50 protein-coding genes, 2 tRNA genes and 1 pseudogene (2 of these 53 running past the window's edge) are annotated in these 56977 nt (G+C 68.1%); 33 read left to right on the top strand and 20 right to left on the bottom strand.

Annotated elements, in window-relative coordinates:
- Positions 1–712, bottom strand: the 5' end (the start) of a protein-coding gene (locus ACW173_RS06585; protein ID WP_492084055.1) for an NAD(P)-dependent oxidoreductase. It extends 737 nt beyond the left edge of the window; 712 of the gene's 1449 nt are visible here — the first part of the coding sequence; the start codon lies at positions 710–712; its stop codon lies off the left edge, out of view.
- 228 nt (positions 713–940) lie between these two features.
- On the opposite strand from ACW173_RS06585, the gene ACW173_RS06580 reads away from it, so the two are divergent.
- Positions 941–1744, top strand: a complete 804-nt coding sequence (locus ACW173_RS06580) for an undecaprenyl-diphosphate phosphatase (protein ID WP_492084054.1) — start codon at positions 941–943, stop codon at positions 1742–1744.
- Positions 1745–1821: 77 nt separating this feature from the next.
- On the opposite strand, the gene ACW173_RS06575 is transcribed toward ACW173_RS06580, so the two are convergent.
- A complete protein-coding gene (locus tag ACW173_RS06575; protein WP_492085934.1) occupies positions 1822–2787 on the bottom strand; it encodes a complex I NDUFA9 subunit family protein in 966 nt (321 codons plus the stop codon).
- A gap of 169 nt (positions 2788–2956) precedes the next feature.
- Between ACW173_RS06575 and ACW173_RS06570 the strand changes: the two genes are divergently transcribed.
- From ACW173_RS06570 to ptsN, 9 genes are all read left to right on the top strand, one after another.
- Positions 2957–3043, top strand: a tRNA-Leu gene (locus ACW173_RS06570).
- Positions 3044–3253: 210 nt separating this feature from the next.
- Complete coding sequence (locus ACW173_RS06565; RefSeq protein WP_492084053.1) at positions 3254–3871, top strand: ribonuclease D; 618 nt, start codon at positions 3254–3256, stop codon at positions 3869–3871.
- Positions 3872–3908: 37 nt separating this feature from the next.
- On the top strand, positions 3909–4496 hold the full coding sequence (lptC, locus tag ACW173_RS06560) for an LPS export ABC transporter periplasmic protein LptC (protein ID WP_492084052.1): 588 nt from the start codon (positions 3909–3911) through the stop codon (positions 4494–4496).
- A 62-nt stretch (positions 4497–4558) separates the two neighbouring features.
- Complete coding sequence (locus ACW173_RS06555) at positions 4559–5119, top strand: LptA/OstA family protein (RefSeq protein ID WP_492084051.1); 561 nt, start codon at positions 4559–4561, stop codon at positions 5117–5119.
- A gap of 12 nt (positions 5120–5131) precedes the next feature.
- Positions 5132–5890 (top strand): LPS export ABC transporter ATP-binding protein, encoded by a 759-nt coding sequence (gene lptB, locus ACW173_RS06550; protein WP_492084050.1) that lies wholly within the window; start codon positions 5132–5134, stop codon positions 5888–5890.
- Positions 5891–6109: 219 nt separating this feature from the next.
- Positions 6110–7615, top strand: coding sequence for an RNA polymerase factor sigma-54 (gene rpoN / locus ACW173_RS06545; RefSeq protein ID WP_492084049.1), 1506 nt, complete (start codon positions 6110–6112; stop codon positions 7613–7615).
- A gap of 34 nt (positions 7616–7649) precedes the next feature.
- On the top strand, positions 7650–8264 hold the full coding sequence (locus ACW173_RS06540) for an exopolysaccharide biosynthesis protein (protein WP_492085932.1): 615 nt from the start codon (positions 7650–7652) through the stop codon (positions 8262–8264).
- Positions 8265–8327: 63 nt separating this feature from the next.
- Positions 8328–8960 carry a ribosome hibernation-promoting factor, HPF/YfiA family gene (gene hpf, locus ACW173_RS06535; RefSeq protein ID WP_291876778.1) on the top strand — a complete coding sequence of 211 codons (633 nt, stop codon included), beginning with the start codon at positions 8328–8330 and terminating at the stop codon, positions 8958–8960.
- Positions 8961–9042: 82 nt separating this feature from the next.
- Positions 9043–9507 carry a PTS IIA-like nitrogen regulatory protein PtsN gene (gene ptsN / locus ACW173_RS06530; RefSeq protein ID WP_492084048.1) on the top strand — a complete coding sequence of 155 codons (465 nt, stop codon included), beginning with the start codon at positions 9043–9045 and terminating at the stop codon, positions 9505–9507.
- 40 nt (positions 9508–9547) lie between these two features.
- Here the strand turns inward: ptsN and ACW173_RS06525 are convergent, their stop codons facing one another.
- The 4 genes from ACW173_RS06525 to ACW173_RS06510 form a co-directional block, all read right to left on the bottom strand.
- Entirely contained in the window at positions 9548–9820 is a 273-nt protein-coding gene (locus ACW173_RS06525; RefSeq protein ID WP_492084047.1) for a DUF1150 family protein, read from the bottom strand.
- A gap of 149 nt (positions 9821–9969) precedes the next feature.
- Positions 9970–10398, bottom strand: a complete 429-nt coding sequence (locus tag ACW173_RS06520; RefSeq protein ID WP_492084046.1) for an Hsp20 family protein — start codon at positions 10396–10398, stop codon at positions 9970–9972.
- 169 nt (positions 10399–10567) lie between these two features.
- Positions 10568–10643: transfer RNA gene (locus tag ACW173_RS06515), tRNA-Ala, on the bottom strand.
- A 229-nt stretch (positions 10644–10872) separates the two neighbouring features.
- Positions 10873–11337 (bottom strand): TIGR02300 family protein, encoded by a 465-nt coding sequence (locus tag ACW173_RS06510; protein ID WP_492084045.1) that lies wholly within the window; start codon positions 11335–11337, stop codon positions 10873–10875.
- 117 nt (positions 11338–11454) lie between these two features.
- Here ACW173_RS06510 and aroA point away from each other — a divergent pair, with 117 nt between their 5' ends.
- The 6 genes from aroA (at position 11455) to mscL (ending at position 18432) form a co-directional block, all read left to right on the top strand.
- Complete coding sequence (aroA, locus tag ACW173_RS06505; RefSeq protein WP_492084044.1) at positions 11455–12786, top strand: 3-phosphoshikimate 1-carboxyvinyltransferase; 1332 nt, start codon at positions 11455–11457, stop codon at positions 12784–12786.
- Between the two features lie 2 nt (positions 12787–12788).
- Positions 12789–13421, top strand: coding sequence for a (d)CMP kinase (gene cmk, locus ACW173_RS06500; RefSeq protein ID WP_492084043.1), 633 nt, complete (start codon positions 12789–12791; stop codon positions 13419–13421).
- A gap of 159 nt (positions 13422–13580) precedes the next feature.
- Positions 13581–15290 (top strand): 30S ribosomal protein S1, encoded by a 1710-nt coding sequence (gene rpsA, locus ACW173_RS06495; protein WP_492084042.1) that lies wholly within the window; start codon positions 13581–13583, stop codon positions 15288–15290.
- Positions 15291–15451: 161 nt separating this feature from the next.
- Positions 15452–17413 carry a DUF3857 domain-containing protein gene (locus ACW173_RS06490; protein WP_492084041.1) on the top strand — a complete coding sequence of 654 codons (1962 nt, stop codon included), beginning with the start codon at positions 15452–15454 and terminating at the stop codon, positions 17411–17413.
- Positions 17414–17530: 117 nt separating this feature from the next.
- The gene (locus ACW173_RS06485) at positions 17531–17821 is read left to right on the top strand and encodes an integration host factor subunit beta (RefSeq protein WP_004617135.1); all 291 of its coding nucleotides are present in this window, start codon (positions 17531–17533) and stop codon (positions 17819–17821) included.
- A gap of 194 nt (positions 17822–18015) precedes the next feature.
- Positions 18016–18432, top strand: a complete 417-nt coding sequence (mscL, locus tag ACW173_RS06480) for a large-conductance mechanosensitive channel protein MscL (protein ID WP_492084040.1) — start codon at positions 18016–18018, stop codon at positions 18430–18432.
- A gap of 53 nt (positions 18433–18485) precedes the next feature.
- Here the strand turns inward: mscL and ACW173_RS06475 are convergent, their stop codons facing one another.
- Entirely contained in the window at positions 18486–19715 is a 1230-nt protein-coding gene (locus ACW173_RS06475; protein ID WP_492084039.1) for a flavin monoamine oxidase family protein, read from the bottom strand.
- A gap of 34 nt (positions 19716–19749) precedes the next feature.
- Entirely contained in the window at positions 19750–22608 is a 2859-nt protein-coding gene (locus ACW173_RS06470) for a M16 family metallopeptidase (RefSeq protein ID WP_492084038.1), read from the bottom strand.
- 160 nt (positions 22609–22768) lie between these two features.
- On the opposite strand from ACW173_RS06470, the gene ACW173_RS06465 reads away from it, so the two are divergent.
- Genes ACW173_RS06465 through ACW173_RS06455 form a run of 3 tightly spaced genes read left to right on the top strand, consistent with a single transcriptional unit; the run spans position 22769 to position 25876 of the window.
- On the top strand, positions 22769–23359 hold the full coding sequence (locus ACW173_RS06465) for a biliverdin-producing heme oxygenase (RefSeq protein WP_492084037.1): 591 nt from the start codon (positions 22769–22771) through the stop codon (positions 23357–23359).
- On the top strand, positions 23346–25421 hold the full coding sequence (locus ACW173_RS06460; RefSeq protein WP_492084036.1) for an HWE histidine kinase domain-containing protein: 2076 nt from the start codon (positions 23346–23348) through the stop codon (positions 25419–25421). Before ACW173_RS06465 ends, ACW173_RS06460 begins: the two co-directional genes overlap by 14 nt.
- The gene (locus ACW173_RS06455; protein ID WP_492084035.1) at positions 25418–25876 is read left to right on the top strand and encodes a response regulator; all 459 of its coding nucleotides are present in this window, start codon (positions 25418–25420) and stop codon (positions 25874–25876) included. Before ACW173_RS06460 ends, ACW173_RS06455 begins: the two co-directional genes overlap by 4 nt.
- Here ACW173_RS06455 and ACW173_RS06450 read toward each other — a convergent pair.
- From ACW173_RS06450 to acs, 5 genes are all read right to left on the bottom strand, one after another.
- A complete protein-coding gene (locus tag ACW173_RS06450) occupies positions 25873–26349 on the bottom strand; it encodes a DUF4166 domain-containing protein (protein WP_492084034.1) in 477 nt (158 codons plus the stop codon). The two genes, ACW173_RS06455 and ACW173_RS06450, sit on opposite strands and share 4 nt — an antisense overlap.
- Positions 26301–27503, bottom strand: coding sequence for a saccharopine dehydrogenase NADP-binding domain-containing protein (locus tag ACW173_RS06445; protein WP_492084033.1), 1203 nt, complete (start codon positions 27501–27503; stop codon positions 26301–26303). The genes ACW173_RS06450 and ACW173_RS06445 overlap by 49 nt, the downstream gene beginning before the upstream one ends.
- A complete protein-coding gene (locus tag ACW173_RS06440) occupies positions 27500–27913 on the bottom strand; it encodes a thiol-disulfide oxidoreductase DCC family protein (RefSeq protein WP_492084032.1) in 414 nt (137 codons plus the stop codon). Before ACW173_RS06440 ends, ACW173_RS06445 begins: the two co-directional genes overlap by 4 nt.
- Positions 27910–28467 carry an SRPBCC family protein gene (locus tag ACW173_RS06435; RefSeq protein ID WP_492084031.1) on the bottom strand — a complete coding sequence of 186 codons (558 nt, stop codon included), beginning with the start codon at positions 28465–28467 and terminating at the stop codon, positions 27910–27912. The genes ACW173_RS06440 and ACW173_RS06435 overlap by 4 nt, the downstream gene beginning before the upstream one ends.
- A gap of 97 nt (positions 28468–28564) precedes the next feature.
- Entirely contained in the window at positions 28565–30505 is a 1941-nt protein-coding gene (gene acs, locus ACW173_RS06430; protein ID WP_492084030.1) for an acetate--CoA ligase, read from the bottom strand.
- A 131-nt stretch (positions 30506–30636) separates the two neighbouring features.
- Here acs and ACW173_RS06425 point away from each other — a divergent pair, with 131 nt between their 5' ends.
- Complete coding sequence (locus tag ACW173_RS06425; RefSeq protein ID WP_492084029.1) at positions 30637–31392, top strand: creatininase family protein; 756 nt, start codon at positions 30637–30639, stop codon at positions 31390–31392.
- On the opposite strand, the pseudogene ACW173_RS06420 reads toward ACW173_RS06425, so the two are convergent.
- Positions 31389–32470, bottom strand: a pseudogene (locus ACW173_RS06420) (XdhC family protein). The gene ACW173_RS06425 and the pseudogene ACW173_RS06420 sit on opposite strands and share 4 nt — an antisense overlap.
- Between ACW173_RS06420 and ACW173_RS06415 the strand changes: the two are divergent.
- Both ACW173_RS06415 and ACW173_RS06410 read left to right on the top strand, forming a co-directional pair.
- The gene (locus ACW173_RS06415) at positions 32463–33341 is read left to right on the top strand and encodes a bifunctional regulator KidO (protein WP_492084028.1); all 879 of its coding nucleotides are present in this window, start codon (positions 32463–32465) and stop codon (positions 33339–33341) included. The pseudogene ACW173_RS06420 and the gene ACW173_RS06415 sit on opposite strands and share 8 nt — an antisense overlap.
- A gap of 157 nt (positions 33342–33498) precedes the next feature.
- Entirely contained in the window at positions 33499–34203 is a 705-nt protein-coding gene (locus tag ACW173_RS06410; protein WP_492084027.1) for a glycosyltransferase family protein, read from the top strand.
- Positions 34204–34266: 63 nt separating this feature from the next.
- Here ACW173_RS06410 and ald read toward each other — a convergent pair whose 3' ends face one another.
- Entirely contained in the window at positions 34267–35379 is a 1113-nt protein-coding gene (gene ald / locus ACW173_RS06405; protein ID WP_492084026.1) for an alanine dehydrogenase, read from the bottom strand.
- 119 nt (positions 35380–35498) lie between these two features.
- Between ald and ACW173_RS06400 the strand changes: the two genes are divergently transcribed.
- The 4 genes from ACW173_RS06400 (at position 35499) to pbpC (ending at position 44105) form a co-directional block, all read left to right on the top strand.
- Positions 35499–35972, top strand: coding sequence for an Lrp/AsnC family transcriptional regulator (locus ACW173_RS06400; RefSeq protein ID WP_492084025.1), 474 nt, complete (start codon positions 35499–35501; stop codon positions 35970–35972).
- A gap of 74 nt (positions 35973–36046) precedes the next feature.
- Positions 36047–36877, top strand: coding sequence for a carbonic anhydrase (locus ACW173_RS06395; protein WP_492084024.1), 831 nt, complete (start codon positions 36047–36049; stop codon positions 36875–36877).
- 101 nt (positions 36878–36978) lie between these two features.
- The gene (locus ACW173_RS06390; RefSeq protein ID WP_492085930.1) at positions 36979–42060 is read left to right on the top strand and encodes an alpha-2-macroglobulin family protein; all 5082 of its coding nucleotides are present in this window, start codon (positions 36979–36981) and stop codon (positions 42058–42060) included.
- The gene (gene pbpC / locus ACW173_RS06385; protein WP_492084023.1) at positions 42057–44105 is read left to right on the top strand and encodes a penicillin-binding protein 1C; all 2049 of its coding nucleotides are present in this window, start codon (positions 42057–42059) and stop codon (positions 44103–44105) included. Before ACW173_RS06390 ends, pbpC begins: the two co-directional genes overlap by 4 nt.
- Before the next feature lie 146 nt (positions 44106–44251).
- Here the strand turns inward: pbpC and ACW173_RS06380 are convergent, their stop codons facing one another.
- From ACW173_RS06380 to ACW173_RS06370, 3 genes are all read right to left on the bottom strand, one after another.
- Positions 44252–44911, bottom strand: a complete 660-nt coding sequence (locus tag ACW173_RS06380) for a carbonic anhydrase (RefSeq protein WP_492084022.1) — start codon at positions 44909–44911, stop codon at positions 44252–44254.
- Positions 44912–45544: a maleylacetoacetate isomerase gene (gene maiA, locus ACW173_RS06375; protein ID WP_492084021.1), complete on the bottom strand. Its 633-nt coding sequence runs from the start codon at positions 45542–45544 to the stop codon at positions 44912–44914.
- A 74-nt stretch (positions 45545–45618) separates the two neighbouring features.
- A complete protein-coding gene (locus ACW173_RS06370) occupies positions 45619–46311 on the bottom strand; it encodes a fumarylacetoacetate hydrolase family protein (protein WP_492084020.1) in 693 nt (230 codons plus the stop codon).
- Between the two features lie 191 nt (positions 46312–46502).
- On the opposite strand from ACW173_RS06370, the gene ACW173_RS06365 reads away from it, so the two are divergent.
- From ACW173_RS06365 to ACW173_RS06355, 3 genes are read left to right on the top strand one after another with little or no spacing between them, the layout of a single operon-like run.
- On the top strand, positions 46503–47381 hold the full coding sequence (locus ACW173_RS06365; RefSeq protein ID WP_492084019.1) for an ABC transporter ATP-binding protein: 879 nt from the start codon (positions 46503–46505) through the stop codon (positions 47379–47381).
- A 14-nt stretch (positions 47382–47395) separates the two neighbouring features.
- Positions 47396–50989, top strand: a complete 3594-nt coding sequence (locus ACW173_RS06360) for a M1 family aminopeptidase (protein ID WP_492084018.1) — start codon at positions 47396–47398, stop codon at positions 50987–50989.
- A gap of 20 nt (positions 50990–51009) precedes the next feature.
- On the top strand, positions 51010–51414 hold the full coding sequence (locus ACW173_RS06355) for a PaaI family thioesterase (RefSeq protein ID WP_492085928.1): 405 nt from the start codon (positions 51010–51012) through the stop codon (positions 51412–51414).
- A gap of 6 nt (positions 51415–51420) precedes the next feature.
- Here the strand turns inward: ACW173_RS06355 and ACW173_RS06350 are convergent, their stop codons facing one another.
- Positions 51421–52053: a DUF4142 domain-containing protein gene (locus ACW173_RS06350; protein WP_492084017.1), complete on the bottom strand. Its 633-nt coding sequence runs from the start codon at positions 52051–52053 to the stop codon at positions 51421–51423.
- Positions 52054–52177: 124 nt separating this feature from the next.
- Here ACW173_RS06350 and ACW173_RS06345 point away from each other — a divergent pair, with 124 nt between their 5' ends.
- A complete protein-coding gene (locus tag ACW173_RS06345; RefSeq protein WP_492084016.1) occupies positions 52178–53374 on the top strand; it encodes a CaiB/BaiF CoA transferase family protein in 1197 nt (398 codons plus the stop codon).
- Positions 53375–53501: 127 nt separating this feature from the next.
- Here ACW173_RS06345 and ACW173_RS06340 read toward each other — a convergent pair whose 3' ends face one another.
- Positions 53502–55328 carry an HWE histidine kinase domain-containing protein gene (locus tag ACW173_RS06340; RefSeq protein ID WP_492084015.1) on the bottom strand — a complete coding sequence of 609 codons (1827 nt, stop codon included), beginning with the start codon at positions 55326–55328 and terminating at the stop codon, positions 53502–53504.
- A 185-nt stretch (positions 55329–55513) separates the two neighbouring features.
- Here ACW173_RS06340 and ACW173_RS06335 point away from each other — a divergent pair, with 185 nt between their 5' ends.
- The 3 genes from ACW173_RS06335 to ACW173_RS06325 form a co-directional block, all read left to right on the top strand.
- A complete protein-coding gene (locus ACW173_RS06335; protein WP_492084014.1) occupies positions 55514–55864 on the top strand; it encodes a hypothetical protein in 351 nt (116 codons plus the stop codon).
- A complete protein-coding gene (locus ACW173_RS06330) occupies positions 55861–56259 on the top strand; it encodes a hypothetical protein (protein WP_492084013.1) in 399 nt (132 codons plus the stop codon). The genes ACW173_RS06335 and ACW173_RS06330 overlap by 4 nt, the downstream gene beginning before the upstream one ends.
- Before the next feature lie 240 nt (positions 56260–56499).
- A protein-coding gene (locus tag ACW173_RS06325) for a superoxide dismutase (protein ID WP_492084012.1) crosses the window boundary here: on the top strand, positions 56500–56977 show its 5' portion. It continues 143 nt past the right edge of the window; 478 of the gene's 621 nt are visible here — the first part of the coding sequence; the start codon lies at positions 56500–56502; its stop codon lies beyond the right edge, outside the window.

Genomic DNA, 56977 nt, shown 5'->3' with positions numbered 1-56977 from the left:
TCAGCACCGCGTCGTGCTTGGCGCGGAGGTCTTCCAGGGTCGCGTCCTTGCCGACTTCGAACCCGAGCTTGAACGCAACGCCGCCGTCGGCTAGGCGCTTGGTGCGACGCTCGACGACGTCCTTTTCCAGCTTGAAGCCAGGGATGCCGTAAATCAGCAGACCGCCGGCGCGGTCGTGGCGGTCATAGACGGTGACGTCGTAGCCGGCTTCGCGCAGCTTCTCGGCGGCGGCCAGGCCGGCGGGCCCGGCGCCGACCACGCCGACCGACTGGCCGAGGGCGGCGCCGGCGACCAGCGGCTTCACCCAGCCCATCTCCCAGGCCTTGTCAGTGAGGTAGCGTTCGACCGAACCGATCGTCACGGTGCCGTGACCCGACTGCTCTATGACGCAGTTGCCTTCGCACAGGCGATCCTGGGGGCAGATCCTGCCGCAGACCTCCGGCATGGAATTGGTCGCCTGCGACAGGGCGTAGGCTTCTTCCAGGCGGCCCTCGGCCGTCATTCGCAGCCAGTCGGGGATGTTGTTGTGCAGCGGGCAGTGGGTCTGGCAGAACGGCACGCCGCACTGCGAACAACGCGAGGCCTGCTCGGTGGCCTTGGCGTCGATGAAGTCGGCGTAGATCTCGTGGAAGTCGCCCGAACGCTCGGCGGCCGCACGCTTTTCAGGCGTCTTGCGTGCCACCGTCGTGAATTTCAGCATGCGTTCGGCCATGCGACTTCCCCCGTATCTCTGGAAGGAGAAAAATTGCTCAGGCGGGCCTATTACGGACTCTTTCGGGCAAGAAGAATGTGTTGGTCAAAATAGTAGACTTATATATCCCTGTTCCGGGCGTGGTCATTGAGATCGACTCGCAAGAGGGCGCCGATATAGTCTACTTTGTGGATTTACGACCTATTTACCGTGTCAGGCGCAGGCCAGGAGCGGGTTTGGAGCGGAAAAATGCCTGACTGGTTGAGCGCCATCATTCTGGGTCTGGTCGAGGGGCTGACGGAGTTCATTCCCGTCTCCTCCACCGGCCATCTGCTGCTAGCCAAGGAGGCCATGGGGCTGAAGGATCCCTCCTGGGACACCTTCATCGTGCTGATCCAGCTGGGGGCGATCCTGGCGGTGGTGGCCCTCTATTTCCAGAAGCTGTGGGGCGTGCTGATCGGCCTGCCGACCAAGCCCGAGGCGCGCCGCTTCGCGCTCAGCGTGATCGTCGCGGTGATCCCGGCCTTCGTCGCCGGCCTGTTCCTGCACGACGTGATCAAGACGTTCCTGTTCGAGAGCCCGCTGATCATCTGCTGGTCGCTGCTGATCGGCGGGGTGATCCTGTTGTTCATCGACAAGAAGGCCCCGCCGGCCGTCGATCACGACGCCATGAGCCTGCCGCTGCACAAGGTGCTGATCGTCGGCCTGTTCCAGTGCCTGTCGTTGATCCCGGGCGTCTCGCGCTCGGGCTCGACCATCGTCGGCTCCATGCTGTTCGGCATCGAGCGCCGGGCGGCGGCCGAGTTCAGCTTCTTCATGGCCATCCCGATCATGGTCGGGGCCTTCGTGCTGGACGTCTACAAGAACCGCGACGCCCTGGACGCCGGCCACATCGGCATCGTGGGCGTCGGTTTCGTGGTGTCGTTCCTGTCGGGCCTGGTGGTCGTGAAGTACATGCTCGACTTCATCGGCAAGCGCGGCTTCGCGCCGTTCGCCTGGTGGCGGATTGTGGTGGGGATTGGCGGCTTGGCGGTGCTGTACTCGCATCACTGAGCCGCGCGCTCGCGGACAAAAAAAGGGCGGGCGTCTCGCGGCGCCCGCCCTTTGTCGTTTCGGTTCGGCGTGAAGCCCTAGAACGCGCCCGCCGGGGTCTCGGCGTACTGGCCGCCCTTGCGGTAGCGGTAGAGGTAGGTCGGGACCACGGCCTCGACCGCCGTGCCGATCACGCCGGCCTCGGCCAGGCCCGGCAGGCCGTGTTCGGCGACATTGTCGGTCTTCAGCATCTCGACCTGGTCGGTGGTCAGTGGCGGAGCCCAGGGAATGAGCCCGGCCTGGAGGTCGCCCAGCGAACCGATCAGCGAGGCGAGCGGCCAGGGCAGCGGGGCCAGCGGGCGATTGCGGCCGGTCTCGGTCAGCACCAGCCGCAAGATCTCGCGCATCGTGTAGACGGTCGGGCCGCCCAGTTCGTAGGTCACGCCGACGGCGGCCGGGCTGGCGACGGCCTTGGCGATCACGGCGGCGACGTCGGTCACGAAGACCGGCTGGAAGCGAGTGTCGCCGCCGACCAGCGGCATGATCGGCGACAGGGCCGCGATCTGGGCGAACTTGTTGAAGAACTTGTCGTCGACGCCGAACACCAGCGACGGGCGGACGATGGTCGCGCCCGGGAAGGCGGCGCGGACCGCGGCCTCGCCTTCGCCCTTGGTGCGGAAGTATTTGGACTCGCTGTCGGCGTTGGCGCCCAGGGCGCTCATATGGACCAAATGCTTGACGCCGGCCTTGGCGGCGGCCTGGGCCACGCTCTGGGCGGCCATGACGTGCAGCGACTGGAACTTCTGGCGGCCGCTCTCCCAGAGCACGCCCACCAGGTTCACGCAGCCCTCGGCGCCGTCCAGCGCGCGCGCGATGGAGGCGGGGTTGCGGACGTTAGCCTGGACCACTTCGATCTGGCCGACGTCGCCCAGCATACGCATGCGGTAGGCGAGGTTCGGCTGACGCACGGCCACCCGTACGCGATGGCCCGCCTTGGCGAGCGCCCGCACGACTTGGCCGCCCACGAAACCGGAGCCGCCGAACACCGTGACCAGACCCTGCATCTTCATTCCTCGTCGCATGCGATGACTACACCGCGATAAACGGGGAATTAGACGACTGAGAGCGGCTTCGCAATGAAATCGCGCTTTATCGATTTTTGTCTGTTGACGGCGTCAGAAGCTTTCCCTAAACGTCCCGGCCTCGCGGCGACCTAACCGGTTGCGACAGCGGGCCCAGGTGGCGGAATTGGTAGACGCGCTGGCTTCAGGTGCCAGTGACCGAAAGGTCGTGGAGGTTCGAGTCCTCTCCTGGGCACCACCCCTTAACTGAGCTTCTTTCGAGAAGCGGGGGTGGCGCCAAATTTCCCAACGGCCAAATCGTCAGACCGTCAAATAGCCTGGCGGCCAAATTGCCCGACGGATAGATATCCCGTTCATCGTGAGTATAAGTGTCACGCGCTTTCATCGGGCGCGTGGTTCGTCGCGTTCGCGCGGACGCGCCCGACTCTTCGCCGGAGATTTCTGAAACTTGGCCAATTTTGTTCACGAGGGCGACCTGCCCGAGGGCGTGTTCGCCGGGGCGAGCATCATCGCCATCGATTCCGAGACCATGGGCCTGCGCCTGGGTCGTGACCCGCTGTGCGTGGTCCAGTTGTCGTCGGGCGACGGCGACGCCCACGTGGTGCGCCTGAATCGCGCGACCTACGACTGCCCGAACCTGAAGGCGCTGCTGACCGATCCGGCCGTTTTGAAGCTTTTTCACTTCGGCCGCTTTGATATCGCCATGTTCGAACTCCATCTGGGAGTCGTGACCGCGCCCGTCTACTGCACCAAGATCGCCTCGAAGCTGGCCCGGACCTATACGGACCGCCATGGCCTGAAGGACGTGACGCGCGAGCTTCTGGGCGTGGAGCTGTCCAAGGTCCAGCAGTCGTCGGACTGGGGCGCGCCTTCGCTGAGCGGCGACCAGGTCGCCTACGCCGCCTCGGACGTGCTGCACCTGCACGCCCTGCGCGACAAGCTGAACATCATGCTGGAACGTGAAGGCCGCATGGCCCACGCCCAGGCCGCCTTCGACTATCTTCCCCACCGCGCCTCGCTGGACCTGGCCGGCTGGGAGGAGATGGACATCTTCGCTCACGCATAAGCTCATGCACTCCGCCGCGGTCATTTCCGGACGAACGATGAGCGCCGACCTCGCGCGCTGGCGCCGTCGTTCGCGCCGCGTGCTGGCCGCGCGCATCATTCTGCCGATCGCGATCGCGGGATTGATCCTGATCGTGGCTTCGCAGGTCGGCTGGCGCACCTACATGGCCGCCACCCATCCGCCGACCGAGGCCAAGACCGAAATCCGCCTGATCACGCCACGGTTCTACGGCCAGTCGACCGAGGGCCGCAGCTTCATGATCACGGCGCGCTCGGCGATCCGCGACGACAACGACCCGCGCCGCATCATCCTGGATGACCCGGCCCTGACCCTGGATCTCGGCTCGCCGACCCCGACGCGGATGACCGCCAAGCACGGCGTCTACCGCCAAGACGACTTCAGTCTGGCCCTGAAGGACGATGTCCGGATGGACGATGGCGCCGGTTATCGCTTCGCGTCGGAAGGCGCTTTCGTGAATACCCAGACGGGCGACGTGACGGGCGAAACCACGATGAACGGCGAAGGTCCCAGCGGACAGGTGCAATCCAGCGCCTACTCCGTATATGACAAGGGCGATCGCATCGTTTTCCGGGGCGGGGTTCGCGCGCGGTTCGAACGGCAGTAAACAAGATCAATGGCGCAGGTTCGCTCGTGACGCGAACCGCGACGGATGAGGACATGGTTCTGATGAAGCGATGGACGGCCGCGGCGGCGACCGCGTTGATCCTGGCCAGCGGCGCGGCCAGTGCGGCCTACGCCCAGCAAGGCGACTCGAGCGCGCCGATCGACGTGTCCGCTGATCAGCAGGAAACGATCAACAGCAAGTGCATCACGATCTTCCGTGGCAACGTGGAGATCCTGCAGAATCGCTCGCGCCTGCGGGCCCGGCAGGTGACGGTGTACAGCGCCCGCAAGGTCACGGCCGACAACGCCAATGGCTGCGGCAACGCCCAGCGCATGGAAGCCGAAGGCAGCGTCTATCTGGTCAGCGACCAGCAGCAGGCGCGCGGCGACCGCGCCGTCTACACCTTCGACAACAACATCGCCGTGGTCACGGGCGACGTGGTGCTGGTCAAGGGCAAGGACGTGGCGCGCGGCGACAAGCTGACGGTCAACACCAAGACCAACGACGCCAAGCTGGAATCCAACAGCACGGGTCGCGCCGCGCCCAAGCGGGTGCGGGCGGTCTTCTATCAGGACGAGAACAAGAACGCGCCGGCCGCGTCCGATCAGCCCGCCCCGCGCTAGGACCCGTCTTTCATGACCCTGACCTCCAACGACATGGACGGCCTGTTCGTCGATTCCGTGGGCAAGTCGTTTGGCGACCGTCCGGTCGTCAAGAACGTCTCCCTGCGCCTGAAGCGCGGCGAAGTGGCGGGCCTGCTGGGTCCGAACGGCGCCGGCAAGACGACCTGCTTCTACATGGTCACCGGCCTGATCGCCGCCGACTACGGCGCGATCTATCTGGACGGCGAGAACATCACCGCTCAGCCGATGTTCCAGCGGGCGCGCCTGGGGGTGGGCTACCTGCCGCAGGAAGCCTCGATCTTTCGGGGCATGACGGTCGAGCAGAACGTCATGGCCGTGGTCGAGATGCGCCAGAAGGACCCGCGCAAGGCCCGTGAGCAGGTCACCAGCATCCTGGAAGAGCTGCGCATCACCCACATCCGCAAGTCGCCGGCCGTCGCCCTGTCGGGCGGTGAGCGTCGCCGCGTGGAAATCGCCCGCGCCCTGGCGTCCGAACCGTCCTTCATGCTGCTGGACGAACCCTTCGCCGGTATCGACCCGCTGGCCATCGCCGACATCCGCGACGTGATCGGCTACCTCAAGAGCCGCGGCATCGGCATCCTGATCACCGACCACAACGTGCGCGAGACGCTGGACATCATCGACCGCGCCTCGATCATCCACGCTGGCGAGGTGCTGTTCGAAGGCTCGCCGCGCGAGATCGTCGACAACCCGGAAGTTAAGCGTGTCTATCTGGGCGACAGCTTCAGCGAGCCCCGTCTTGGTGATTAAGGGCCTCGGTGATTAATTGGCGCGGGGGTGGGCAAAAACAGCCTGCGTCACCCCTCCGCATGCTGATCAAGTCCTTGTCTTGCCAGGATTAACGCGCCTGGCACGATATTTTCCGGGACGGAACGTCGCACCGGCCCGATATTTGCAAGTCTTCGCGACCCGTTAACCAAACCGGCCTTTCAATGACGCTCGAAGTTCATTCGTCGTCAGGAGGGCGCATTGGCGCTCAGCCACCGCCTCGAGATCCGTCAGGGTCAAGGCCTCGTCATCACCCCGCAGCTGCAGCAGGCGATCAAGCTTCTGCAACTGTCGAACATCGAGCTCGACGCTTTCGTCGAGCAGGAGCTGGAGCGCAATCCGCTTCTGCAGCGCGATGAGGGCGAGTCCGAACCGGCCAAGGAGGTCGAGAGCGAACGCGACGCGAGCCTGACCCAGCTTGACGCCGTTGCCGACGCGACGGCCGGCCGCGAGATGGACACCCCGCACGAAGACGTCTCGCCCGGCGAACGCGCCACGGGCGACGGCGGAGATCCCGACAATGGGGCCGAGCACGCTGGCGGCCAGATCGACTGGTCGCGCGCCGGCGGCGGAGGCTCGTTCGAAGGCGACGAGGGCTATGAGAGCGCCCTGACCGATGTTCCGACCCTGTCGGCCCACCTGCGCGGCCAACTGGTCCAGGCGGCGCTGTCGCCGGCCCGCAACGCCATCGCCGAGATCCTGATCGACGCCGTCGACGAAGGCGGCTACCTGCGCCTGGACGTCATCGAGCTGGCCGCCCGCCTGGGCTGCAAGCTGGAGATGGTCGAGGACGTCCTGACCACGCTGCAGGGCTTCGAGCCCGTCGGCGTCTTCGCCCGCGACGTCCGCGAGTGTCTGGCGCTGCAGCTGAAGGACGTGAACCGCTACGACCCCTGCATGGCCGCGATGCTCGACAATCTCGAGCTGCTGGCCAAGCGCGACCTGGTCGGCTTGCGCCGCATTTGTGGCGTGGACGACGAGGACCTGCGCGAGATGATCGCCGAGATCCGCGCGCTGAACCCGCGTCCGGGCGCCGGCTATCACAGCGAGCCGGCCGAGACCCTGGTGCCCGACGTCATGGTCCGCGAGGGCCTGGGCGGCATGTGGCACGTCGAGTTGAACACCGACACCCTGCCGCGCGTGCTGGTCGACCAGCGCTACCACGCCCGCATTTCCAAGGGCGCGCGCACCGATCAGGAAAAGACTTTCGTCTCGGACTGCATGGCCACGGCCAACTGGCTGGTGAAGAGCCTGGACCAGCGCGCCAAGACCATCCTGAAGGTCTCCAGCGAGATCGTGCGCCAGCAGGACGGCTTCCTGGCCTTCGGCGTCGAGCATCTGCGTCCGCTGAACCTGAAGACCGTCGCCGACGCCATCGGCATGCACGAGAGCACGGTCAGCCGCGTCACCTCGAACAAGTACATCGCCACCCCCCGGGGCGTGTTCGAGCTGAAGTTCTTCTTCACCTCGGCCATCCAGTCGTCGGAAGGCGGCGAGGCCCACTCGGCCGCCAGCGTCCGTCACAAGATCAAGGGCCTGGTCGACGCCGAGAAGACGGAACGCGACGTCCATTCCGATGACGCCATCGTTGAAATTCTCAAGGCCGCCGGGGTCGACATCGCCCGCCGGACCGTGGCCAAGTACCGTGAAGCCATGCGGATCCCGTCGTCGGTCGAGCGCCGTCGTCAGATGAAGGAAGCGGTCTAACGCTCCCGCGCGTTTGATGGCGGTGGGAACGGTTGTGATGCACGAGAAGAGTCTGGCGGACGTGATCGAGAGCTTCGGCGAGGACTCTCGTCCCACGCTCACGGTCGGTCAGATGCTGGAGGCGTTCGAAAGTCGCGCCTTCGGGGCCATGCTGCTGGTCTTTGGTCTGTTGAACACCCTGCCGTTGCCGCCGGGCTCCTCGACGATCCTGTCCCTGCCGATTCTGTTCCTGGCGCCGCAGATCGCCATGGGGGCCGACACGCCCTGGCTGCCGCGCGGCCTGGTCGAGAAACCGCTGAAGCGCGCCGACCTGCGCGGCCTGTTCAAGCGCCTGGGTCCAATCGTCCGCAGCATGGAGCTGGTGACCCGTCCGCGCCTGCGACCGATGTTCGCACCCTTGGGGGAGCGGGCGATCGGCGTGGTCTGTACCTTGCTGGCCCTGGTGCTGGTCCTGCCCATCCCGCTAGGCAATCTGGCGCCCGGCGCGACAGTCGCTGTCCTGGCTCTGGCCTTGCTGCAGCGCGACGGCGTTCTGGCGCTGCTCGGCTACCTGATGGCCCTGGGCAGCGGGGCGCTTCTGTTCGTCAGCGCGCACGTTGTCGTGATGGCCGTGCGCAAGCTCCTGGGCGTCTTTTCCGGCCTCGTCTGACGTCGTCCACAGGCCTCTAAGGCGCCGCTTGACACCCGCCTGCGACAGGCGCGTTGTAGTCATATGCAAGTCCAAGTCTCCGGCAAGCATGTCGACGTTGGTGAGGCTCTGCGAGTGCGAGTCTCCGACGAAATCGCCCTGAGCATTGGGAAATACTTCGATCGAGGTGGTAACGCCGAGGTCGTTGTCAGCAAGGATGGCTACGCCTTCCGTGTCGATTGCTCGGTAAAGCTGGCTTCGGGTCAGCAGCTCATCAGCCATGGTTCTGGAGGCGACGCGCACGCGGCGTTCGACTCGGCCCTGGCCAAGATCGACACGCGCATCAGGCGCTACAAGAGGCGGCTGAAGAGTCACTCGGCGGCGGCCACGGCCAAGCAGGTCGAGAACGCCGCGATGTTCGTGCTCAAGGCGCCGGAAGTCGACGAGGGCGAAGAACATGACTGGGATGTGGAGGCTGACCACCCGACGGGCGCGCCCGCGGCGATGGTCATCGCGGAAACCCAGGCCGCGGTGAAGACGATGACTGTTTCCATGGCTGTCATGGAACTGGACTTGACCGCATACCCGGCAATCGTGTTTAGGAACGCCGCCCACGGCGGGTTGTCCGTGGTCTATCGGCGTCCAGACGGGAATATCGGCTGGATCGACCCCGAACGCACGAAGTCGCTGAACGGGCACGGGTCTACCGCGAGCTAACCAGGTCCTGTCAGGGTCTGGCGCCGTCGCGGCGGATCCGCGGCGACGGCGCCAAGGCAGTCGGCAGCGAGCGAGCGTTGGCATGACAATCGGCGATCTACTGGACCCCGGAGCGGTGGCGCTACGCGCTGGCGCGCCCGGCAAGCGCCAAGCTCTTTCCATGGTCGCCGACGTGGCGGGCCGGGTGCTCGACGTCGGCGCCGACGCGGTCCTCGACGGCCTGATCGAGCGTGAGGCCGCCGGCTCGACGGGTGTGGGCGAGGGCGTGGCTATCCCGCACGCACGTCTGGACGGTCTGGACCGCGTCCGCGCGGTCGTGGTGCGCCTGGACACCCCGGTGGCCTTCGACGCCCTCGACGACAAGCCCGTGGACCTTCTGGTGGCTTTGTTCGCCCCCCGCGAGGCCAACGCCCAGCATCTGCGCGCCCTGGCCCGTGTCGCCCGTATGATGCGTCAGCCCGAAATGCGGTCGGCCCTGCGCCAGGCCCGCTCGGCCGACGCCATCCACGTGCTGCTGACGCACGAAGCGACCAGCACGGCGGCGTAAGACCAGAGGGCTCCTTCGAGAGCCCTCTTCCTTTTACCGATTAGTGGACCGACACCGGCGCCAGTTCGTGGGCGAGGGCGGCGGCGATGGCCGTGTCGCGGTCGATCATGACCGCCAGGCGAGCGCCGTCGGCGCGGCAGACCGCGTACAGGGTCTGGTCGGGGGCCAGGTTGAAGTCCTCCACGCCTTCCGGCACGTCGGCGAGGATCTCGGCCGCCTTGATCGGCCGGACATAGACGAGGTCGGGCGCGCCAAGGGCCGCGAACGCTTCGCTCGTGAAGAGCGGGCTGTTGTAGTGCGTGTTGGGCGTCATGATGACCACCTCCTTGAATTAGGGAACGCGCCTTTATCCAGCCGGTTCAGAACCTCGGCGTGAGGGGCGAGCTCCGCGCGGCCTAAGCCCGCGCCGCGAATGGGCCAAGCGGGCGTTTAGCCGACGCTACGAATGGGCCAAGCTGGCGTTTAGCCGGCGCTACGAATGGGAATGCGCTTGATCAGGCGCTCGGGTTCGGGGCGGGCCAGGTCGATATGCAGCAGGCCGTGTTCCAGGGTCGCCGCGGTCACTTCCATGCCCTCCGCGAGGATGAAGGTGCGCACGAAGCCCCGGGCGGCGATCCCCCGGTGCAGAAAGGCCCGCTCGGCCTCCGACCGGGCGTCGGCGTTGTCGCGTTTGCCGGCGACGACCAATTGGCCGCCCTCGACCGTCACCTGCAGCTGGTCAGGGGAGAAACCCGCGACCGCGAGGGTGATGCGCACGCCGCCGTTGTCGGCCTGCTCGACATTGTAGGGCGGATAGCTTTCCGAGGCGGCCTTGGCGGCGCGCTCGATCAGGTCTCGGGTGTGTTCGAAGCCCAGCAAAAAGGGGCTGTCGAACATGATGGTCCGGTTCATCGCGAAGTCCTCGCTCAAGCGACTTCGTTCGCGGAGAAAGGCCCGAGGACCGGCGCCGATCCCCACGACACGGATCCAGATGTGGAGGCCGTGGATGGAGGGTTCAAGAGGATGGGGGAAGTTGGGTCCAGAAATGGACAAGGCCCGGACGTTTCCGTCCGGGCCTTGATGGTGGAGCTAAGCGGAGTCGAACCGCTGACCTCTTGAATGCCATTCAAGCGCTCTACCAGCTGAGCTATAGCCCCAAATTTTCCTGGACCACCTTGCGGTAACTCTCGGAAATCCTTGGTCTCTTCGGCGTTTCGACTTGCGTCGCCCTCCGAAGAGGCGCGGAAACTAGTCCGGGATTTTTTTAGGATCAAGCCTCTTCTCGAACTTTTTTCGAGAAAAATGTCGCACCCCTGAAAACCCCTGTGGATAGGCGGTTTCGAACGTCCGAAACCGCCTATCCGCCAGAGCGACCAACCCAATGGATTAGTCGTCGTCGCCCTCGCCGGGCAGACCTTCGATCTCGTCGTCGAGATTGTCGTCGTCGTCCTCGTCCTCCAGGAACGGAACGTCGTCGGCCTCGTCCTCGGCGAGATCCTCTTCCTCGGCGAAGTCGACGCCCAGGTCGTCACCGCCCGCGGGCGCGGCGCCCGGTTCGGCGTCCTCGTCGTCGGTTTCGATGACGTCCGGTTCGACCTTGTCGATTTCCGGCGTTTCATCGACTTCGTCCTCGAAGCCGTCCTCGTCCTTAGGCGCGGGAGCGGGCTTCTCGTCCTCGGCGTCATAGTCCGGGGTGATCGAGCGGGCGCGGACGCGGCGCGATTTCAGGGCCTCTTCCGGGTCGAACTGCTCGCCGCATTTGGGGCAAACGGCCGGACGGCGGTTGAGGTCATAGAATTTCGACTGGCAGTTGGGGCAGATTTGTTTTGCGCCCAGGTCGGGATTGGCCAATTGGCGACCCTTTGATCCGGATGGGAAAAGCGGCCGGTCACTTGCCATGACGAGAGGCCGCTGTCAAAAGCAAACCCCTTCGCGAAAACCACCAAGTACCAAGGAGCCGGTTTCGGCATGTCGTCGGCTGGATTGAAGAGCGCACCCGCAGGCGCTCTGCGAGGGATCGTGCGGGCCCCGGGCGACAAGTCCATTTCCCATAGATCGATGATCCTGGGCGCGCTGGCGTCCGGCACGACGACGGTCGACGGGCTGCTGGAAGGCGACGATGTTCTCGCCACCGCGCGGGCCATGCGGGCCTTCGGCGCGCGGATCGAGCAGGAAGGCGTCGGTCGTTGGCGCATCGAGGGCAATGGCGGCTTTTCCGAGCCGTCGGACGTCATCGACTGCGGCAACGCCGGCACCGGCGTGCGGCTGATCATGGGCGCGGCGGCGGGTTTCGCGATGTGCGCCACCTTCACCGGCGACGCCTCGCTACGTGGCCGCCCGATGAGCCGGGTGCTGGATCCGCTGGCCCGCATGGGCGCGACCTGGCTGGGCCGCGACAAGGGCCGCCTGCCCCTGACCCTGAAGGGTGGAAACCTGCGGGGCCTGAACTACACCCTGCCGATGGCGTCGGCCCAGGTGAAGTCGGCCGTGCTGCTGGCCGGTCTGCACGCCGAGGGCGGCGTCGAGGTCATCGAGCCGGAAGCCACCCGCGACCACACCGAGCGCATGCTGCGCGCCTTCGGGGCCGAGGTGATCGTCGAGGACCGCAAGGCCGGCGACAAGACCTTCCGCCATATCCGCCTGCCCGAGGGCCAGAAGCTGACCGGCACGCACGTGGCGGCGCCGGGCGACCCGTCGTCGGCGGCCTTCCCGCTGGTGGCCGGCCTGATCGTCCCGGGCTCGGAAGTGACCGTCGAGGGCGTGATGCTCAACGACCTGCGCACCGGCCTCTTCACCACGCTGAGGGAAATGGGCGCGGATCTCGTGATTTCCAACCAGCGCGTGGCGAGCGGCGAGGATGTCGGCGACATCACCGCCCGTTATTCCAAGCTCAAGGGCGTGGTCGTCCCCTCCGAGCGCGCGCCGTCGATGATCGACGAATATCCGATCCTGGCCATCGCCGCCGCCTTCGCCGAGGGCGAGACGGTGATGCGCGGCGTCGGCGAGATGCGCGTCAAGGAAAGCGACCGCATCGCTCTGACGGCGGCGGGGCTGGAAGCCTGCGGCGTGGACGTCGAGGAAGAGCCGGAGGGCTTCATCGTCCGCGGGACCGGTCAGCCGCCGCGTGGCGGGGCCACCGTCGAGACCCACGGCGACCACCGGATCGCCATGAGCCACCTGATCTTGGGCATGGCCGCCCAAGAGGGGGTCTCGGTCGACGAGCCGGGCATGATCGCCACCAGCTTCCCGGGCTTCGCGGACCTGATGCGCGGCCTGGGCGCGACCCTGACGGAAGCCTGAGCATGGCCTTCGTGATCGCCGTCGACGGGCCGGCCGCCTCGGGCAAGGGCACCATCGCCGCGCGCCTGGCCGCGGCCTATGGCCTGCCGATGCTGGACACCGGCCTGCTGTACCGCGCCGTCGGCGTGCGGATCCTGGCCGCCGGCGGCGATCTGGACGACCCGGGCTCGGCCGAGGCCTTCGCCCGGGGCCTGGATCTTTCCGAGCTGGAGAAGCCGCAAGTGCGCACCCGCGCCGCCGGCGAGGCCGCCAGCCGCTGCGCCGTGCATCCCGGCGTGCGCTCGGCCCTGTTCGACCTGCAGCGCGCCTTCGCCACCCAAGACTCCGGCGCCGTGATCGACGGCCGCGACATCGGCACGGTCATCGCCCCCGAGGCGCCGGCCAAGCTCTATGTCACCGCCAGCCCCGAGGTTCGCGCCGACCGTCGCTGGAAACAGCTGGTCGGCCAAGGCGAAAGCGTCGCCTTCGAGGAAATCCTGGCCGATATCCGCAAGCGCGACGAGCGCGACGGCGGTCGCAAGGACGCGCCGATGACGCAGGCCGCCGACGCCGTCTTGCTCGATACGTCGGAAATGACTATAGAGCAGGCCTTCGATGCGGCCCGCCGTATCGTCGAGGACGCGCGCGCCCGCTAGAGTTCCGCTCTACAGGGCAAATCCACCGCCGACCTCGCCGCGATAGAGAGAACATCGCGGGATCGCAAAAAACCCATTTCATCCGGAATCCCGAGAACCGCTTTTCTCCAGCGGCGCTCGTCACAGGGCTTCCCCTAACCTCAGAGACCAAAGATCAGCATGGCTGACGATATGAGCTTCAACCCGACGCGCGACGATTTCGAAGCGCTCCTCAATGACTCGATGGGCGGCCGTGACTTCGCGGAAGGCACCGTCGTCAAGGGCCTGGTCGTCGGGATCGAAAAGGACTTCGCCATCATCGACGTCGGTCTGAAGACCGAAGGTCGCGTCCAGCTGAAGGAATTCGGCGTCGACGAAAATGGCAAGGCCACCATCAAGACCGGCGACACCGTCGAAGTCTTCCTGGAACGCCTCGAAAACGCGATGGGCGAAGCGGTCATCAGCCGCGAAAAGGCCAAGCGCGAAGAAGCCTGGACCCGTCTGGAAGGCGTCTACGCCCGCAACGAACCCGTCATGGGCGCCATCGTCGGTCGCGTGAAGGGTGGCTTCACCGTCGACCTGGGCGGCGCCTCGGCCTTCCTGCCGGGCTCGCAAGTCGACATCCGTCCGGTCCGCGACGTCGGCCCGCTGATGGGCAAGGAACAGCCCTTCGCCATCCTGAAGATGGACCGTCCGCGCGGCAACATCGTCGTCTCGCGTCGCGCCATCCTGGAAGAAGCCCGCGCCGAGCAGCGCACCGAACTGGTGTCGCAGCTGCAAGAGGGTGAAATCCGCGAAGGCGTCGTCAAGAACATCACCGACTACGGTGCGTTCGTCGACCTGGGCGGCATCGACGGCCTGCTGCACGTCACCGACATGAGCTGGAAGCGCGTCAACCACCCGAGCCAAGTGCTCGCCGTGGGCGACACCGTGAAGGTCCAGATCGTCAAGATCAACCCGGACACCCAGCGCATCAGCCTCGGCATGAAGCAGCTGCAGTCGGATCCGTGGGATGGCGTTGAAGCCAAGTACCCGGTCGGCGCCAAGTTCACGGGCCGCATCACCAACATCACCGACTACGGCGCCTTCGTGGAGCTGGAAGCCGGCGTCGAAGGCCTGGTGCACGTCTCGGAAATGTCCTGGACCAAGAAGAACGTCCACCCCGGCAAGATCGTCTCGACCTCGCAAGAAGTCGACGTGGTCGTGCTGGACGTCGATCCGTCCAAGCGCCGCGTCTCGCTGGGCCTGAAGCAGGCCCTGGCCAACCCGTGGGAAGCCTTCGTGGAAGCTCACCCGGTCGGCTCGTCGGTCGAAGGCGAAGTCAAGAACGCGACCGAATTCGGTCTGTTCATCGGCCTCGACAACGACATCGACGGCATGGTGCACCTGTCGGACATCGACTGGAGCGTCCCGGGCGAAGAAGCCATGGCGCGCTACAAGAAGGGCGACGTCGTCAAGGCGAAGGTCCTGGATGTCGACATCGAGAAGGAACGCATCTCGCTGGGCATCAAGCAGCTGGCTGGCGACCCGATGTCGGGCGACACCTTCCGCAAGAACCAGACCGTGACCGTCACCGTCACGGAAGTCACCTCGGGCGGCATCGAAGTCCGCTTCGGTGAAGACGACGCCCCGATGACCGCCTTCATCCGCAAGTCGGACCTGTCGCGCGATCGTCAGGAACAGCGCCCCGAGCGCTTCGCCGTGGGCGACCGCATCGACGCTCAGATCACCAACGTGGACAAGGCCGCTCGCCGCGTCTCGCTGTCGATCAAGTCGCTGGAAATGGCCGAAGAGAAGGAAGCCATCGAGCAGTTCGGCTCGTCGGACTCCGGCGCTTCGCTGGGCGACATCCTGGGCGCCGCTCTCCGCGAGCGCGCTTCCAAGGAATAGTCTTCCGCTCCATTGGGGTTGAAGCTGGCGGCGGTGGGAGCGATCCCACCGCCGCTTTTTCTTTCAGGGATCGGGGCGGTGGGAGCGATCCCGCCGCCGTTTTCTTTTGCGTGAAACCCTGTCAGAACTATCTTCAGGTTGAGTTGTCCTGGGGGTGTGGCGTGCGGGTTTGGAAAGCGGCGGCGTTCGCCGCGGTGTCGGTCGTGGCCCTGTCGAGCGCCGCGTGGGCGGCCGACAAGCCCGCCTACGGCCCGCCGGCCAAGTGGGTGCGGGTGGCCGAGATCCCCGCCCCGCCGGCCGACGATCAGGCGCCCTCGACCCAGATCCTGCTGGATGACAACCAGTCCCAGCACGACAACACCGGCTCGGCCTTTTACAACCGCCGCGTGGTCAAGGTGCTGAAGCCCGAGGCGCTGCAAGGCGGTGTGCGCTCGGTTACCTGGGACCCGGCCCGCGAGACCGTCACGCTGCACAGCCTGGCCATCGTCCGCGATGGCCAGCGCATCGATCTGCTGAAGAAGGGCGAGGACGTTCTCGTCCTGCGCCGCGAGAAGAACCTCGAGCGCGCCATGCTGGACGGGCGGATGACCGCCTCGATCCAGATCAAGGACCTGCAGGTCGGCGACGTTGTCGACTGGGCCTACACCTCGGAGCACCGCGACGCCCTGGTCGGCGGGCGCACCACCGATTTCGAGCGGATGGGCTGGATGGGCGTCGCCGGCCGCTATCGGGTCCGCATGCTGTGGGCCGACGGCACGCCCCTGATCTGGAAGGCCTCGACGGCGTTCCCCGCGCCCAAGATCGCCAAGTCCGGCAAGACCAATGAACTGCTGGTCGACCTGACCGACGCCAAGGCCCCCAAGCCGCCGGTCGGCGCGCCGGCCCGCTTCCAGCGGCTGGGCATGCTGGAGGCCACGACCTATTCGGGCTGGGAAGACATCTCCCGCCGGATGGCGCCGCTGTACGCCAAGGCTTCGGAACTGCCGGCCAACTCGCCGCTGCGGGCCGAGATCGCGACGATCAGCGCCGCCAGCAACGATCCCAAGGTACGGGCCTTCAAGGCCTTGCAGCTGGTCGAGGACAAGACCCGCTATCTGTTCCTGGGGATGAACGACGGCGGCTACAAACCCGCGCCGGTCGAGGAGACCTGGGCGCGGCGCTTCGGCGACTGCAAGGGCAAGACCGTGCTGCTGCTGGCCATCCTGCGCGAGCTGGGCGTCGAGGCTGAGCCGGTGTTGGTCCAGATCGCCGGCGGTGACGGCCTGGACGAGCGCATGCCGTCGGCGTCCCTGTTCAATCACGTGCTGGTCCGCGCCCGCATCGACGGCAAGAGCTATTGGCTGGACGGAACGCGCTCGGGCGATCTGGGCGACATCGACGGCCTGCGCCCGCCGCCGTTCCGCTGGGGTCTGCCGCTGCGCGCGGGCGGCGCCACGATCGAAGAGATCGTCCAGACCCCGCTAGCCAGGCCCGACACCGAGGGGCTGATCCGCATCGACGCCTCGGGCGGTCTGGACAAGCCCGCGCCGACCACCATGACCATGATCTTCCGGGGCGACATGGGCCTGGGCATGGCGCGGGCTCTGCGTACGGCGCCGCGCGCCGACGTCGAGCGCGGGCTCAAGCAGCAGTTCTCGTCCAGCAATAGCTGGCTGACGATCGAGAAGATCGACTTCGACGTGTCGCCCGACGGCGTCGGCAAGGTGACCATCACCGGCTCGGCGGAGATGGACTGGCGGATGAACGACGATGTCGGCCTGCGGGAGTACAAGTTCCCCGGCTCGGGATCGAACAGGGTCACCAGCTTTCCGCGCCGAGAGCCGGGTCCCAACGCCGACGCGCCCTACGCGACGCCCTTCCCGACCTACATGTCGACGGCGGTCGAGATCGTGCTGCCCAACAAGGGCGCGGGGTTCACGGTCAAGGGCCCCAATTCGTCCGGGCGCGTGGCCAACAGCGAGATGACCCGCGGCTCGGAACTGCGCGATGGGGTGGCCCGCTTCACCCAGTCCAGCCGCACCGTCGCCCGCGAGCTGCCGTTCGCCGCCGCCGAGGAGGCCAATAAGACGCTCCGGAATATGGCCGCCCAGGCCGAGATCGTCCGCGCGCCGAAGGGTTCATAAGGTTGGGCATTAACCGAACCTCGTTCGAGAATCACACGCAACCCCTTGAAGACTCAGCCGTCGTTGGGCAAAGGTCCGCTCGCGCCTTTCTCCTCCAAGGGCGTTCCGGGGATATCGATGATCAAGTCTGAACTCATCGCCAGGCTCGCGAATGAAAATCCGCACCTGACGCAGAAAGACGTCGAACGCGTCGTCGGCGTGATCCTGGAGCGTATGATCGGCGCGTTGGAAGACGGCGGCCGTGTGGAGTTGCGTGGTTTCGGGGCCCTGTCGGTCCGCTCGCGTCCAGCCCGCACCGGCCGTAACCCCCGCACCGGCGAAGCCGTCGAGGTCCGCGCCAAGCACGTGCCGTTCTTCAAGAGCGGCAAGGAACTGCGCGCCCGCCTGAACGCTGACGGCGACGAATAATAACGATTGTATCTAGAGCGTGGCAGCCGAAAGTGTGAGCGGTTTCGGCGTCTGCCACGCTCCAGGCTAAGACACGGAGCCTGTTTATCCGTTTCTGATGTCTCCATCAGAAACGGACAGGCTCCGGGGTTGACCCTGGGTAGCGAACGCCTCCAGCCTTCGCGCCTTGTTTTTAAGGCAGCGAGGGATCTGTCATGAGCGTGGTCAAGGAATTTCGCGAGTTCATCGCGCGCGGCAACGTCATCGACCTGGCCGTCGGCGTGATCATCGGCGCGGCGTTCAACGGCATCGTCAAAAGCCTGGTCGACCAGGTGATCATGCCGCCGATCGGCCTGCTGACCGGCGGCCTCGACTTCTCGAAGCTGGAATGGGTGCTGCGTCCCGAGGATCCGGCGACCGAGGCGGTCGAAAAGGTCGCCATCATGTACGGCGCCTTCATCAACACCGTGATCCAGTTCTTCATCGTCGCGATGGTCGTGTTCCTGCTGGTCAAGCTGGTCAACGAGATCCGCCGCGAGGACGCCGAGGACCCCGCGCCGTCGGCCCCGCCCGCGCCGACCCCGGAAGAGAAGCTGCTGACCGAGATCCGCGATCTGCTGGCCAAGACGTAGGGGCTAGCCCCCTCTCCGTTTCCCCGGCTTTCGCCGGGAAATCGGGGGTGGGGTCAGCTCAGCGCCAGCATGGCCTCCCGCGCGGCCGCCTGGCCTGTCAGCCAGGCGCCGTGGGCCGTGGAGAAGAAGTTCGGGCTGCAGGCCTCGCCGGCGAAGAACAGGCGCTGATCCACGGGCGCGGTCAGCACGGCTCGCGCCCCGGCATGGCCCGGCAGGGCGTGGGAATAGGAGCCGCCGGCGAACGGGTCGGCGGCCCAGTGCGTCTCGGCCAGCACATGCACCTTCGAACGGATGTCGGCGCCATAGACGCCGACCAGTCCGTCGATCGCGAAGGTCGCCGCCGCGCCCGGCCCTTGGCCCTCCAGCGCGCGGGCATGGGCCCCGCCCAGGAACACCTCGATCATCGGCTTGTGCAGCGGCCGTAGGTGATAGGCCCCGGTCGCCGTGACGTGGGGATCCGAATAGAGCTGGGTTTCGGCCGCGAACATTTCCGGTTCGTCCAGCGTCAGGAACACCTTGTCGGCTAGGCCCAGCGGCAGGCCGGCGGCGGCGTCCAGCTTGTCGGGCAGGGCCGGCATGAAACGCAGGCCGCCCAGGGCAAGGATCGGGGTCGGCACGCACACGATCACCGCCCGCGCCGAAAGGGCCCCCAGGGCCGTCTCGAGCTCCACACGGGGCCCATCGTGGCGGATCATCGTGACCGGGCAGGACAGCCGGGTCGGCAGCTTGCCGCCGAGGCCGGCGATGGCCGTCCCATAACCCTCGGCGACCCGCCAGTTGACCTCGGTGTCCTTATAGGCGGCGTAGTCGTGCAGCGAGACCTGGTCGAACTCGGCCCCGTTGTAGAAGGCGCTGAAGGCATTCAGCAGCGGGTTCCAGGGGCCGCCCGGATCCATCAGGTCCGAGGCCGGGCGGTCTGGCCCGCCATCCCGCGCCGCCGCCTCGATACGCGCGTCGAGCGCCTGGAAGGCCTCGCCGAACGCCACGCGTTCCTTAGCGCTGAAGACCGGATTGTCGGCGACATTGGCCCACGGCGGCGGGGTCTTGTCGATGGTCAGGCCCAGGGCCTCGACCTTGGCCACGAGCGGGTTCTGGTCGGCCGAGTGCAGCCACTCGCAACCGAGGTCGATGGGGCCGAGGGGGGACGGGATCGTATGGGCCCGGCCGCCAAGGCGGTCGCGGGCCTCCAAGAGGACGCCGGTCAGGCCGCTGGCGGCCACGGCTTCAGCGGCGGCCAGGCCAGCGGCGCCGGCGCCCACGATCGCGATGTCGACCTCGTCCATGAGACCTCATCGGATCGTGGGACCAATACGGCCCTTACTTTTGCAGGCTGGCCGCGTCGAGGTCCAGCTTGTCGGCGGGGATGACCATGGCGTTAGGCGTGGCCTTGGTCAGGTCCTCGCCCATCGCCTTGGCGTCGCCGGCCACGATCACGCTCATCTGGGCGGGGTCGAGATAGGCCTTGGCGAAGGCCTGGACATCGCCCGGCGTCACGGCCTCGACCTTGGCGGCGTAGCTCTGGATCTCGGTCAGCGGCACGCCGTAGACGGCCAGATTGCCCAGGATGTTGGCCAGGCCTTCGGAAGTGCCGAGATCACGGCCGAAGCCGCCGACCAGCACCGACTTGCGGGCCGCCAGTTCGCTGGCCGAGGCCGGCTCGGCGCCCAGGCGGGCCAGCTCGGCGCGGGTCAGGGTGACGACCTCGCCGGCCGACGGGTTCTTGGTCTGCACCCGGGCCGAGAAGCCGCCGAAGCGACCTTGCGGCGTCAGGCTGGAGCCGGCGCCGTACGACAAGCCGCGCTTGATGCGGATCTCCTGGTTCAGGCGCGAGGAATAACCCACGCCCAGCACCGTATTGGCGACGACGCCCTGGTAGTAGTTCGGGTCGGCGCGGGTGATGGCTGGCTTGGCCAGGGTCACGGCCGCCTGGCCGGCGCCCGGCAGGTCGATGACCAGGTTGCGGGGCTTGTAGCCGGTCGGGGCGGCGGGCGCGGCGGGGGCCGGGGCCGCCGGCTTCTTCCAGCCGCCGAACGCCTTCTCCGCCAAAGCAAAGCCGGCTTCCGGCGTCAGGTTGCCGGTCAGCACCAGCACCGCGTTGTCCGGACGCCAGTAGGCGGCGTGGGTCTGGGCGAGATCCGTGCGCTTGACCTTGGGCAGCGAGCCCGGCGTGCCGCCGGCCACGTGGCCATAGGCCGAGCCGGCATAGAGCAGCGGCGCGGTGGCGAAGGCCGCCAGGGTCGCCGGGCGCTGATACGACACCGACAGGCCGTCCAGGGTCTCGGTGCGGACCCGGTCCAGCTCCTCGGTCGAGAAGGCCGGGTGCTGGGCGACGTCGGCCATGATGGCCATGGCCGGGGCGGCGTTGTTGGCCGTGACGCTCAGGGTCAGGGAGGCGGCCTCCCAGCCCGAGCCGGCTTCCAGATTGGCGCCCAGGGCCTCGGTCTCGCGGGCGATCTGGGTGGCCGAGCGGCTGATGGTGCCTTCGGTCAGCAGTTCCGAGGTCAGGTTCGAGGTCCCGGCCAGGCCGGCGGGATCGGAGCTGGCCCCGCCCTTGACGGTCAGGTCGGCGGTGATCAGCGGCAGGTCGCTGGACTTGGCGACGATGACCCGCAGGCCGTTGGCCAGGGTCTTCTCGGCCGGAGTCGGCAGCACGGCGTCGACCGGCGCGGCGATGGCCGGGATCTTCTCGCGCTCGCCCTCGGGAGCCAGGGTGGTGATCGGGCCGTCGTACTTGACCGAGGCCACTTTGGGGATCGGCGGCGTGGCGTCCTTTTCGCCGGCCGGACGGTCCTTCTCCGGCAGGTAGCGGATCACCGTGCGGCGGTCGTCGGCCAGGTAAGTCTTGGCGACGCGCTGCAGGTCGGCGGCGGTGACGGCCTGCAGCTTGGCCAGGCTGGTGTTGGCCGCGGCGGCGTCGCCTTCGGTCTCGAGCGCGTAACCGATCGCGAAGCCGCGGCCGTCGATCTCCTCGCGGCGGCGGACAGCGTCGGCCAGCAGGCCAGCCTTGGCCTCGGCCAGTTCGGCGGGCGTGACCAGGCCGTCGCGCAGACGGGCGACCTGGGCGCGCAGCGAGGCCTCGCCCTGGGCCACGGTCTTGCCGCCGGCCATTACCGCGCCGACGTAGAACAGGCCCGGCTGGGCGTTGTTGGGGGCGCTGGAGAACACCGACTGGGCGATCTTCTGGTCGTAGACCAGGCTGTCATAGAGCCGCGAGGACTTGCCGGCCGACAGCACCGCGTCCAGTACGGTCAGGGCGGGAGCGTCCTTGTCGGCGGCGGCGGGCGCCAGCCAGGTGATGGCCAGGGCCGGCAGTGGCACGTTGGGACCGTAGGTGTTGACGGCGCGGGGACCCGCGCGGGCCGGCTCGACCACGGTGACCTTGGGGATCTCGCCCGCCGGCCTGGCGATCGGGGTGAAGTACTGGTCGATCATCGCGTCCAGCTTGGCCTGGTCGAAATTGCCGACGACGATCAGGGCCGCGTTGTCCGGACGGTAGTAGGCGCGGTGGAAAGCCCGCACGTCGTCCACGGTCGCCGCGTCCAGCTCCTCGATCGAGCCGATGCCCGGGCGCTGATAGGGGTGGGTTGTGAACGACTGCTGCGGGATCGAGAGGGCGAAGAAACGACCATAGGGGTCGGCCAGCACGCGCTGGCGCAGCTCTTCCTTCACGACGTCGCGTTCCGAGGCGAACACCGACTCGTCGATGACCAGCGATTTGAGGCGATCGGCCTCGGCCCAGATCAGGCGCTCCAGGTGGTTGGCCGGCGCGACCTCGTAGTAGTTGGTGAAATCGTCCCAGGTGGAGGCGTTGTTGAAGCCGCCGACATCCTCGGTCAGGCGGTCCAGCGTCTCGTTGGGCATGTTGCGCGTGGCCTTGAACATCAGGTGTTCGAACAGGTGCGCGAAGCCCGAGCGGCCGTGCGGGTCGTCCTTGGAGCCGACGCCGTACCAGACCTGCACCGAGACGTTCGGGGTCGTGGTGTCGCGCGAGGTGTAGACCTTCAGGCCGTTGGCCAATACGCGCTGCTGATAGACGATCGGCGGCACGGCGATCGCTGAGCTCGCCGCCGCCGCGGCGGACGTCGGTTTCGCCTTCGTCGCCGCCATGGCCAGCGGCGAAAGCGCCGTCGTCGAAAGGGCGGCGGCCACGAGGGCCAGCTTGGCGGTGCGGATCATGCGCGGAGGTCTCCTTGAGCGGTCGGGCGCGACCCTAGCACCGCCCGTTCGCCGGTAAACCTTACCGAGCTGTCATGTCGGAACCGAATGACGCCGTCCGTGTTACAATTGGTCGTCTCGCCCCCTCGCGTCGTAGGGTTCGCGCGTCCTAGGGGAAAGCTTGTCCGACATCTCGCTCCGCGATCGCCTGCGCGCGGCCACTTCCGAAGATCACGCGACGCTGGACGCAAACATTTCCGGCTGGCGGATCGAGACGCCCATTGGCTACGGCGCTTTTCTGACGGCCTCTTACGACGCCCTGGCGCCGCTGGAGCTGGCCCTGGAACAGGCGGGCGTCGCCCAGCGGCTTCCCGATTGGCCCCATCGGTCCCGCCGCGCGGCCCTGGCCGCCGACTTGGCCGAGCTGGGCCTGCGAACGCCGTCCTTCGAGGCCGCCGAGGTCCCGTCCCCTGACTTCGCCGCCGGTGTGCTCTACGTGCTGGAGGGCTCGCGCCTGGGCGCCAAGTTCCTGGCGCGCCGGGTCCGCGACGCCGGGGCCGGCCTCCCGCTCGCCTATCTGACGCACGGCGAGGGCCAGGATCTGTGGCGTTCGTTCCTGGCTTGGCTGGATGCGATACCCAAAGTCGGGTTGCGGACAGACGCGGCCGAGGCGGGCGGGCGATATGGCTTCCGGTGCTTCTCTGAGGCTTTCGAGAGACGCGCCCCTTCCGGAGCCCTGAATGTCCGAAATGGCGCCCATGTCCGGGTTTGAGGTCGACCTGACCAACTGCGACCGGGAGCCGATCCACATTCTCGGCTCGGTGCAGCCGTTCGGGTTCCTGCTGGCCGTCAATTCCGACTGGCTGGTCGTCCACGCCTCGACCACCACCCTACGTTATCTCGGCGCCGCGCCGGAAGACCTGCTGGGCAAGCCGCTGACCCAGGTGATGAGCGGCCACGCCATCCACAACATCCGTGGCCGCCTGCAGATCATGCGCGGCGCCGACGCGGTCGAGCGGATGTTCGGTCAGCCCCTGGTCGACGGCGGCGAGGACTTCGACCTCGCCCTGCACTATTCCGGCCGTCTCTTGATCATCGAGGGCGAGCCCAGCCAGGCCGACGCCCTGATCGAGGCCGCCTCGGCCGTGCGCTCGATGACCACGCGCATCGCCGCGCGCCCGACCTTCGAGGACTTCTGCCACGAGGCCGCCCGCCAGGTGCGCGCCCTGACCGAGTTCGACCGGGTGATGGTCTACCGCTTTGCCCACGACGGCGCGGGCGAGGTGATCGCCGAGTCGGTGCGGCCGGGCATCGGCTCGTTCCTGGGGCAGCGTTATCCAGCCCAGGACATTCCCGTTCAAGCGCGGGCCCTCTACGAGCGCAACTGGCTGCGGATCATCGCCGACGTCGACGCCGAGATCTCGCCGATCATCCCGCGGGTCAGCGTCTCGGGCGAGCCCGTCGACCTGTCGATGAGCATGCTGCGGGCCGTCTCGCCCATCCACATCGAATATCTGCGCAACATGGGCGTGGCCGCCTCGCTGTCGATCTCGATCCTGCGCGACGGCAAGCTGTGGGGCCTGTTCGCGTGCCACCACTACGCGCCCAAGCACATCAGCTACGAGCGCCGCACGGCCGCCGAGCTGTTCGGCCAGCTGTTCTCCCTGACCCTGGAGAGCCGCGAGCGCGAGATCGAGACCCGGCGCATGGCCGAGGCCCGCAATCTGCACGACCGCATGATGAACGCGGTGGTCAAGGCCAATCAGGGCGCCGACAGTCTTAGCCCCCATCTCGACGACCTGTGCCGCCTGGTGCACTGCGACGGCCTGGCCGTGTGGCTGGAGGGGCGGCTGACCCTCCGTGACGCCACGCCCGACGCCAGCGACGTCCACACGTTGATCCGGTTGTTGCGCGACAAGGACACCCATTCGGTCTTCGCCACCAACGAGATCGCGACCCTGTTGCCCTCCGCGGCCGCGTGGGCGGGCAAGGCGGCCGGCATGATGGCCGTGCCGCTGTCGCGGGCGCCGCGTGACTACCTGATCTTCTTCCGCAAGGAGGAGGCCCAGACAGTGGTGTGGGCGGGCAAACCCACCAAGCTGGTTCAGGTCGGGCCGATGGGCGACCGTCTGACGCCGCGCAAGAGTTTCGAGGCCTGGGAAGAGACCGTGCGCGGCCAGAGCCGCCCCTGGACCACCGTGGAGCGCTCGCTGGCCGAGAGCATGCGCGCCAGTCTGCTGGAGATCGTCTTCCGCCTGACCGACCTGGCCGACGAGGAGCGCCAGCGCGCCAACCAGCGCCAGGAACTGCTGATCGCCGAGCTGAACCACCGGGTGCGCAACATTCTCGGCCTGATCCGCGGCCTGATCACCCAAAGCCGCGCCGGTGTCGCCAGCGTCGAGGAATTCGCCGAGGTGGTCGGCGGCCGCGTCCAGGCGCTGGCGCGCGCCCACGACCAGATCACCCGCCACCAGTGGGGCCCTGGCGCCCTCTCCGACCTGATCACCGCCGAGGCCGAGGCCTATCTGTCGGGCCCCAATTTCTCGGGCAAGGCCGAGCGCGTGAAGCTGAACGGCGCGCCGACGGCCTTGGCCCCGGAAGCCTTCTCGATCCTGTCGCTGGTCATCCACGAACTGATGACCAACTCGGCCAAGTACGGCGCCCTGTGCGACCAGCGCGGCCAGGTGACGATCGACTGGGCCCGCGACGCCAGGGGTGACCTGATCATCGACTGGCGCGAGAAGGACGGCCCGCTGGTTGTCCCGCCCACCCGCCGGGGCTTTGGCTCGACCATCATCGAGCACTCGATCCCGCACGACCTGACGGCGAGGTGACGCTGGACTATCGGCCGGAAGGCTTCCAGGCCCGCATCCGCATCCCGGGCCGCTACGTGTCCACCGATGGCGTCACCGCGACCGTGAACCCGCCGCGCCGCGCCGACACCCCCGTGCGCGCGCCCGAGCGCATGCTGGTGGTGGAAGACAACATGATCATCGCCCTCGACCTCGAGGACATGTTGAGCCGCCTGGGCGTCAAGCACATCACGGTGGCTTCCAGCGTCACCCAGGCGTTCGAAGCCCTGGCCGAGGAAAAGCCGCCGTTCGCGATCTTGGACGTCAATCTGGGCCAGGAGACCAGCTTCCCGGTGGCCGAGGCCCTGCAGGAGGCCGGCGTGCCGTTCGCCTTCGGCACCGGCTTCGGCGACAGCGCCGCCTTCCCGGACCGCTTCAAGGAAACCCCGGTGCTGCAGAAGCCGTATAGCGCCGAGAGCGTGGCGGCGCTGTTCTAGGGGCTTAAGCGCCCGACGTAGCCGAAGATCACCCCGATCCACGGATGGGCCACGAGCACGCGGAAACGATAGACGCCGTCGCGGGCGAAGGTGCGCGCCCGCACACGGGGCGCCCAGGCGGCGGGCAGGGCCAGCGGTCCGATCCGCCAGCCCTCGAACATCCACGAAAAGCCGCCCGCATAGTCGGCGGCGTGGAAGCGGAAGGTCAGCGGACCGGCCGTCTCTTCGAAGGCGTAAGCGTCCTCGCGAACGGGGACGATGCGTGAACGGAATCGGCGGGACGCGAACCGGCGGGTCCATGTCTCGCCCAGGTCGTCGGGCGCGATGCTGACGGCGGTCTCGTGCCGGCCGCGCTCGGGGAGACCTTGCAGCATCCGGACCAGACGAGCGAGGCCGCCGGCGCCGCGTCCGCGCGCCCAGCCCGTCAGGGTTCTCGCCGAGCCATCGTGGGTTTGTTGGACGATCTCGGGCATGGCCAAGAGGCGCGGTCCCAGGGCGCGGGCGAAGACGCCCTTGGCGCGCGGCGAGGCCGTGTCGATACGGGTGCGGATCGGGAAGGGCGCCAGTGGGGCCAGCAGGGCCTCCAGCGGCAACAGGCCGACACAGGGCGTAGCGCGCGGCGGACCGGGCAAGCGATCGTCCAGCAGGGCGCGCAGGATCGCGGCGGCGGGTGAGGCCGGCGTATTCGGGCCCGCGCCGGGTTCGGCCCACAGACCCCAGCGGGCGCGGATCGCCTGTCGCTCGGCGTCCTTGCCGACAGCCTCGACGACCATGCCGCCGCGGTCTGTTCCGAGGCCGGCCAGCAGGTCGGCGAGGACGCCAAGGGGCTTCGCGAAGGGCGAGAGATCCGGATCAGCCCCTTGCGCCGCGCCCAGCCCAGCAGCGCCAGGCCGTGGTGGGCGGCCGGCAGCTCCAACCCCGCCTCGAAACGCCCGACATGACGCGGCCTGTAGCGGCGCGGCAGTAAATCGAGGTCTGGCGTCTCGGCCAGGGCGACCCAGCGCCGACCCAGGCCCGGGAAGAGTTCCTTTCGCGAACCACTCCAGCCTGGTCGCCTGGTCCAGGCTCCGCTCTCGAACAGTCGCACCGGGCGACCTGTCCACGAGAAGATCGCCGCGATCACCGAGGGGCCGCGCGGGGCGTCGGCGCCGGGCGAGATGGCGGTGGTGACGGCGTCGATGCGGCTCCAGCCGGCCGTCAACCGGTCCAGCGCCGCCGTGCTCAGGGCCGGGGTCGAGCTGGCGCCGGTGATCGCCCAGCGGTTCGCGGTGGTGGCCGCTTCGGTTATCTCCGCGGGGAACCGCTCGACGAAGGCGCGGCCGTCGGCGAGGTCGACATAGTGGGCGCCGGCCGCCAGGGCCGCCTTGGCCAGGCGCGGGTCGCTGGTCTGGAACGGTCCGGCGGCATCGACCACGGCGAAGGCGTCGAGGCCCTCGGGTGCATCGCGGTCGAAGGTCATGATCTCGATCGTCGCCGGGCCATCCAGCCGATCGCGCAAGGCTTCCAGCGGTTCGCGCCGGCGGGCGGCCAGCACCAGCACGACATCCGGCCAGCGGGCGATCATGGCGGCCAGCCGCGCGCCGAAGACCCCGCTGGCGCCGACCAGGACGATGCGCCGGGAGGTCATTCGAGGATGAACCGCGCTCGCTGCGCCGGCGTCGGGACCATGCAGCGGTCCTTCTTGCCCATCAGCCGGTAGCGGTTCCGCGCCACCCAGTCATAGGCCGTGTCGGCCGGGCCGCGCGGCAGGCGGTCTACGAAGGCCAGCCAGCGCCAGGGGGCGTCCAGGCGGCGCAGCAGGGCTCCGATGGCGGCGGTCTTGGCCAGGGCCCGGCCGTGGTCGAAGAACAGGAAGCTCTCGGGCGTCTCGGGATCGACGCCATGCGCCAGGGCGAGCTCGCGGCCATAGGGCGACTGAATGGGCGTGAAGCGGATCACGCCCTCGCGGTCCAGCCGCAGCACCGCCTGCACCGAGCCCGTGCAGAAATTGCAGACGCCGTCGAACAGCCACAGGCCGTCTGGATCCTCTTCGCTCATCCGCCCTCGCATTCCCGACGCAACGCACGCAGCGACTGTGGCACGTCGCGACGCATCAGACCGCTGATCACGCGGGCCGGGACGGCGAACGGCGCGCTGGCCCACATGTCGTAGGTGACGCGCGTGCGGGCGCCGCCGGCCAGCGGCTCCAGCCGCCACGACCCGTCGCAGGCCCGGATGTCGCCGCCGATGCAGGTGAAGCGGATCAGCCGGTCGGGCTCCAGCGTGACGCGCGAGGTGGAATGCATCGTCGGCGAGAAGAAGCCCCACTTGACCGTGTGCTCGCGGATCTCGGTCCCGTCCGGGGCGCGCGAAATGACACGGCAACTCTTGACGCCAGGGCTCATGCGCGCGGCGCGGTCGCAGTCCAGGATGACGCGGAAGACGACGGCGGGCGGCGCGTCGATGTCGACACTGGCCCGGACCATGCCGCGCCCGTGGTTGTCGGCGCGCGCCTCGACCACGATGCCGTCGCCTTTCGTGTCCCACTCGGCATCGGCCCGAGCGGGACCCGCCAAGGCGATCAGGAGCACGAAGGGAACAAGCCGGCGCATCACACTCAAGCTAACGCAGCCGGCTTGCCCTTGGTTACTGCCCAAAGCCGCATTTTCGCGGCTTCGGTCTTTTTGGAAGAAGAGGAGCGTGACGAAGTCACGCTCCGGCGCGATTTTTCACGAGATCGTCGACCACCGAGGGATCGGCCAGGGTCGAGGTGTCGCCCAGGCTGCCCAGTTCGTTCTCGGCGATCTTGCGCAGGATGCGGCGCATGATCTTGCCCGAACGGGTCTTGGGCAGGCCGGGCGCCCATTGCAGGACGTCCGGCGCGGCGAACGGGCCGATCTCGTGGCGGACCCACAGGATCAGGTCCTTGCGGAGCTGCTCCGTCGCTTCGACCCCCGCTTTCAATGTCACGTAAGCGTAGACGCCCTGGCCCTTGATGTCGTGCGGATAGCCGACCACGGCCGCCTCGGCGACGGTCTCGTGGGCGACCAGGGCGCTCTCGATCTCGGCCGTGCCCAGACGGTGGCCCGAGACGTTGATCACGTCATCGACCCGGCCGGTGATCCAGTAATAGCCGTCGGCGTCGCGGCGGCAGCCGTCGCCGGTGAAATACTTGCCGGGATAGGTCGAGAAATAGGTCTCGAAGAACCGCCCGTGGTCGCCATGGACCGTGCGCATCTGACCCGGCCAGCTGTCGGTGATGACGAGGTTGCCCTCGGTCGCGCCGTCCAGGACCTTGCCTTCGGCGTCCACGAGCTGCGGCTTGACGCCCGGCAGCGGCTTGGAGGCCGAGCCCGGCTTCAGGTCGGTGGCTCCCGGCAGCGGCGTGATCAGCATGCCGCCGGTCTCGGTCTGCCACCAGGTGTCGACGATCGGCAGGCGTTCCTTGCCGACCACGCGGTGGTACCAGAGCCAGGCTTCCGGATTGATCGGCTCGCCGACGCTGCCCAGCACGCGCAGGGACGACAGGTCGTTCTTGGTCACGTGCTCGTCGCCCTCCCGCATCAGGGCGCGCAGGGCCGTCGGGGCGGTGTAGAAGATCTCGACCTTGTGCTTGTCGATGACCTCCCAGAAGCGACTGGGGGTCGGATAGTTGGGCACGCCTTCGAAGATCAGGCTGGTCCCGCCATTGGCCAGCGGGCCGTAGACGACATAGCTGTGGCCAGTGACCCAGCCGACGTCGGCCGTGCACCAGAAGACCTCGCCCGCGCGATAGTCGAACACCGCCCAGAAGGTCCAGGACGCCCAGGCCAGGTAGCCGCCGGTGGTGTGCAGCACGCCCTTGGGCTTCCCCGTCGAACCGGAGGTGTAGAGGATGAACAGCGGGTCCTCGGCGTTCATCGGCTCGGGTTCGCAGATGGGCGAAGCAGCGTCGCGGACGTTTTCCCAGACCACGTCGCGGCCTTCGACGATCGGGACCTCGGCGCCGGTCCAGCCGATCAGCAGCACCTTCTCGACCTCGGGGCACTGCAGCAGCGCCTCGTCGACATTGGCCTTCAGCGGCACGCGCTTGCCACCGCGACGGCCCTGGTCGGCGGTGATGACGATGCGGGATTCGCAGTCCTGGATGCGGCCGGCGATGCTGTCGGGCGAGAAGCCGCCGAACACCACCGAGTGCACCGCGCCGATGCGGGCGCAGGCCAGCATGGCGGCGGCGGCCAGCGGAACCATCGGCAGGTAGATCGTGACCCGGTCGCCCTTCTTGACGCCCAGGTCCTTGAGGACGTTGGCCATGCGGCAAACCTCCTCGTGCAACTGGCCGTAGGTCAGGGTGTTGGAATGGCCGGGCTCGTCGCCCTCGAAGATCAGGGCGACGTCGTCTTTCTTGGCCGGCAGGTGGCGGTCCAGGCAGTTGGCCGAGACGTTGAGGACGCCGTCCTCGTACCAGCGGATGCGGAAGTCGTCCTTGGCGTAGGAGACGTCCTTGATCTTGGTGGGCGGCGTGATCCAGTCCAGCCGGGCGGCGATGTCGCGCCAGTAGCCTTCGGGATCGGCCTCGACGCGCGCCACGGCGGCCTCATAGGCGGCGGCGTCGATATGCGCGCTCTCCGCCAAGGCTTGGGGAACCGGGAAAACCTGTCCGTCGCTCACGCCGTCTACTCCCTTGTCTCGTTGCGGCGGAGTTATCCCCGGTGACGATGGCGGTGCAAGCGGACCAATGCGGTTTCTTGCGTCATCGCCATGCCAGGTCCAGATGAAGGGCATAGTCTAGGAGTTTCCCGATGCTGCTTGCCCTGTCGACCTGGTCCGAGATCGAGACCCGCCTGAAGACCAGCCAGACCGTGGTCGTGCCGATCGGCTCGAACGAGCAGCATGGCCCGACGGGTCTCCTGGGCACCGATTGGCTGTGTCCGGAGATCATCGCCCACGAGGCCAGCAAGCGGGCCGGCGACAGGATCCTGGTGGCCCCGACCTTCAACATCGGCATGGCCCAGCATCACCTGGCCTTCCCCGGCACCATCTTCCTGCGGCCCTCGACCTTCATCGCCGCGATCGGCGACTGGGTGCGGTCGCTGGGCGCCCACGGCTTCACGAAGATCTATTTTCTGAACGGCCACGGCGGCAACGTCGCCTCGATCGAGGCGGCCTTCTCGGAGATCTACGCCGACTACAGCTTCCGCCAGGCCCGCGCGCCGTTCGCCCTGAAGCTGAAGAACTGGTGGGACCTGGCCGGCGTCAACGCCCTGGCCAACCGCCAATTCCCGACCGGCCACGGCAGCCACGCCACCCCCTCCGAGATCGCCGTGACCCAGTGGGCCTATCCCGAGACCATCAAGACCACGGCCTATGAGCCCCGGATCGCCCCCACGGGGCCGATCCGCGAGGCCCTGGATTTCCGCGCCCGCTACGCCGATGGCCGCATGGGCTCGGACCCGGCCCAGGCCACGCCCGAGAAAGGCGGCGAACTGGTCGACATGGCCGCTAACGCGCTGCTCGAGGACATCGCCGCGTTCGGGGCGGAGAAGGCTCCGGCCTAGGCTTCCACCACCCGCCGCGCGATCACGGGGTGGCCGTGGCGCGCGGCCATGATCTCGCCAATCACCGCGACGGCGACCTCGAACGGCGCCTTGCCGCCCAGATCAAGGCCGATCGGGGCGCGCAGCTTGGCGAGGTCTCGATCGGAGAGCCCGGCCGCCTTCAGCTGAACGATCCGCTCGGGCAGGCGGCGTCGCGCGCCCAGCAGGCCGACATAGGGGGCGGGCGAAGGCAGGGCGGCCAGCAGGGCCTCGTGGTCCAGCGCCATGTCGTGACCGCAGACGGCGACGGCGGTCCAGCGGTCCACGCCGATCGCCGCCAGGGCCTCGCCGGCGGCCTCGCGGCGATAGGCGACGTCGGCCAGGGGCGGCGGGGTCTCCGGACCCTTCGGCCTGACCAGATGCGTCTCGAAACCCGACTGCGCGCCAAGACTGGCCACCGCCAGGGCCGTGGGGTCGCCGCCCAGCACGATCAGGCGCGAGGCCGGGTCGTAGGCGCGCTCGAAGGCGCCGGGCCACGGGACCTGAGGTTCCTCGACGCACAGGCGCTTCAAGCCATCGGTGACCCAGAAGGCCGGAGCCCGGGCGGCGGCAAGGTCCAGAAGGGTCCGCGCCGCCGGATCGTCGGGCGCGATCTTCTCGACCAGGATCTCGATGCGCGCGCCGCACAGCAGGCGAATGTCGGGCCAGGGGCTGCCTTCGCCGTAGACCAGGCGGCGCGGCTGGCCATCGGCGAGGCAGGCCCTGGCGTGCACCTCGACGTCGGCCTCGATGCAACCTCCGGAGAGGAAGCCCGAAACAATTTTTTCGCCGAACACCATCTGGGCGTCGACCGGACGTGGTCCGCCGCCGCCCAGGGCGATGATGGTGGCGAGGGCCGCGGGACCCCTGGAAAGCGCCGCGGCCAAGGCCGGGCGGGCGTCGTCGGCCATGCCGTGCATGGGCCATGTGTCGTCAAAGCGATCGTCGGTCATCATGGCGATGTTAACGCCTCGGCAAGTTTCCAGAAACCGGATGTTCAAACCTTGGCGCGTACCGTTCGCATCTGTTGGTGTTTTCGCGCACGGATGGCGATGTCCATTTCGGTCACAAAACTCGGTCTGGCGGCTGCTCAGTTTGGCCTCGACGGCGGAAGCTCGTCGGCGCCGCGCGGCCGTTCGCCTGAAGCCGAGACGCGCGACATTCTCAATATCGCCGCCCGCGCCCGCCTGTCGGTGCTGGACGCCTCCGGGCTGTTCGGTCGCGCCGAGACCCTGCTGGGCGACCTCATTCCGCGTCCGGCCCCCTTCCGCATCACGCTGGCCACCGCCCGCGCCGATCGTGGCCCCGACTATGTCGAGGCCGAGGCCCGCGCCACGCTGCGCCGCATCGGCGTCGAGCGCGCCGATTCGATCATCGTTCATTCGCCCTCGGAGCTGTTCGGCGCGCACGGCGCGGCCCTATGGGACCGCCTGCACCGCCTGAAGGACCAGGGCCTGTTCGCCAAGATCGGCGTCGCGGCTCACGCCACCGACGATCCGGTCGGCGTCGCCAGGCGCTTCAAGCCCGATATCCTGCAAGCCCCGGCCTCGCTGCTCGACCAGCGCCTGCTGGCCGATGGCTCGCTGCAGCGCATCGCCGGCATGGGCGTCGAGGTGCATCTGCGCTCGATCTTCCTGAACGGCCTGCTGTTCCTGCCGCCCGACCGCGTCCCGGCCCAGTTGAAGGGCGCCTCGGGCCGCCTGTCGCGCGTGCGCCGCATGATCGCCGAGGGCCGCTCGGATCCGCTCCAGGCCGCCCTGGGCTTCGCCCTGTCGCGTCCGGAAGGCTCGGCCGTGCTGGTCGGCGTCAACTCGGCCGCCGAGCTGTCGGCCGTGGTCGCCGCCGCTTCGAGCCCGCCGCCGGACCTCGACTGGGACGAGATGGCCATCGACGATCCGGTCGCGCTCGACCCGCGACGTTGGGTCGCCTGATCCACGCCTAGAATCACCAGCGACACTGTGACGGTCCGCGGGCCGCGCGCTTCCTCGCGCGCCGATTAAGCTTGTCGATTAAGGTCCTGTAAGTTTTTGATTCACTTGAGTTTTATGAGTCTTGTCTAGCTTTATCCCCAACGAAGGGAAATGCGTCATGATCCTCGCTGTCCTGCAGGCCCGCATGGGTTCGTCCCGGTTGCCAGGCAAGTCGATGGCCACCCTCCAGGGCCAGCCGATGATCGTGCGCCAGCTGGAGCGCCTGCGCGGCGCGCGCTGCCTTTCCAAGATCATCGTCGCGACCAGCACCGACACGGCCGATGACGCCCTGGCTGGTTTCCTGGTCTCGCGCGGCCACACCGTCCATCGCGGGGCTGGCGCGGACATTCTGGCGCGCATCGCCCGCTGCGCCGAGGCGATCAGCTCGGTCAGCCATGTGGTCCGCCTGAAGGGCGACGCGCCGTTCATGGATCCGGGCATTGTCGACGACGCCGTCCGCATGGCCCTGGCCAGCGGCGCCGACTACACGTCCAACCGCGTGCATCGCACGTTCCCGGTCGGCCTCGAGGTCGAGGTGATCAAGGCGAACGTCCTGCGCGACGCCGCCGCCGAGGAGCGCGATCCCACGGCCCGCATCTCGCCGACCGCCGCCATTCGCGCTCAGCCGCAACGCTGGAGCCAGGCCCACCTGAAGGCCGCCCGCGACTGGTCGAAGCTGGATTGGCGGGTCAAGACCGCCGCCGACCTCGCCTTCGCCCGTTCGGTCTATGACGCCCTGCACGCGGGTGATCCGGGCTTCCGCATGGGCGACGTGCTGGATCTGGTCGAAAGCCGCCAGGACATCGCGCGCTTCGCGGCCTAGAGGCCCTCCAGAATACAAGAAGGGCGCCGTGCGGTTCCGCGCGGCGCCCTTCTGCTGTCTAGACTACTTCCAGGCCCCGTAGGGATCCACCGATGTCTTGCCCAGCGCCTCGGCCACGGCCGGGTGGGTCAGTTCGCCGTTCAGGACATTGAGGCCGCGCGCCAGGTGGACGTTGGTCTTCAGCGCGTCCAGGCCCTTGTCGGCCAACGCCAGGCCGAACGGCAGGGTGGCGTTGCCCAGGGCTTCCGACGAAGTGCGCGGGGCCGCGCCGGGCATGTTGGCCACGCAATAGTGGACGACGCCGTCGACCGTGTAGGTCGGTTCGGCGTGGGTGGTCGGCTTGCTGGTCTCGAAGCAGCCGCCCTGGTCGATCGAGACGTCCACCAGCACCGAACCCGGCTTCATCTGCTTCAGGTGTTCGCGCCGGACCAGCTTGGGGGCGGCCGCGCCGGCGGTCAGCACCGCGCCGATGATCACGTCGGCCTTGAGGATCTCCTCCTCGACGGCGGCGAAGGTCGAATAGCGGGTCAGGATCCGGCCTTGGTACAGGTCGTCCAGCTCGCGCATGCGCGGGATCGAGCGCTCCAGCACCACGACCTCGGCGCCCAGGCCGGCGGCCATGCGGGCGGCGTTGGAGCCGACCACGCCGCCGCCCAGCACGACCACGCGGGCCGGGGGCACGCCGGGCACGCCACAGAGCAGCAGGCCCATGCCGCCATTGTGCTTGAGCAGGGTCTCGGCCGCCGAGAACACGGCGATCCGGCCGGCCACTTCCGACATCGGGGCCAGCAGCGGCAGGCCGCCGCGCGCGTCGGTGACGGTCTCGTAGGCGATGGCGGCGGCGCCACTCTTCAGCAGGCCTTCGGTCTGGGCGGGATCGGGCGCCAGGTGCAGGTAGGTGAAGAGGATGTGGCGCGGTTCGAGCTTCTCCCACTCGACCTTCTGCGGCTCCTTGACCTTCACGATCATGTCCGCGCCGGCGAAGACCGCGGCGGCGTCGGGGGCGATGGTCGCGCCCGCCTTGACGTAGACGTCGTCGGCATAGCCGGCGCCGAGGCCGGCCCCCGACTGGACGAGGACGGTGTGGCCGTGACCGACATATTCACGGACGGCCGTGGGGGTGAGACCGACTCGGTGTTCGCCCGGTTTGATCTCGGAAGGGACGCCAACGCGCATGATGCTTCCTCCAAAAGCGCTTTGACCGGGACTGTGCGCTCAAGATAGCGCAGTTTCCCTGGTGATTTCGTGTCCACAGGCCGCTGTTGTGCAGGATTCCCGCGTGCTATGGATTTCGGATGAAGAAAACCGCCGTTGACCTTGACGGTTTCGACCGGAAACTCCTCCACCTGCTGCAGCGACGTGGCCGCGCCAGCTATGTGGAAATGGCCGAGGCGGTGAATCTTTCCGAGTCCGCGTGCCTTCGCCGCGTGCGGGCGCTGGAGGAGGCGGGGGTCATCGGGCGTTATGCGGCGGTGATCGACGAGCGGGCCGTGGGCCTGCCGCTCAGCGTCTTCGTCACGGTCACCCTGTCGTCCCAGGCCGAAAGCGCGCTGAGCGCCTTCGAGAGAGCCATCGCCAATGTCCGCGAGGTGGCCGAGTGTTATCTGATGACCGGCGGCTCGGACTATCTGTTGCGGCTGGTGGTGCGCGACGTCGACGATCTCGAGAGGGTGCACGCCCAGGAGCTGACCCGCATCCCCGGCGTGGTGCGCGTCAGCAGCAGCATCGCCATGCGCACGGTCGTAAAGCGCGCTGAATTGCCGCTGTGAGGATGTGATTAACCTATCCTGAGCTGTTGAGTCATAACATTCACCCCGACATTCAAACCGCGTCGGGGGACGAGATGGTTTCGAGACGACTCCTGCTGGGGGCTCTGGCCGGCCTGGCTGCTCCGGCCCTGGCGTTCGCGGAGGGCGATGGCCATTCGCCCAGCCTGCTGACCAAGAAGGGCCGCCGCACGTCCAGCGCCCTCAAGCACCAGCCGACGGACAAGGCCGCCCTCGACCGGGCCATGGCCAGCGTCAAGCCAATGGAGGCCGATCCGGCCCACGCCCCGGCCGCGCACGTCGCGCCCGCGCAAGAGGTCACGCCCGACGAGGCCATGGGCCGCCTGAAACACGGCAACGCCATCTTCGCCCGCGGCGGGGCCAACCTGATCCTGCCGACCCTGGCGCGGGTCAACGAGCTGTCCAAGGGCCAGAAGCCGTTCGCGGTGGTGATCGGCTGCGCCGACAGCCGCACCGCGCCGGAGCTGATCTTCGACTGCAATCTGGGCGAACTGTTCGTGATCCGCGTCGCCGGCTCGACCGTCAGCCGCGAAGGACTCGGCTCGATCGTCTACGCCGTTGAGCACCTGGGCGCGCCGCTGATCGTCGTCCTGGGCCACACCAAGTGCGGCGCCGTCGGCGCGGCCGTGGACGTCGCCAAGAAGCATACCGAGCTGCACGGCTCGCTGCACGAGATGGTGCTGCCGATCATTCCGGCCGTGCTGGAGGCCGACGAGACCCATCCCGCCGACCTGCAGGACGCCGCCATCCGCCGTAACGTCCGCGACATCGCCGGCCGCCTGAAGATCGCCGACGGCGTTCTGGCCGAACGCATCGAGGAAGGCCGCCTGAAGGTCGTCTCGGCCTGCTACGACCTGGCCACGGGCGTGGTGTCGTTCGACGCCTGATCAAGCTTGAGCATTCAACGTAACGCTGTCATTCGACCGCCGTTGACCCCCGGTCCCGCTTAGGTTCAAGTCCGCCTTGAATCTGCGCGGGTCGAGGGAAGATACGGATGTCGACGGACGAGACGCCGCCGGAAGGCGGTCGCGACACCCAGCCTTCCTTCACGGGGTCATCCCTCAAGGCGCGTTGGGACGGTTTCCGCGCCCAGGTCGCCGAGCGTTGGCCCGCTGCGCTGAAAGGCCCGGTGGCGATCGCCGTGGCGGCCTCGCTGGTCGTCGGATTCGGCGGTGGTTTCGCGGTCGGCAAGGGCGGCCTGTTCTTCGGCGGCGGCAAGCCGGCCGGGGCGGCGGCGGTCAAGGGCGAGACCTGGTCGCTGTTCGGCAAGCCTCGGGGCGCCAACGCCCCACGTCGCGGCATTCCCAAGCCGGACGGTTTCGCGGTCTGGCAGACGCGCGTCGACAGCTCCGGTTCCGATCCCTTGGCCTGCATCCGCATGAGCAAGGACCTGGATCCGTCCAAGTCCTATGCCGACTTCGTGCTGGTCTCGCCGGACATCGGCCGCCAGCCCTCGGTGCGCGTGAAGGGCGACGAACTGTGCCTGGGCGGCGTCGGCTTCACGGATCACCGCATCACCCTGCTCAAGGGCCTGCCGGCCAAGGGCGGTGAGGCGCTCGCCGCCAATGCCGATGTCGACTTCACCTTTGGCGAGAAGCCGCCGTATGTCGGCTTCGCCGGCGACGGCGTGATCCTGCCGCGCGAGGAGGCCGACGGGGTCGCCATCGAGACGATCAATGTCCAGACGCTGGCCATCGAGGTCTGGCGGGTGCCGGACCGCAACCTGGTCCGCAAGTCGATCAGCGCGCCCGATCCGACCGGCGAGGGCGACTGGGCCGGCGACTATGGCGACGACGCCGTGGGCGACGACGGGCGCCGCGTGTGGAAGGGAACCGTTCCCGTGACCGGCGGCGCGACCGGCCAGAAGGCCACCACCGTCTTCCCGCTGGGCGCGGTGCTGAAGGACATGAAGGCCGGCGCCTTCGTGATCAAGGCGCGCGACGTCTCGGGCGGCCGCGATCCCGACGCTGACAACGGCGACAACAATCCGGCCCAGGCTCGCCGCTGGATCGTGTTCACCGACATGGCCCTGCTCGGCTATGACGGCTCGGAAAGCCTGGATGTCGTGGTCCGCTCGCTGAAGAGCGCCAAGACCCTGTCGGGCGTCAACGTGGCCTTGGTCGCCGCCGACGGCGAGCCCCTGGCCGAGGCCAAGAGCGACGCCGACGGCCGTGTGCGGTTCCTGCGTCCGCTCTTGAAGGGCCAGGGCGCCGAGCGCGCCAAGATGGTCATGGCCTATGGCCCGCAAGGCGATCTGGCCGTGCTGGACCTGGACCGTTCGCCGGTCGACCTGTCCAAGCAGGGCGTGGGCGGCCGCACCGAGGGCGGCGTCGACGGACGCAGCGTGGCGGCCGACATCGACGGCTACCTCTATGCCGACCGCGGCATCTATCGGCCGGGCGAGACCGTCCACCTGACCGCCATGGTCCGCGACCGCATGGCCAAGGCCGTGACCGACCGCAAGGGCGAGATCCTCGTCAAGCGGCCCTCGGGCGTCGAGTTCAAGCGTTATCCGTTCAGCCAGGCCAACGCCGGCGCGGTGCTGGCCGACATCGCCCTGCCCCGCTCGGCCCCGCGCGGACGCTGGACCGCCGAGCTGCATATCGAGGGCATCGAGGACGCGACCGGCAGCCTGTCGTTCTCGGTCGAGGACTTCGCGCCGCAACGCCTGGCGGTCACCGCCACGGGCCAGGAATCCGTTCCGGTCGCGGCCGGCGAGACCCGCAAGGTCGACGTCTCGGCCCGCTTCCTCTACGGCGCGCCGGGCGCTGGCCTGCAGACGCAAGGCGAGGCCCGCCTGCGCGCCGACAGCGACCCGTTCCCGGCCTATAAGGGCTTCGAATGGGGCGACCAGTCCAAGACCTTCGACGAGAAATATATCGACCTGGGCTCGACCGTCACCGACGGCGAGGGCCGGGCGATCCTGTCGGTCGGGACCACCGAGGCGGGCGACACCGCCCAGCCGCTGGTGGCCTCGGTCACGGCCTCGGTGTTCGAGCCGGGCGGCCGTCCGGTCCGCGAAGGGCTGGACCTGAAGGTGCGATCGAAATCCGTCTACTACGGCGTCAAGGTCGACCAGGGCGAGGCCGGCAAGGGCGATCCGCCCGTCAGCCTCGACATCATCGCCGTCAACGCCGCCGGCCAGCGCATCGGCGCGACCGCCACCTACACCCTGGTGGCCGAGCGCTGGGACTATGACTGGTTCCAGCAGAACGGCCGCTGGCAGTGGCGCCGCAGCAGCCGCGACGCGATCGTGGCCAAGGCTCAAGTGAACATCGGCGCGGGCCAGTCGGCCAAGTTCACCCGCCGCCTGGGTTGGGGCGACTACCGCCTCGAGGTCGAGGGCGCGGATGGCGCCAAGACCGTCACCCGCTTCTCGGCCGGCTGGGGCGCGCCCGCTCGCGAGGGCGAGGCGCCGGACGTGGTTCGCGTGTCGGCCGGGACGCGGACCTATTCGCAAGGCGACACGGTCGAGATCACCCTCAAGCCGCCCTATGCCGGCGAGGCTCAGGTCGCGGTCGCCACCGATCGCCTGATCGACCTGAAGACCGTGTCCGTCGGCGAGAACGGAACCACCGTGCGCCTGAAGACCTCGGCCGCCTGGGGCGGCGGGGCCTATATCATGGTCAGCGTCATCCAGCCGCGTGACCCGGTCGCCTCGCCCAAGCCGCGCCGCGCGCTCGGTCTCGTCTATGTCCCGCTCGACCCCAAGGGCCGCAAGCTGACGGTGGACCTGGGCACGCCGACCAAGATCGACAGCAAGGCCCCGGTCGAGATCCCCGTGAAGGTGACCGGCATGGGCTTTGGCCAGAAGGCCCGCGTCACCATCGCGGCGGTGGACGAGGGCATCCTGCGCCTGACCCGCCAGGACAGCCCCGACCCGGTGAAGTGGTACTTCGGCAAGCGGGCCCTGACCCTGAACTATCGCGACGACTATGGCCGCCTGCTCGACCCGAACATGGGCGCGCCGGCCAATGTCAACTTCGGCGGCGACGAGGTCGGCGGCGAAGGCCTGACGACCACGCCGATCAAGACCGTGGCCCTGTGGTCCGGCGTGGTCGAGACGGGCCTGGACGGCAAGGCGGTGATCAAGCTGCCGGCCGCCGACTTCAACGGCGAACTGCGCATCCAGGCGGTGGCCTGGACCGACACCGCCGTCGGCTCGGCCTCCAAGCCCCTGACCGTGCGCCAGCCGGTGGTGGCCGACCTGAACCTGCCGCGCTTCCTGGCGCCGGGCGACCAGGCCTACGCCACGCTGGAGCTGCACAATGTCGAGGGCAAGCCGGGCGCCTATACCGCCGAGGCCTTCTCGACCAACGGGCTGAAGGTCGCCTTCAAGAAGGTGTTCCAGCTGATCCTGGGCCAGCGCATCGCCGAGAAGATCTCCTTCCTGGCGCCGGACGTCACCGGCATTGGCAAGATCGGCTTCAAGGTCGCCGGTCCGGGCTTCGAGACCAGCAAGGACTATCCGATCCAGACCCGCCTGGGCTGGGGCGACGTGGTGCGCGCCACCACCGAGATCCAGCGTCCGGGCGAGGCCTTCACGCCGTCCTACAGCCTGCTATCTGGCCTGGCGGCGGGCGACGTGACCATGCAGGTCAGCTATTCGCCGATCCGAGGCTTCGACCCCTCGGCGATCGCGGTGGCGCTGCAGCGCTATCCGTACGGCTGCACCGAGCAACTGGTCTCGACGGCCTATCCGCTGCTGTACGCCCAGACCTTCTCGAACGATCCCAAGCTGAAGCGCACCCCGGCGGCTCTCGCCGGCGCGGTGGGCAAGCTCTTGGATCGCCAGACCCTGGACGGCGCCTTCGGCCTGTGGCGGGTCGGCGACGGCGAGGCTGACCCGTGGCTGGGCGCCTATGTCGTCGACTTCCTGCTGGAGGCCAAGGCGCAAGGCGTCGCCGTGCCCGACAACGCCATCGACAAGGCGGTCTCGGCCATGCGCCAGGTCAGCCGGCCGGAAGGCTGGGCCTCGGTCGCCTATCGCATGGAGTATCCGGGCTGGTGGGCGAGCAACGAGGACGCCTCCAGGAAGGCCACCGAACGCATGCGCCGCCGCGCCAGCGCCTACGCCCTCTATGTGATGGCCAAGGCCGGCAAGGGCGACCTGGCCCGCCTGCGCTGGTGGCACGACGTGCAGATGAAGGACGAGAGCCAGCCGGTCGCCAAGGCCTATGTCGCCGCGGGCCTGGCCCGCATGGGCGACAACGCCCGGGCCCGCTCGGCCATGCGCCAGGCGGTCTCCTCGCTGGGCTATCGTGATGAGCAGGACTGGTACCAGTCGACCCTGCGCGACACCGCGTTGGTCACCGCCCTGGCCGCCGAGTCCAACATGATGGACATCGCGCGCCAGATGCAGGCGCGCCTCGAGAATGTCAGCAAGGATCCCGACGCCCTGAACACCCAGGAGCAGGCGGCGCTGTTGCACGCGGCCAACGCCCTGATCCGGGCCTCGGGTCCGATGTCGATCGACGCCAAGGGCGCCAACCCCCTGCCGCCGGCCGGCGGCGCGCCGCGCTGGGCGGTGGGCAAGCTGGCCGACGCCCGCTTTACCAACACCGGCAAGGGCGTGCTGTGGCGGACGGTGTCGGTGCGTGGCACGCCGACCTCGGCGCCGGGGGCTACGGCTCAGGGCCTGTCGGTGTCCAAGCGCCTGCTGTCGATGGGCGGCGGCGCGATCGATCCGGCGACCATCCGCCAGGGCGATCGGATCATCGTTCTGGTCTCGGGCTCCAACCAGCAGGCCCGCTCGACCGCCCTGGTGGTCGACGACGCCCTGCCCGCCGGCTTCGAGATCGAGACCACCCTGGGCGCCGACGACGCCCAGAACGGTCCGTTCAAGTTCCTCGGCCAGCTGACCGCCGCCGACGTCCAGGAAAGCCGCGACGACCGCTTCATCGCCGCGCTGGACCTAGAAGGCGGCAAGGCGTTCGCCCTGGCCTATGTGGCCCGAGCGGTGACGCCGGGCAGCTTCTTCCTGCCGGGCGCGGTGGCCAAGGACATGTATCGTCCGGCGGTGGTCGGCCGCTCGGAAGCCTCGCGCGCGACGATCGCGCCGGGGCAGTGAAGAGACCTAGTGTTGGGGCGATCACCAAAGGCCTGGTGATCGCCCTCGCCGTCGAGGTCACGCTGTTCACGCTCAGCGCGGTCTTTCCGCCTGACATGACGCGGGCCAGGCACTCCTCGCCGGTCACCCTGGATCGGCGCGGGACCTGGCTGCGCGCTCTGCCGGTCGAAGACGGGCGGTGGCGGATCCGGGCGGATCTCCAGCGCACCGACGAAACCTTTCAAAGACGCCTGATCAAGGTCGAGGACGCCCGGTTCTTCTGGCACCTGGGCGTCGACCCGTTGTCGCTGACGCGGGCGATCGGCTCGGCGGTGGTCCATGGCCGCGTGACCTCCGGGGCCTCGACCCTGACCATGCAGACGGCGCGACTCCTTGAGCCGAGACCCCGAACCGTCGGGGCGAAGCTGATCGAGATGGTCCGCGCGGTGCAGCTGGAGTCGCGGCTGTCCAAGCGCGAGATCCTGGCGCTGTACCTGACGCTCGCCCCCTATGGCGGCAATCTAGAAGGCGCGCGGGCGGCCAGCCTCAGCTATTTCGGCCATGAGCCCAGCAGCCTGACCGACGGCGAGCAGGCGCTCCTGATCGCCCTGCCGCAGTCGCCCGAGGCCCGCCGTCCCGACCGCCGACCCGAGGCCGCCAAGCGCGCAAGAGCCGCTGTGCTGGACAAGATGGTCCGAGCGCGCGCCATTTCACAGGCCGCCGCCTACGAAGCCGAGAACGAACCGCTGCCGCGCCGCACGCCCTTCCCGGCCCTGGCCTGGCACGTCGCCGGCGAGCTGGCCCGCGACGCGCCCGCCAACCAGGCCAGCGTGGTCTCGACCCTCGACGCCGATCTCCAGTCACGGCTGGAGCCGATGGCCGCCGCCGTGGCGGGCGCGCAAGGGCCGGACGCCACCGCCGCCATCCTGGTGGTCGAGATCAGGAACCGCGCCGTCCGCGCCGCCGTCGGTTCGGCCGGCCGCGATCGGGCCGGCGGCTGGGTCGACATGACCCGCGCCCTGCGTTCGCCGGGCTCGGCCCTGAAGCCCTTCATCTACGCCATGGCCATGGACGATGGCCTGGTCGCCGCCGACACCCAACTGGCCGACAGCGCGACCCGCTTCGCCGACTACCAGCCCGAGAACTTTGACCGGGTCTTCCACGACAAGGTCACGGTGCGCGAAGCCCTGGCCCACTCGCTGAACGTCCCGGCCGTCGCCACCCTGGAGAAGCTGGGGCCCGAGACCTTCGCCGGCCGTATCGAGGCCGCCGGGGCGCATCTGGCGCGTCCGAAGGCGCAGCTGAAGGAGGCCGGGCTGGCCCTGGCGCTGGGCGGTGAAGGCATCACCTGGCGCGACCTCGTCATGCTGTACGCGGCGCTCGGCGACGGCGGCATCGCCAAGCCGCTGGCCTGGACCGAGGACGAGGCCAAGACCCGCGAGCATTCGAGCGGTCACCGCCTGGTCCGTCCCGAGGCGGCAAGCCAGGTGCTGGACATCCTGCGTGAAGCCCCGGCCCCGCGCGGCCGTGCGCCGTCGGCCCTAACGCGTGGCGGGCCGTCGATGGCGTTCAAGACGGGCACCTCGTACGGCTTCCGCGACGCGGTGGCGGCCGGGGTGGTCGGCGGCTATGCGATCCTGGTCTGGACGGGCAGGGCCGATGGCGGCGCGCGGGGCGGACTGACCGGACGTGACGCGGCCCTGCCGCTGCTGTTCGATGTCGCCGACGCCATCGGGACCGCGTCCTCGGCCCCGCGCCCGATCGCTCCGAAGTCGGCGCCGCTGGCGCTCCAGAACCTGCGGGCCGAGCACGCCGGCCCACGCCTGATCTTCCCGCCCGACGGCGCGTCGGTGCAGGTCGACGCCCTGGGCTCCAAGGCGCGAGGCCTAGTGCTCGCCGCCGAGGGGGAGGGCCTGACCTGGTACGTGGAAGGCCAGCCGCTTGACCTGGATCCGATCAGCGGCCGCGCCATCTGGAAGCCGGCCGCGCCGGGCTTCTACAAGTTGTCGGTGGTGGACGCGCAAGGGCGCCGGGCGACCGCCAAGGTGCGGATCAAGGGAAACTGACCACACCCATAGCCGTAATCCCGCGACTTGTTCGCGGGACCCATTTGTCCGCCGCAGGTGAAGTGCGGGCTCACGCTCTCACGTGGAAGCTGAACCATGGGTCCCGCGCATAAAGCGCGGGATGACGGGTAGGTTAGGAGTTGGACCTACTCGTCCCGCTTCCAGAACGGTCGGTCTTGCACCATCGTGTCGGCGACCGTGCGCTCATAGTCCTCGCGGCTGGCGATGCCGATGTCGAGGTCGTTCACCAGGCCGTCGGCCAGCGAATAGACCCAGCCATGCACGGCCAGCGACTGGCCGCGCGCCCAGGCGTCCTGGACGAAGACGTCGGCGGCGACGTTGCGCACCTGGCGGGCGACGTTCAGTTCGGTCAGGCGGTCGAGCATCTCGCGCTTGTCGCCGATAGCTTCCAGGGCGTGCTTGTGCTCGGCATGGACCTCGCGGATCGGGTGCAGCCAGTGGTCGACCAGGCCCCGGCGCTGGCCGTCGATGGCCGCCGCGACGCCGCCACAGCCATAGTGGCCGACGACCATGATGTGCTTGACCTTCAGCACGTCGACCGCGAACTGCAGCACGCTGAGGTAGTTGGCGTCCTGCGGCGGGGCCAGGTTGGCCACGTTGCGGTGGACGAACAGCTCGCCCGGATCCAGGCCGACGATCTCATTGGCCGGCACGCGACTGTCGCTGCAGCCGATCCACAGATATTCCGGGCTCTGCTGGTTCTCCAGGCGCTTGAAGAACTCCGGGTCGATCTGGGTCTTGCTCTTCGACCAGGCGCGGTTGTTGGATTTCAGGTCCTCAAGCATCTAGCGCTCCGGATGATGGTCTGGATGGGCGGCGGCGATGGCCGGGTGCTTGGCCGCGCGGGCGGCGGCGGCCTGGATCGCCGGGAAGGGAGAGAGGTCGACGTTGAAACGGCCGGCGTTGAACACCTGCGGCACCAGCAGGCAGTCGACCAGGCCCGGCGCGTCGCCGAACGCGAAGCCGCCCGAGTGCTTGGCGACCATCGGCTCCAGCGCCCGGAAGCCGTCGCTGATCCAGCGGGCGACCCAGGCGTTGCGGTCGGTCTCGCCGATCTCCAGCGCCGTCAGCTGACGCAGGATGCGCAGATTGTTCAGCGGGTGGATGTCGCAGGCGATGATCTCGGCCATGCCGCGCACGATGGCCCGCTCGTAGGCCGTGGCCGGCAGCAGGGCGGGCTCGTGCGAGACCTCGTCCAGCCATTCCAGGATGGCTAGGCTCTGGGTCAGAGGGCGGCCGTCGACTTCCAGAGTCGGCACCAGGGCCTGTGCGTTCAGGGCGCGGTAGTCGGGCTCGTGATGGGCGTTGGCCACCAGGTCCACGGGCCGCAGCGCGTAAGGCAGGCCCTTCAGGTTCAGGCCGATCCGCACCCGATAGGGCGCGCTGGCGCGCTTGGCGCTGTGCAGGACGAGCTTCATGCAAGCCTTTCTTGTTTGTCGCGTGACGGGCGCCGAAACCGGCGTCCACTTTCGGCTGTCACGCTCCCCGCCCCTTAGACCAGGGTGAATTCGAGACGCCCGACGCCCTCGACCTCGCCGACGACCTTGTCGCCGCGGACGATGGCGGCGACGCCCTCGGGGGTGCCGGTGAAGATCAGGTCGCCGGCGGCCAGGGTCCACAGCGCGCTGGCCTTGGCGATCACCTCGCCGACGCTCCAGATCAGGTCGCCGATCTGGCCGCGCTGGCGCTCCTGGCCGTTGACCGACAGCGTGATGGCGGCCCGCGGCGCCGGCGCGTCCATGACCCGGATGGCGGTGATCGGGGCGCTGAAGTCGAAGGCCTTGCCGGCTTCCCACGGGTGGCCCTTGGCCTTGGCCGCGCCTTGCAAGTCGCGACGGGTCAGATCAACGCCGACCGCATAGCCGAAGACGGTTTCCAGAGCCTGTTCCGGCGTCAGGTTCGCGCCGCCGCTCTTCAGCGCCACCACCAGCTCGATCTCGTGGTGCAGGTCGCTGGTCGCGGGCGGATACGGGACTTCCGCCATCAGCGGCGCGATGGCGTCGGCGGGTTTCGAAAAGAAGAACGGCGGGTCGCGGGTGTCGGCGCCCATTTCGCGGGCGTGGGCGGCGTAGTTGCGGCCCACGCAAAGAATCCGACGAACCGGGAAGACGGCGTTCGAAACGCCTTCAGGGCCCTCCACCGGGACCGTGGGAATGGCGTGCGGGGGAAAGGCGTAGGTCGTCATGGCGCCTCCTGTAGACCCAAAATCCATGCGCCAAAACCCCCGCCGAAGCGATCGCCGCAAAGTGGTCGCCGTTCAGAAATCCTGCGGTTGAGGTCTTCGCCTAAACGTTCTTTCACTTGCTCCGCTCCGCGGCCTCGCGTCATGTCGTGCTCGGGGAAATTTGGCGATCTATTGGGGGCTTTAGGACGCACATGCTCATCATCGAAAATCTGACCCACGTTTATGGCAATGGCACCCGCGCCCTGGACGAGGTCAGTCTGACGATTCCGCGCGGCATGTACGGCCTGCTGGGTCCGAACGGGGCCGGCAAGTCGACCCTCATGCGGACCATCGCCACCCTGCAGGCCCCGACCTCGGGCCATATCCGCTTCGGCGACATCGACGTGCTGAAGAACCCCGAGGAACTGCGCAAGACGCTGGGCTATCTGCCGCAGGACTTCGGCGTCTATCCGCGCGTCTCGGCCTACGACATGCTGGACCACATGGCGGTGCTGAAGGGCGTCGCCAGCGCCAAGGCCCGTAAGGAAACGGTCGAGCACCTGCTGAACCAGGTGAACCTGTGGAACGTCCGCAAGAAGGCCATCGCCGGCTTCTCGGGCGGCATGCGCCAGCGTTTCGGCATCGCCCAGGCCCTGATCGGCGATCCACGCCTGATCATCGTCGACGAGCCCACGGCGGGCCTCGACCCCGAGGAGCGCAACCGCTTCCTCAACCTCCTGGCCGAGATCGGCGAGAACGTGGTGGTGATCCTCTCGACCCACATCGTCGAGGATGTCAGCGACCTGTGCCCGGCCATGGCCATCATCTGCGACGGCCGCATCGTCAGCGAAGGCGCGCCCAACGACCTGGTGGCCAAGCTGCGCGGCCGGATCTGGAAGAAGATCATCGACAAGGCCGAGCTGGAGGCCGCCAAGGCCCGCTACAAGGTCATCTCGACCCGCCTGCTGGCCGGCCGCACGGTCATCCACATCCTGTCCGACGACAATCCTGGCGAGGGCTTCACCCCGGTCGAGGGCGGGCTGGAGGATGTCTATTTCTCCACCCTCTCGACGACGCGGCGGGCGGCCTGACGGGGAGCGGCGCGATGTTCGGCAAGATCGCGAGCTTCGAGCTCCGCTACCAATTGAAGTCGCCCGTCTTCTGGGTGGTGGCGACCATCTTTTTCCTGCTGACCTTCGGGGCGGCGACGATCGACCAGATCCAGATCGGCGGCGGGAGCAACATCCACCGCAACGCCCCGGCGGCGATCGCCCAGACTCACCTGATCCTGTCGATCTTCTACATGTTCGTGACCACGGCCTTCGTGGCCAATGTGGTGGTGCGCGACGACGAGACGGGCTTCGGGCCCATCCTGCGGTCCACCCGGGTGGGCAAGTTCGACTATCTGTACGGCCGCTTCACGGGCGCCTTCCTGGCGGCGGCGATCTCGTTCCTGGTCGTGCCGCTGGCCATCTGGATCGGCTCGTTCATGCCGTGGATCGATCCCGAGCGCCTGGGCCCCAACGACCCGCACGCCTATGTCTTCGCCTATTTCGGCCTGGCCCTGCCGTCGATCCTGCTGACCTCGGCGCTGTTCTTCGCCCTGGCGACGGTGACCCGCTCGATGATGTGGACCTATGTCGGCGTCATCGCCTTCATGGTGCTGTGGATCATCGCCAACATCGCGCTGGATCGGCCCGAATACGAGAAGATCGCCGCCTATTGGGAGCCGTTGGGCACCGCCGCCTACGGCCTGACGACCAAGTACTGGACCGCCAGCGAGCGCAACACCCTGGTGCCGCCGCTGTCGGGCGCGCTGCTGTTCAACCGCGTCTTCGTGCTGGTGCTGTCGGCCGCCTTCCTGGTGCTGGCCTACGGCCTGTTCCGCTTCCAGTCGGCCGACCTGTCGGGCCAGCGCAAGGTCAAGACGGGCAAGAAGGCCAAGGCGCAGGAAGACGCCGCGCCCGCCGCCCTGTCGGGTCCGCTGCCGCAACCGGTGTTCGACCGCGCCACGGCCTGGGCCCAGCTAGTCGTCCGCACGCGCCTGGACATGGGCCAGGTGTTCAAGAGCCCGGCCTACTTCGTGCTGCTGGCGCTGGGCCTGGCCAACGCCATGGGCGCGCTGTGGTTCGCCACCGACGCCGGCCGCTACGGCGGCGTGGTCTATCCGGTCACCCGCGTGCTGTTGCAGCCGCTGTTGGGCTCGTTCGGCCTGATCCCGATGATCATCGCCATCTATTATTCGGGCGAGCTGGTCTGGCGCGAACGCGAGCGCAAGACCCACGAGATCATCGACGCCACGCCCGTGCCCGACTGGGCTTTCGTGGCCCCCAAGACCCTGGCCATCAGCCTCGTCCTGGTTTCGACCCTGCTGGTCAGCGTGGTCGCCGCCATGCTCAGCCAGGTGTTCCACGGCTATTTCAACGTCGAGATCGGCAAGTATCTCGTCTGGTACGTGCTGCCCCAGGCCATCGACTGGATCCTGCTGGCGGTGTTCGCCGTGTTCCTGCAGGCGATCAGCCCCCACAAGTTCATCGGCTGGGGCCTGATGGTGATCTACATGGTCACCACCATCACCTTCGTGACGATGGGCTTCGAGCATAAGCTCTACAACTACGGCTCGGTCACCGACACGCCGTTCTCGGACATGAACGGCCTCGGCAAGTTCTGGATCGGCGCCTGGTGGCTGCGCGCCTACTGGACCGCGTTCGCCCTGATCCTGCTGGTCGGCGCCTATGGCCTGTGGCGGCGCGGGACCGAGACCCGGCTGCTGCCGCGTCTGCGCCGCCTGCCCTCGCGCCTGAAGGGCGGGGCGGGGATCCTGGCCGGCGTCTCGCTGGTCGCCTTCGTGGCGCTGGGCGGGTTCATCTATCTGAACACCAATGTCTGGAACACCTATCGGACCCGGATCGACAACGAAAAGTGGCAGGCCGACTACGAAAAGACCTTGCTGCCGTTCGAGAACACGCCCCAGCCCAAGATCGTCGCCATGACCCTGGACGTCGACCTGCGGCCGCACGCGCCCAGCATCGAGACCAAGGGCTCGTACATCTTCGAGAACCGGACCGGCCAGGCGCTGAAGGAGATCCACGTCCGCTTCGACCGCGACCTGCAGGTCAAGGGCCTGTCGATCGAGGGCGCGCGGCCCAAGAAGACGTTCGAGAAGTTCAACTACCGCATCTTCGCCTTCGACACGCCGATGGCGCCGGGCGAGCAGCGCAAGATGAGCTTCATCACCCTGCGGGCCGAGCGCGGCTTCCCCAACAGCGGCCAGGAGCACCGGGTCGTCGACAACGGCACCTTCGTCAACAACATGGAGATCGCGCCGATCCTGGGCATGTCGCGCGACGGCCTGCTGCAGGACCGCGCCAAGCGCCGCAAGTACGGCCTGCCGCCCGAGCGCCGCATGGCCAAGCTGGGCGACCTCCCGTCCCGCCAGTTCAACGGCCTGCGCAAGGACGCCGACTTCGTCACCTCCGACATCACCGTCGCCACCGACGCCGACCAGACGCCGATCGCGCCGGGCTACAAGGTCTCGGACACGGTGAAGGGCGCTCGCCGCATCGCCCGCTTCGTCACCGAGGCGCCGATCATGCCGTTCGTCTCGATCCAGTCGGCCCGCTACCAGGTGGCGCAGGAGACCTACAAGGGCGTGCAGCTGGCGGTCTATTACGACGCCCAGCACACCTGGAACATCGACCGCATGAAGCAGTCGATGAAGCGCTCGCTGGACTATATGGGGACCGAGTTCAGCCCCTATCAGTTCCGCCAGCTGCGCTTCCAGGAGTTCCCCGACTACGAGCAGTTCGCCCAGTCGTTCGCCAACACCATTCCGTGGTCGGAAGGGATGTTCTTCATCTCCGACTACCGCGACCCGACCAAGATCGACATGGTCACCTACGTTGGCGCCCACGAGATCGGCCACCAGTGGTGGGCCCACCAGGTGATCGGCGCCGACCAGCAGGGCGGGGCGATGCTGAGCGAGACCTTCGCCCAGTACTCGGCCCTGATGGTCATGAAGCGCACCTATGGCGAGGCCCAGATCCGCCGGTTCCTGAAGTTCGAGCTGGACAGCTATCTGCGCGCCCGCGGCGGCGACGTCCTGGACGAGCAGCCGCTCTACAAGGTCGAGAGCCAGCCGTACGTCTATTACCGCAAGGGCTCTCTGGTCATGTACCGGCTGCAGGACCAGATCGGCGAGGCGGCGGTCAATCGCGCCCTGCGCAAGCTGATCGCGGCCCACGCCTTCAAGGGCGCGCCCTATCCGATCACCACCGACTTCCTGACGTTGCTGCGCGCCGAGGCCCCGGCCGACAAGCAAACCCTGATCACCGATCTGTTCGAGAAGATCACCCTGTATGATCTGAAGACCAAGTCGGCGGTGGTGAAGACGCGGGCCGACGGCAAGTTCGACGTCACGGTCACGGTCGAGGCGGTCAAGAAATACGCCGACGGCAAGGGCAAGGAGACGCCCGCCGCGCTGAACGAGACCATGGATATCGGCCTGTTCACCGCCGAGCCGGGCAAGAAGGGCTTCGACGCCAAGGACGTGGTGCTCTACGAGCGCCGGCCGATCCGCTCGGGTGTGCAGACCTTCACCTTCACGACAGCCAAGGCGCCGAAGTTCGCTGGGATCGATCCGTACAACACGGTGATCGACCGCAACGGCGACGACAACACCACCAAGGTGGGCAATTGAGCGAGGAGCTCGCCATCCGGATGGACGGGCCGGCGCTGAACGCCTTCCTGCGCCGCGCCTTTCCGGAGACGGATCCCGACCACATGGCGTCGGTGATGGAGGTCGAGCCGGGCCGGGTGCTGATCAAGCTGCCGTATGCCAGCCGGCAGCTGCGGCCGGGCGGGGTGATCTCGGGACCGACCCTGATGACCCTGGCCGATACGGCGGCCTATGCCCTGGTGCTGGCCCATATCGGCGAGGTGGCCATGGCGGTCACGACCTCGCTGAACATCCACTTCCTGCGCGGATGCAAACCGGGCGACCTCCATGCGGAGGCCGCCCTGCTGAAGCTGGGCCGCCGCATCGCGACGGCCGATGTCCTTCTCTGGACGGAAGGGAGAGGACGACCGGCCGCCAAGGCGACCGTCGCCTACGCCATTCCCTAGAAGGGCTTAATGCCCTTCCTTGGCCTCGGCGACGTCTTCGCCGGTGTCGAAGCCCTTCTTCAGGCCCTCGGCCATGTTGAGGTGCTCCTGGACCTTCGGGGCCGTGGCGGCGGCGAAGGCCTTGATGGCCGGGGTGTCGCCATCCTGGGCGTAACGCTGCAGCAGGTTCAGAGCCGCCTGATGGGCGTCGACCTGGCTGTCGGCGTACTTCTTGTCGAAGTCCTTGGCGTCGGCCTTGTTCAGGTCGTCTAGCTTGCCCTGCAGGTCCGCCGGCAGCATGGTCGGCGGCGTGATGGCGGCGCCGGAAGCGGCGATGGCCGACTTCAGTTCTTCCGTCGTGGCCATGTGGGCCTTTTCCATCGAAGCGGCGAACTTCTTGACCGAAGCGTTGGTCGAGCGCTTGGCGGCGACCTTGGCGGCCTCGATCTCGAACATGTCGCTGGCGGCGGCCTTGGCGACGAAGACGTCGGCCTTCGTCTCGTCCGCCGGGGTCGGGACGGTGGCGGCCGGGTTGGCGTCGGGGGTCGCGGCCTGTTCGGCCGGGGTGGCGGCGCCCTTGGTTTCATCGGCCTTCTGGCCACAGGCGGCGAGGCTGAGCGCCGCGACGGCGGCGGCGCTGATCAGAATGTGACGGGTCATGGCTCTGTCTTTCCCTACGCGTTTTTCTTAGAGGTTCTTGAAAGCTGGGCGGCGCACCGCGCCCGGTGACCAACAAAACCTCACGGCGCCGTGAACGGTTCCGTTGGAGGCGGGGGAGAATGTGATGACCCAGGGACCATTGGCCGGGCTGCGCGTGATCGAGATGGGCTCGCTGATCGCCGGGCCGTTCTGCGGCCAAGTGCTGGGCGACTTCGGGGCCGAGGTCATCAAGCTGGAGGATCCCAAGGTCGGCGATCCGATGCGCCAGTGGGGGCGCTCCAAGCCCAAGGGCCTGTCGCCCTGGTGGCCGGTGATCGGCCGCAACAAGAAGTCCGTCACCGTCGATCTGCGTACGGACGAGGGCCGCGACATCGCCCGCGCCCTGATCGCCAAGGCCGACGTGGTGGTCGAGAACTTCCGCCCCGGCACCCTGGAAAAGTGGGGGATGGGCTATGAGGACCTGGCGAAAATCAATCCTGGCCTGGTGATGGCGCGGGTGTCCGGGTTCGGACAGACCGGGCCCTATTCGAAACGCGCCGGCTACGCCTTGGTCGGTGAGGCCATGGGCGGCCTGCGCCACATCACCGGCGAGCCTGATCGCAACCCCGCTCGGGCCGGCATCTCGATCGGCGACAGCCTGTCGGGCCTGAACGCGGCGCTGGGCGTGATGATGGCCCTGCACGCCCGCCAGCGCACCGGCCGGGGCCAGGTGGTCGACGCGGCCATCTACGAGAGCGTGCTGACGGTGATGGAGAACCTGATCACCGAATATGACCTGACCGGCTATGTCCGCGAACGTTCGGGGGCGGTGCTGCCCGGCATCGCGCCGTCCAACGTCTATCCGACCAGGTCCGGCGAGCTCGTTTTGATCGGCGCCAACCAGGACACCCTGTTCAAGCGTCTGTGCGACCTGATGGGCCGGCCAGACCTGGCCGAGGACGTCCGCTACCGCGACCACGCCGCCCGCGGCGCGAACCAGACCGAACTGGACGCCCGCATCGCCGCCTGGACGCTCGACCAGGACATCGACGACCTGCTGCCCAGGCTGGAAGCCGCCGGCCTGGCGACGGGCCGGATCTACCGCGCCCCGGACATGATCGATGACCCGCAGTTCGTGGCCCGCGAGTCGATCGTGACCGTGGCCCACCCGGTGTTCGGCCAGATCAAGATGCAGAACGCCTTCCCGAAACTGACCGAGACGCCGGGGGGCGTGCGGTGGCCAGGACCGACCCTGGGAGAGCACACGGACGCGGTGCTGACCGAGGTGGCGGGCATGAGCGCGGAAGCGGTCGAGGGGCTGCGGGCGAAGGGCGTGATCTAGGCGAAAGCGCCTCTCCTCCCCCTTCAGGGGGAGGTGGCCCGGAGGGTCGGAGGGGGCAGCACGGCCTATACGGAGAAGCCCCCTCAGTCGGCTTCGCCGACAGCTCCCCCAGCAGGGGAGCAGATTCCTAGACCCGCCCCGTAACCCCCGCCACCGCGCGGGCGATCTGGTGGACATTGTACGGCTTGCGCACGATCGGGGCGTCGAAGCCCATCGGCGCGGCCTTGTCGGCATAGCCGGTGGCGAACACGAACGGGCGGCCCATCGTGCGCAGGATCTCGGCGACGGGCGCGACCGACTGGCCGTTCAGGTCGGCGTCAAGGACGGCGACGTCGAAGTCCATCTGGACCATCGCCAGGGCCTCGCTGAGTTCGGCCGCGCAGCCCACCACGTGGACGCCGGCGTCTTCCAGGCCCGCTTCCAGCTCCAGCGCCAGCAGCAGGGAATCCTCGACGATCAGCACCTTCAGCCCGGCGATGGCGCCCGGACGGACGGTTTCGTCGGCGGCGACCACGGTCTCGACGATGCGCTCGGGGGCGGCCTGGGCTTCTTCCATCGGCGGAGCGTCGGCCAGGGCCTCGGCCGCGCCCTGGATCATGGCGGTGACGCCGCCGGGCTTGTAGTTGATCTTGGCCGAGCCGCCCAATTCGCGACCGGCGACGTCCTCGATCAGGGTCGCGCCGAAGCCCTTGGTGGCGGGCGCGGTCGCCGGCGGGCCGCCGGTCTCCAGCCATTCCAGCGCGAAGCCGCCCTCGGGGGTGCGCCGCCAGACCACCTCGACCTTGCCGTTTTCGCTGGAGAGCGAGCCATAGCGCATGGCGTTGACGGCCAGTTCGTGCAGGGCCAGCGACAAGGCCGAGGCCGCGCGCGGCGTCAGGAACATCTCCGGTCCGTCCCAGCGGGTCTGGGTGGGCGACAGGCCCCCCAGTTCGGCGGCGGCGATCCGGGCCAAGGTCGCGCCCCGCCAGCGGGCGGCGGTCAACAGGTCGTGGGCCGAGCTCATCGATTTCAGCCGGCCCGCGAAGGTCTTCAGGAACACGTCCAGCGAGGCTGACTTGCGCGCCGACTGGGCCGCCACCGACTGGACCACGGCCAGCAGGTTCTTGATGCGATGGTCAAGCTCTGCGACCAGGTTCTCGCGCTGGGCTTCCTCGGCCTTGCGCTCGGTGATGTCCTGGACGACGCCGATCAGATAGGCCGGCTCGCCGTCGTCGCCGGGCACGATCACCCCCGAGCCGTGATTCCAGACCTCGCGGCCGTCCGGGCCGTTGGGGCGGCGATACTCGACGTCGTAGTGGCCGGTCTCTTTCAGCTGCTTGTTGATGAAATCCGGCGCCCATTCCTGGTCTTCGGGGTGCAGGTAGTCGAACAGCACCAGACCATTGCCGGCGGGCACCTCCCCCGGCTCGATATTCGAGATCTTGGCCAGGCGGGGGCTGACCTTGATCACGTCGCGTCTGATGTCCCACTCGAACTCGCCGAGGCTGGCCGCCGAGATAGCTAGGTCCAGGCGCTCGCTCTCGAGATTGCGCTTGGCTATCAGCGCTTCGGCGGCCAGTTCGGCCAGGTCTTCCAGCGCCCGCAGGTCCTCGTCAGAGGCCGGGCCGCTCGCGCCGGGGCCTTCGACGACCATCGCGCCCAGGGCGTGGCCCTGCTCGTCGCGGATCGGGACCGCCAGGCCGACTGGGCCGTTGGCGGCGACCACTTGGGCGGCCAGGTCGCCTTCGCGCGGGCCTTCGGGGCCGGGATAGCCGACATAGGCCTTGCGCCAGACGCGGTCCTGGTCGACCAGGACGATGGCGCTCTTGGGCGCGTCGAACAGCTTGGCCGCCAGGCGCGCGAGGCGCAGGAACCGGGGCTGGTTGGCCGCGCCGCCCAGGATGTCCAAGGCCTTCAAGGCCTTGAGACGGTCGGCTTCCTGTCGGTCGTCGCTGACGATGGGGGCGTCCTCCATGATTCGACCTTAGACCCGCTTCGCGTTTGGCGCGAGCCGGTTTGGACTCGATTCCCGAGTGGTGAAGCTTGCCGACCTTGAGTATCGTGGAACCGCGCCGCTAAGCTCGGCGTTGACGGGGCGCAGCTTCCGCGCCCAAGAGGTCTTTGTTTCAACTCGGTCGCGTCGCGAACCAGGAGATGACCATGCCCGCCAATTCCCTGAATCCCGCCGCCAAGGAAGCCGACAAGGCCAAGGGCTCGGCCATGGACGCCGTCGAGCACGCGGAGCGTAGCTTCGCCCAGGCCGCCGAGGCCGCGCGCGCCCAGCTGACCGAAGCCGCCAAGCGCGTCGAGAAGTCGGTCGCCGAGGGCTTCGAGACCCTGCGCGCCCAGAGCCGCACCTATACCGACACAGCCGGCCAGCAGATCGAGGACGCCCAGCGCTACGCCTCCGAACGCATCCGCGAACGTCCGATCACCGCGACCCTGGCCGGTCTGGGCGTGGGCGTGCTGATCGGCCTGCTCATCTCCGGCGGCCGTAGCGGCAACCGGTGATCTTCGAGAAAACCCTGATGACGCTGGCGGCGGCCGCGGCGATCGCCGCCGCCGCCGCGGTCGGCGTCGTGTCCGCCGCCTTCGCGGTCTACGCCGTGCTGGTCCCGCTGGTCTCACCGGCGGGCGCCGCCGCGATCGTGGCGGCCGTCGCCGCCCTGATCGTCGCCGTCGCCGGCATGATCGCCGCCCGCAAGGTCGAGGGTCATCGCCACCAGCAGAACGCGCCGCCGCAGGCCGGCTTCGACATGACCGCCAGGGTCGTCGAGATCGTCCGCGACCGCCCGATCATGTCGATCGGCATCGGCCTGGCCGCCGGGATCTTCGCCTTGAAGAACCCGACCCTGACCGCCGCCGTGGCCAAGGCCTTTCTGGACCCGAAGCCGCCTCAGCGCTGACCTAAAGCGCCAATTGGGCGTTTATCAGACGCCGTACGCCGCCGGGCTCGCTCGGCGGCGTTTTCACGTCGTCGGATTTTCTGGGATTTCTTGGGAAGCCCCAAGTTTCAAAGGGAATTTCTCAACTAAAGTTGAGCGGGCTGGCCTGCTTTAGAAGCTTACGCTTTGGCCTCGCCCGTTCTAGATGCCTTCCGCGCGTTCCCTTCCTCTCCATGGGAACGCCTTCCCCATGGAGTGATCATGACGTACTCGCTGCCCGACCTGCCCTACGCCTACGAGGCGCTGGAACCGACGATCTCGGCCAACACGCTGCGCTTCCACCACGACAAGCACCACGCCGCCTATGTCACGGCCCTGAACGGCCTGCTGGCTGGCGACGACAAGGGCTCGCTGGAAAACGTCATCAAGACCGCCGGCCCCGGCAAGGTGTTCAACAACGCCGCCCAGGCCTGGAACCACGCCTTCTTCTGGGACGGCCTCTCGCCGACCAAGACCGCGCCGGGCGGCGAGCTGGCCGCCGCGATCGAGTCGACCTTCGGCGGCCTGGACGCCCTGAAGGAGAAGTTCGTCGCCGAGGGCGTCGGCCACTTCGGCTCGGGCTGGGTGTGGCTGGTCTCGGACGCCTCGGGCGCCCTGAAGATCATCTCGACCCACGACGCCGAGAGCCCGGTCACCCAGGACCTGACCGCCCTGGTGGTCGCCGACGTCTGGGAGCACG

Source organism: Caulobacter sp. ALps2, from assembly GCF_058681635.1.
The sequence above is the reverse complement of the archived record's forward strand: the minus strand, read 5'-3'. Positions and strand labels throughout refer to the sequence as shown.

Bases quoted from the DNA above. Each gene is read 5' to 3' on its own strand.
- ACW173_RS06580 (WP_492084054.1), top strand. From the start codon at position 941: ATGCCTGACTGGTTGAGCGCCATCATTCTGGGTCTGGTCGAGGGGCTG.
- ACW173_RS06575 (WP_492085934.1), bottom strand. From the start codon at position 2,787: ATGCAGGGTCTGGTCACGGTGTTCGGCGGCTCCGGTTTCGTGGGCGGC.
- lptC (WP_492084052.1), top strand. From the start codon at position 3,909: ATGAGCGCCGACCTCGCGCGCTGGCGCCGTCGTTCGCGCCGCGTGCTG.
- ACW173_RS06555 (WP_492084051.1), top strand. From the start codon at position 4,559: ATGAAGCGATGGACGGCCGCGGCGGCGACCGCGTTGATCCTGGCCAGC.
- lptB (WP_492084050.1), top strand. From the start codon at position 5,132: ATGACCCTGACCTCCAACGACATGGACGGCCTGTTCGTCGATTCCGTG.
- hpf (WP_291876778.1), top strand. From the start codon at position 8,328: ATGCAAGTCCAAGTCTCCGGCAAGCATGTCGACGTTGGTGAGGCTCTG.
- ptsN (WP_492084048.1), top strand. From the start codon at position 9,043: ATGACAATCGGCGATCTACTGGACCCCGGAGCGGTGGCGCTACGCGCT.
- ACW173_RS06525 (WP_492084047.1), bottom strand. From the start codon at position 9,820: ATGACGCCCAACACGCACTACAACAGCCCGCTCTTCACGAGCGAAGCG.
- ACW173_RS06520 (WP_492084046.1), bottom strand. From the start codon at position 10,398: ATGAACCGGACCATCATGTTCGACAGCCCCTTTTTGCTGGGCTTCGAA.
- aroA (WP_492084044.1), top strand. From the start codon at position 11,455: ATGTCGTCGGCTGGATTGAAGAGCGCACCCGCAGGCGCTCTGCGAGGG.
- cmk (WP_492084043.1), top strand. From the start codon at position 12,789: ATGGCCTTCGTGATCGCCGTCGACGGGCCGGCCGCCTCGGGCAAGGGC.
- rpsA (WP_492084042.1), top strand. From the start codon at position 13,581: ATGGCTGACGATATGAGCTTCAACCCGACGCGCGACGATTTCGAAGCG.
- ACW173_RS06485 (WP_004617135.1), top strand. From the start codon at position 17,531: ATGATCAAGTCTGAACTCATCGCCAGGCTCGCGAATGAAAATCCGCAC.
- mscL (WP_492084040.1), top strand. From the start codon at position 18,016: ATGAGCGTGGTCAAGGAATTTCGCGAGTTCATCGCGCGCGGCAACGTC.
- ACW173_RS06475 (WP_492084039.1), bottom strand. From the start codon at position 19,715: ATGGACGAGGTCGACATCGCGATCGTGGGCGCCGGCGCCGCTGGCCTG.
- ACW173_RS06470 (WP_492084038.1), bottom strand. From the start codon at position 22,608: ATGATCCGCACCGCCAAGCTGGCCCTCGTGGCCGCCGCCCTTTCGACG.
- ACW173_RS06460 (WP_492084036.1), top strand. From the start codon at position 23,346: ATGTCCGGGTTTGAGGTCGACCTGACCAACTGCGACCGGGAGCCGATC.
- ACW173_RS06450 (WP_492084034.1), bottom strand. From the start codon at position 26,349: ATGCCCGAGATCGTCCAACAAACCCACGATGGCTCGGCGAGAACCCTG.
- ACW173_RS06445 (WP_492084033.1), bottom strand. From the start codon at position 27,503: ATGACCTCCCGGCGCATCGTCCTGGTCGGCGCCAGCGGGGTCTTCGGC.
- ACW173_RS06440 (WP_492084032.1), bottom strand. From the start codon at position 27,913: ATGAGCGAAGAGGATCCAGACGGCCTGTGGCTGTTCGACGGCGTCTGC.
- ACW173_RS06435 (WP_492084031.1), bottom strand. From the start codon at position 28,467: ATGCGCCGGCTTGTTCCCTTCGTGCTCCTGATCGCCTTGGCGGGTCCC.
- ACW173_RS06425 (WP_492084029.1), top strand. From the start codon at position 30,637: ATGCTGCTTGCCCTGTCGACCTGGTCCGAGATCGAGACCCGCCTGAAG.
- ACW173_RS06415 (WP_492084028.1), top strand. From the start codon at position 32,463: ATGTCCATTTCGGTCACAAAACTCGGTCTGGCGGCTGCTCAGTTTGGC.
- ACW173_RS06410 (WP_492084027.1), top strand. From the start codon at position 33,499: ATGATCCTCGCTGTCCTGCAGGCCCGCATGGGTTCGTCCCGGTTGCCA.
- ald (WP_492084026.1), bottom strand. From the start codon at position 35,379: ATGCGCGTTGGCGTCCCTTCCGAGATCAAACCGGGCGAACACCGAGTC.
- ACW173_RS06400 (WP_492084025.1), top strand. From the start codon at position 35,499: ATGAAGAAAACCGCCGTTGACCTTGACGGTTTCGACCGGAAACTCCTC.
- ACW173_RS06395 (WP_492084024.1), top strand. From the start codon at position 36,047: ATGGTTTCGAGACGACTCCTGCTGGGGGCTCTGGCCGGCCTGGCTGCT.
- ACW173_RS06380 (WP_492084022.1), bottom strand. From the start codon at position 44,911: ATGCTTGAGGACCTGAAATCCAACAACCGCGCCTGGTCGAAGAGCAAG.
- maiA (WP_492084021.1), bottom strand. From the start codon at position 45,544: ATGAAGCTCGTCCTGCACAGCGCCAAGCGCGCCAGCGCGCCCTATCGG.
- ACW173_RS06370 (WP_492084020.1), bottom strand. From the start codon at position 46,311: ATGACGACCTACGCCTTTCCCCCGCACGCCATTCCCACGGTCCCGGTG.
- ACW173_RS06365 (WP_492084019.1), top strand. From the start codon at position 46,503: ATGCTCATCATCGAAAATCTGACCCACGTTTATGGCAATGGCACCCGC.
- ACW173_RS06360 (WP_492084018.1), top strand. From the start codon at position 47,396: ATGTTCGGCAAGATCGCGAGCTTCGAGCTCCGCTACCAATTGAAGTCG.
- ACW173_RS06355 (WP_492085928.1), top strand. From the start codon at position 51,010: ATGGACGGGCCGGCGCTGAACGCCTTCCTGCGCCGCGCCTTTCCGGAG.
- ACW173_RS06350 (WP_492084017.1), bottom strand. From the start codon at position 52,053: ATGACCCGTCACATTCTGATCAGCGCCGCCGCCGTCGCGGCGCTCAGC.
- ACW173_RS06345 (WP_492084016.1), top strand. From the start codon at position 52,178: ATGACCCAGGGACCATTGGCCGGGCTGCGCGTGATCGAGATGGGCTCG.
- ACW173_RS06340 (WP_492084015.1), bottom strand. From the start codon at position 55,328: ATGGAGGACGCCCCCATCGTCAGCGACGACCGACAGGAAGCCGACCGT.
- ACW173_RS06335 (WP_492084014.1), top strand. From the start codon at position 55,514: ATGCCCGCCAATTCCCTGAATCCCGCCGCCAAGGAAGCCGACAAGGCC.